This window comes from Fulvivirga lutimaris, assembly GCF_009711525.1.
GTDB classification, from domain to species: domain Bacteria; phylum Bacteroidota; class Bacteroidia; order Cytophagales; family Cyclobacteriaceae; genus Fulvivirga; species Fulvivirga lutimaris.
In genome coordinates this window covers 1-41216 of record NZ_SMLV01000415.1, presented here as the reverse complement: position 1 = coordinate 41216, position 41216 = coordinate 1, and the positions used below count along the sequence as shown (strand labels likewise).

The window sequence follows — 41216 nt, the reverse complement described above, 5'->3', positions numbered from 1 at the left end:
TTTTGAATGCGCCTGCTCTTTCAACTTAGTAGTTTCTTCAGTCCACAATAAAACGGTATTGAAGTTTTGACCATCAAATGGTCCGTTGAAAAACAAGTACAATTTTCCATCAATAATGTCGAACGTTTCCGGGTTAATAGGAAACTTCGTATCCTTTGCCGCTACACCCCAGGCACAATATCCATCAAACTGAGGCAAGTATTTGCCGGGCTTTTTTTTAAAAGCATCCCTATGCTTGGCTGATACAAACCTATAGGTTGCTCCATTTAGCTTAACTGTAAATTTTGCGCTCCCTTTTTGTGCTTCGTCATCGAAATAGGAGACAACATCATAGCCGCCTATGGCCAGTCCATTTTCATCCACAGGAGGTATTTGTGCTGTTGCTGATATAAAACCAGCAACTATCAGCCCTATTATTAATATTAGATTTTTCATTTTATAAGATTTTAAATGTTTGTGAAAATTGAATTACAATACGGCATTGCCATTAGCTCTCACCTTGGGGAAATCTATTTCCGTATTTGCCGTGTTATTGAAGTAGTTAGTCAAAATATTGAGTGCTACATGCGCAATAATTTCTCCCACTTCTCCCTCAGTGTAGCCAGCGCCCAATACTGCCATTACTTCCTCAAAAGATGGCTTTCCTTGTTTTTCTACCAGGGTTTTAGCAAAATAAAGCCCTGCCTCAACCTTGGGGTCGTTATGCTGAGCATCTCGGGAAGCATTGAGTTCTTCAGCTTCAATTCCTGCCAGCTTTGTACCTATATAGGCATGTGCTGACAAGCAGTAGTCGCAGGCATTCGCTTCAGCCACAGTCATGGCTATTAGCTCACCCATTTTTGAGCCTAAACCACCTTTGCTTAGTGATTCGCTTAGGTTAAGGTATCCTTCAAGTACTGCTGAAGAATTACCCATAGTTCGCATCATGTTTGGAACTGTACCAAGCTTGGCCTGAATACCGTCAAAAAGCTCTTTTGATCTGCTCGAAGCCTGGTCCCTGTTTAATGCTGTTAATCGTGTCATATCTTTTTTAATTTGATTATGACGCAAAATTATATTGACCGCTAGCCGTAGAAAATGGATAATGGGCGCAAGTAGATGGATGATTTTCTCAAACAGTATATATGTACGAAGCCTTAATCACAGTCTGTTAGGGAAAGACATTTATAGAAAGCAGCAACATCTAAATTCAAAAAGAAATCTTAACTTCTGGCTTTCAAATATCATTGTATGAAAGCCATTGTTTACGAAGAATTTCAGGGAGCGCTTACGCTGCAAAATGTACCTGATCCAGCACCAGAAAAAGATGGTGTGGTTATTCAGCTGCAATCTTCAGGGTTATGCCTCAGCGACTGGCATGGCTGGATGGGTCACGATAAGGATATCAAATTACCTCATGTGCCCGGTCATGAATTAGCTGGTATAGTGGTTGAAACCGGCAATGCTATCAAAAATTTTAAAGCAGGAGATCGCGTAACCGTTCCTTTTGTATCTGGCTGTGGCCACTGCCCTGAATGTGCTACTGGCAATCAACAGATTTGTGATAACCAATTCCAGCCAGGCTTTACACATTGGGGCTCCTTTGCTCAATATGTTTCCATTCACTATGCAGATATCAACCTGGTAAAGCTTCCAAAAGAAGTTGAATTTGTTACAGCAGCAAGTCTGGGATGTAGATTTGCCACTTCATTTAGAGGAGTAGTTGATCAAGGCAGGGTCAAGCCTGAAGAATGGGTAGTTGTGCATGGCTGCGGTGGTGTTGGTTTATCCGCCATTATGATTGCCGTTGCTTTTGGTGCTCAGGTTATAGCCATTGATATCAATAATGAAAAGCTCAGTCTGGCAAAGTCTCTAGGTGCCGTGGCTGCTATTAATTCAGTTGATTCCCCCAATGTGGTTGGTGAAATTAATGAGCTCACGAAAGGTGGGGCTCATCTTTCCATAGATGCATTGGGCCATCCAGAGGTACTTTTTAATTCAGTAAGCTGTCTGCGCAAAAGAGGCCGGCATGTACAAATCGGTATTATGAATGCAGCGCATACTAATTCCAAAATTCCAATAGACCTGATCATCGGTAAAGAGTTGGAAATATTGGGCAGTCATGGTATGCAGGCACACCGGTATACGGAAATGCTGGACATGATGAAAGCAGGAAAACTACACCCTGAAAAACTGGTAGCCAACACTATATCCTTAAGCGAGGTTATTGATAAATTACCAGTTATGCATCAGTCAAAAACATCAGGCATTGAGGTTATTACTGATTTTAGCTAATTGAATTACTCTACCTTCAACCAGGCTTTTCTTTTCTCTAAAATCTTCTTATCTACTTTAGCACCATTTTTTTCTGCTAATTGAGTAGTATAAGTTGGACTTGCTGCTAATTCAACTTCTGTAGTTCTTGTCTCACCAAAAGCGATATAAGTAACCTTCAACTTATCCCCAACTTTGTGTTCTGCCACAAAATTATCCAACGTCTTCTCTGTAGTTAGTACCACATCATTTATAGCTGTGATCACATGTCCTCTATCAAGTCCTGCTTTATATGCTGGGCTACCAATGGAGGTATTTCTTCTAATAGTAACAGATCCATCATTATTAGCATATACCGAAGCCCCAAAATAGGGCATAGCTGTATTCTGTATCAGATCAACACCCACAGAAGCCAGCAAGGTTTTGTAATCAGGCATTTCGCTGCTGTAGATGTATTTGTTAAAAAACATATCTCCAAATTCATTTCCCGCATATTTCTTCAACGTTTCATGTAAGTCTTTGACAGTGTATGGCTCTTCATTTTTACCATAAGTTTGCCAAACCAGTTTCATATAATCATCTAGATTTAGCTTGTTTTGTCTTAGTGATAAATCCAACGACAAGCCTAAAATGCTGCCATAGGAGTAATAAGAGATAAACGTATTTTCTCTATTCACAGGATCAACAGCCGTGGCCGCATCAACAAATGGCGCCTGGTAGCTCATCTCAATAGGATTGAAAAACTGTCTGGCTGGTGAATTCCACACATAATTAAAAGTACCATCAAGTCCTTCCACATATTGCTGAGGAGTAATCACCCCTGCTCTGCATAAGATAAGGCCTGTATAATAGCTGGTAAACCCTTCAGCAAACCACAGTTCGCCACTCATGTTAGCTTCAGTGAAGTCAAAAGGCTCTAATGTCTGAGGCCTTATTCTTTCTACATTCCATGAATGAAAAAATTCATGCGAAACGGTACCAATATTACCTTCCATACCACCTTCAGCAAGACCTTCTCTATCTGTTAAAATGGTTGAGTTTCTATGCTCCATGCCATCTCCAGAAACATTGGGTAAGTAGCAGGCAAGGAAAGTGTATGTGCCAAAGTCATAATCCGCCAACTCGCCATAAACATCTTTCTCCGCGAGAACGACTTTCTTTACTTTCTCAAAATAAGTATCCAAGTCAGCAGATGTGCCATTATGGTGAAGTACAAACCTTACATTATACTTTTTTCCACTTGATTCAACTTCAAATTGACGAATATCCCAATTGCTGACCTCTGTTGGACTGTCCATGAAATATTGAAGATTTGGTGCTGAGAAGGTATTGCCAGATACTGGTTTCAACTGCGTAGCTACCTTCCATTTCAAGTCCTCTCTTACATTAAAAGTAACCTGCACAGCACGATCAGCTTGTGAAGGCGCAAACATGAAAGTGGCCGGGATATTTAAGTGTGCGTGTGTTTCATCAATTTGTGAGTAGGTGCCATCACCATGATCAGCATACAAAGTATAGCTGATACTGACAGTGCCATCATGGCCTGTAATATCCCATTGATATGGATTAGGTCTAACAATTTTCAACTCCTTGCCTTTACTATCAGTAGCTACAACATTATATACATTCTTAGCAAACTCATGGATGGCGTACCTTCCTGGGGATGTCCTGCTCATTCTTACTGAAAAAGTTGACTCCTTTAAATCTGGAAAGGTCGCTTTTATTTCAGCTTCATGGTGTACTGCATTATCGAATGAAATGGTGAAAGAATTAGTCTGTGCATTAGCAATGAGACCAATCAATAATAAAAATGATAGTAAAAGAAGGTTTTTCATGAAATCGTATGTTTAAAAAACGAATATACCATAAATATAAAATTTGTCTGGTGAATGAACCTAAAGAGTTCGTCTTGAGTATTTGTCATTCCGGCCTTAAGCAGGAATCTTCTTGTTCTATTCGTCACACCAAAATTATCCATTGCATTGGTGAAATTGAACACCATATTGATGAAGCATTGGTAGTATGTCAACTTCAGAAGTTAAAGATTGCGGATCAGGTCCGCAATGACATTATCCTGAGTATTGTTGTCATTCCGGCCTTGAGCCGGAATCTTACAGCGTTCAGGCAAATCATCAATCATACCACCCTTGGCTCAGATCGATCCAATTTGGATTATCCTCTTCAATTAACTCATCTTTCCAAGCTCGCTGCCAATTCTTCAATTGTTTTTCCCTTGCAATTGCCCTGCTGATATCATTATGTTCTTCAAAGTAGACAAGCTTATCGACATTATACTTTTGAGTAAACCCTTTTACCAACTTGTCTTTGTGTTGACGCACTCGAGTTTCAAGGTCATTAGTCACACCAATATAGACAGTAGTGTTGGTGAAATTGGATAGGATGTAGACGAAGTATTGGTGGTCTCTCACACCTTGAAGTTAAAGATTGCGAATCAGGTCCGCAATGACATTATCCTAGGTATTGTTGTCATTCCGGCCTTGAGCCTGCCTTTGTCGGCAGACAGGCCGGAATCTTAGAAAGCCGTATTGGTAAGGCTCTCAAAAAGAATAAATCTTACCATTCGGCAAAAAATCTTCGCATACGATTTAAAATAGAATAGCGGCCTATTTTGACAGAACTTTTATGCCCAAAGCTTGAAAATGAGACATTACAACAGCAACTGATATTTTGACAAGAAGAAATAAAAAACTAGTTTCATCTCTCCAAGCGTAATAAAGCACATTGGTGAATAACATTTCAAACCATATCATCACTACTATTTCTACTGCAACAACAGTAGTGATAGCTGCTATTATTACAACAATCACAACCCCTTCGCGGGGTTAATATTTACATATCGCCATAGGCACTAGCCGACTTTTCTAAATAAAATTTTATTCTTTAAAAATCTCAACCATGCTTGTTGTGAAATTTGGAGGTACATCTGTAGCCTCAGCAAAAAATATATCATTAGTTAAAAACATCATTGTCAATAAACAGCAACCTTTAGTTGCCGTGGTTTCTGCGTTTGGCGGCATTACCAATCTATTAATTGAATGTAGTGAACTTGCCGCCTCAGGAGATGATCAATACCTAAAGCAACTTAACCAGATAGAGTCAAGGCACATAAAAACAGTGCAGGAGCTTATTTCTGTAAAAGGACAGGGCAAAACCCTAAGCAAGGTAAAAATGCTATTAAACGATTTGGAAGATATTTTTAGAGGTGTTTACCTTATCAGAGAATTAAGCCTCAAAACTCAGGACAGAATCTTGAGTTTCGGTGAAACATTATCTTCATTGATTATCAATGATTATTTCAATGACTCAGGGCTCAAGAGCAGCTGGGCAGATGCCAAACAGTTTATTAAGACAGACAGCAATTATGGCCGAGCCAATGTAGACTTTCAGACGACTTCTGAAGAGGTTAAGACCTATTTTAAAGATCAGTCTAACTGCTGGGTATGTCCAGGTTTTGTGGCCTCTAATAAAAATGATGAAACAACAACGCTTGGCAGAGGTGGATCTGACTATACCGCGGCCATTTTGGCCTCTATTTTAAAAAGTAAAGAACTAGAAATCTGGACAGATGTCAGTGGCATGATGACAGCCGATCCTCGATTGGTAAGTAGAGCTTATGCCATTAAAGAAATAAGTTATGAAGAGGCGATGGAGCTCTCCCATTTCGGAGCCAAGGTGATCTATCCACCAACCATTCAACCTGTACTGGAGGCCAATATACCTATTCATATCAAGAACACTTTTAAACCTGATGATTACGGCACTGTAATTTCTAATAAAGGCAACGGGAATGGCAACATTATTAAAGGGCTTTCATGCATCCAAAATATCGCTTTAGTTAACCTATCAGGCAGTGGTATGGTTGGTATTCCTAACTTTTCACACCGTCTTTTCAAGGCATTGTCCAGTGCCAAAGTAAATATCATATTGATTACACAGGCATCATCTGAACACTCCATTTGTGTAGGAATTGATGAACATGATTGTGAAATAGCCAAAGAAGCTGTTGAAGAAGAATTCGAATTTGAACTATCTCGTCATAAGATTGATGCTTTAGAAATAGAGAAAAACCTGTCGATTGTTGCCCTTGTAGGATCCAAAATGAAAGAACAAGTGGGTGTAAGTGGGAACATGTTCAGCACATTGAGTCAGAATGGCATTAATATAAAAGCCATCGCTCAGGGTTCTTCTGAGAAGAATATTTCTGTAGTCATTCAAAACAATGAAGTAAGAAAGGCACTCAACAGTTTACATGAAAGCTTCTTCTTATCAGATCGAAAGCGCATCAACCTTTTTATGATTGGTATTGGCAATGTAGGCGGCACTTTGGTGGAGCAAATTAATAAGCAAAAATCATATTTATTGAAGCATCATCATATAGATGTTAAGATCGTGGCTCTAGCCAACTCTAAAAAGATGCTATTTGATGAAGATGGTATTAGTCTTAAAAACTGGAAAGACTCGCTTCTTGAAAGTGGAGAAAAAATGACCCTGAAAGGCTTCATTCAACAGGCCATAGACCTGAACCTGAGAAATAGCATTTTCATAGACAATACAGCTAATGAAGATGTCGCTACAATTTACAACCAGCTTTTGGAAGAAAGCATTGCGGTAGTAACTCCAAACAAAATAGCATGTACCCAGAGTATTGATAAGTATAAGGAGCTTAAGCAAACAGCACTCCGCTATAGAACCAAGTTCTTATTTGAGACTAATGTAGGGGCAGGTCTACCTGTTATCAACACCCTAAACGATTTGATCAAAAGTGGTGATGAGATTTATAAAATTGAAGCTGTACTTTCAGGTAGTTTGAATTTTATTTTCAACAATTTCAATGATAAAAGTCGCTTTGTAGATGTAGTAAAAGAAGCTATGAAACAGGGCTTCACTGAACCTGATCCTAGAATAGACCTAAGCGGTGTGGATGTAATGCGAAAAATTCTCATCTTGATACGAGAATCTGGTTTAGAAATGGAATTAAGTGATATTAAAGGAGTGCCTTTTATACCTAAAGAATGTATGGACGCACCTTCTGTTGATAAATTTTTAGCTTCTCTTGAAGCTCATGAGGCGGAGTTCCAGCAGCTATATAAAAAGGCCTCTGATGACAATAAAAAGATAAAATACGTGGCTTCTTTCAACAAAGGAAAAGCTGAAGGAGGTCTTAAGTTCGTAAGCCAGGATCATCCATTCTACAATCTGGAGGGTAAAGACAATATTGTGCTCTTTACTACCAAACGCTACCCAGAGCAGCCTTTAGTGATCAAAGGTGCTGGTGCTGGTGCAGAAGTTACCGCCATGGGAATATTTGCCGATATAATGAGAATCGCTAATGGATAAGTCTATAAAAATATTTGCACCAGCTACAGTGGCCAATGTTGGCCCTGGCTATGATGTATTAGGACTAGCCCTCGACAATATTGGCGACTATATGGAATTAACACTGAATGACTCTGGTGTCATTAAGATTTCTATGTCTGATCCTGATTTACCAACTGATCCTGAGATCAATGTAGCGGGCGTGGCTGCAAGAGCCTTGCTAAATCATTTGAAGTCTAAAAAAGGTGTGACCATAAATATCCATAAAAATGTAAAAGCTGGTAGTGGACTGGGGTCAAGTGCCTCAAGTGCGGCAGGCGCTGTGTATGGTGTGAATGAATTACTTGGCCAGCCATTGACCAAATTGGAATTGGTGCCTTTTGCTATGGCCGGAGAAACCGCTTCTTCTGGCAAAGCCCATGCAGATAATGTTGCTCCTTCATTGCTTGGTGGTTTTACATTAGTGCGTAGTTATAATCCATTGGATGTGATCAAGCTCTCATACCCAACATCACTTTATGTAACAGCCGTGCACCCACATATCGAGGTGAAAACTTCCGACTCAAAGAAAATGTTGAAAAAGGAAATTTCCCTGGAGCTGGCGGTGGCACAGTGGGGAAACCTGGCAGGCTTTGTATCGGGTCTGGCAAGTAGTGACTTTGATCTTATTAGCAGATCATTGGAAGATTTGATTGTTGAACCCATTCGGTCGATGCTAATCCCAGGTTTTGAAACTCTGAAAGAAGCTGCCAAAAATAATGGTGCTTTGGGCTGTAGCATATCAGGTTCAGGGCCATCAGTTTTTGCCCTTTGTGAAAACAAATCAGTTGCCGATAAAATAGGAGCTGCCTTTAAAGGCATTTATAATCAATTGGACATCAATCATGATATCCACATTTCTCAAATCAATCCGAAAGGATGTAAAACATTAGAACCATCGTATGAAATTTTATAGTACCAAAAGATCTGTAGAGTCTGTTTCATTCAAAGAAGCGGTGATAAAGGGATTACCTGAGGACAATGGTCTTTTTATGCCTGAGTACATTCCACAACTCTCAGAGCAGTTTTTCGCTAATCTTAATGATAAGAGTATTCATGAGATTGGACTAGAAGTAGCCTATCCATTTGTTGGTGATGATATTTCAAAAAACGACCTGGAAGAGATTGTTACAGAGACCTTAAATTTTGACATCCCTGTAGTAAGGGTAGAAGACAATGTTTATAGTTTGGAGCTTTTTCATGGCCCTACTTGTGCTTTTAAAGATGTAGGTGCCCGTTTCCTTGCGCGCTGCTTAAGTCAGTTTTCTGATGAAAAAGTTACCGTTTTAGTGGCCACTTCTGGTGATACCGGAAGTGCAGTGGCCAATGGTTTTTTAGGTGTGCCCAATGTTGACGTAGTTATTCTTTACCCAAAAGGTAAAGTGAGTCATTTGCAAGAGCAACAGCTTACTACTCTAGGGCAAAATATTACTGCATTAGAAGTTGATGGCACTTTTGATGATTGCCAGGCGTTGGTGAAAACTGCCTTTCTGGATAAGGAATTAAACGAATCGATAAAATTAACCTCTGCTAATTCTATTAATATCGCCAGGCTTATCCCACAATCATTTTACTATTTCTGGGCAATGAAGCAATTACCAACAGATCAGAAAATTGTTTTTTCTGTACCTAGTGGTAACTATGGAAATTTGACAGCAGGTTTATTAGCCAAAGCTATGGGTCTTGGTATTAAAGGTTTTGTGGCCTCTTCAAATGCCAATGATATTGTCCCGCAATACCTGAATGAGAACAAATTCAAACCAAGGCCTTCTGTTCAAACCATCTCTAATGCCATGGACGTGGGCAACCCGAGCAACTTCGGCCGCATGACGGAACTGTATCAACAATCGTGGGACGGCATCACCAAAGACATCACTGGCTATAGTTTTCTTGATGGTGAGACTAAAACCGCTATGAAAAAAGTGTTTGATGAGAAAGGCTACATTTTAGATCCTCATGGTGCCGTTGGTTATCTTGGATTGAAGAGTTATATGAAAAATCATGATTGCATTGGAGTGTTTCTGGAAACTGCCCATCCGGCTAAGTTCCTCGATACCGTTAATGAGGTAATTGGGGAAGTTGAAATTCCGGAGAGGCTAGCCGCCTATTTAGACAAGACCAAGGTGAGTATTCCCATTGCAAATGATTATGAAGCTTTGAAAGAAATACTTGTGGGTTAAAATTTGAAGTGAAATTAGCCGATAGCAAATGCCCGAATTGTAGTATTCTAGGCTTGATTCTTCCGAGAAGCTATTACAAGTGTATAAACAAGTGCTAAGATAATAACACTATAAGCCGCTACTCTTAACACAGGATAATTCACCACCTCAAAAAGATCTAGGAGTAAATAAATAACAGCAGCAACCTGAGTTGTAATTATAAGATGTTTCATCTCTAGTATTTCTTCCAGAAATTAGGATTAAAAAGCATCAATACAGTAAAAAGTTCTAGTCTACCTAGTAGCATCAGAAAAGCTAATAACCACTTACCAAATGGTGTGATGTGTGCAAAATTATTTACTGGTCCTACACTTCCTAATCCAGGGCCAATATTACCCAGGCAAGTAGCCACGGCACCTAAAGCAGTATCAAAATCAACACCTGTGAATGATATCAAAAACACACCCACACCATAAATGAGTAAATAAATCATAACAAAGGCCAGCACATTATAAGTAATATCTCTACTTACCGCCTGACTATTGAGTCGTACTGGTATGACTGCTGAAGGGTGAAGCTGACGCTTCATTTCAAGAAAGCTATTCTTAAACAAGAGCGTATGTCTTATAATCTTTACTCCACCAGCAGTAGAGCCAGCTGAAGCCCCAACAAACATGAGTAGAAAGAAGATAATAGTTAAAAATGGTGCCCATGCGGTATAATCTGCTGATACAAAGCCCGTGGTTGTAATGATGGATACAACCTGAAACATTGAATCTCTAAATGATTTTTCGAAACCTTCCCATTTTGAAGAGAAGACAAAAAATGATATACATACCGAAAGTAGAATAATAAGGATAACATAATTCCTAAACTCCTCATTTGACCAGGCTTTGGCAAACTTTCCTTTTAGCCCATAATAAGTAATAGTGAAATTGGTCCCCGCTAAAAACATGAAGAAGGTTATAACATATTGAATATATGCAGAATCAAAGTGAGCCACGCTGTCATTTTTAGTAGAGAAGCCTCCAGTAGCCATTGTAGTTAAAGCGTGGTTAATGGCATCATAAAAATTCATACCTCCAAACATCAATAATACCATTTCGAGCATGGTCAAACCAATATAAATGAACCAAAGTCGCTTGGCCACCTCTTTAATTCTAGGCTTCATTTTATCTGGTGATAGGCCGGGAGCTTCAGCAATAAAGAGCTGCATACCTCCAATTCCCAAGATTGGTAATATGGCCACTGCCAAAACTATAATTCCCATTCCACCAATCCACTGGGTAAGACTGCGCCAAAATAAAATGCCTTTCGAAACACTCTCTATATCTGTTAGAATGGATGCCCCTGTAGTTGTGAATCCTGAAATGGTTTCAAAAAATGCATCTGTAAAATTTGAAATCTCACCAGATAGTAAAAAAGGCATTGTACCGAACATTGACATAGTTAACCAGCCAACAATCACGACCAGATAACCATCCTTTTTCTTTAGTTCTTTATTCTCGTTTTTTCTATTAATGAACCAAATTGTGGCACCTGTTAAAAGCGTAATAAGACCTGATAGGCCTAAGGGGTAGATTGGTTCATCATAATATATGGAGAATGGCAAACACAAGAACATGAAAATGCCATTGATAATGAGAAGTAAACCCGAAAAACTGGCAATTTGTTTGAAGTTAAATCTCATCCAGTGCTTTGATAATCTTCGAAAGTATCAAATTTAGTTTACTTGAAAAACTCCTCCACTGTTTTTATGCACTCCAGACGGCATAACACGACAGCTCTGTCTTTAGGTCTGAATTGGAAATTACCCATGGTGGTATAACCAACACCATTTCTCACTACACCACCGATAATTGCCCCTTTGGGGAATTCTAAGTATTTAATCTCTGCCTGAGTAATTTTTGAACCTGCTTTTACAATGAATTCCAATATCTCAGCATCCACACCATGGATACTAGTCAATGAGATAATCTCCCCCTGACGTACATACCTGAATATAAAGTTAGCCGCAATCAACTTTTTGTTGATCATAGTATCAACACCAATATTCTGCGACAAATGGATATAGTCAATATTTTCAACCAATGAGATGGTCTTTTTAACACTATGATTTTTTGCTACAAGACATGAGATGATATTGGTCTCCGAATTACCTGTAACGGCAATAAAAGCATCCATATCATCAATACCCTCTTCTTCCAGTAATTCAACATCACGGCCATCCCCATTGATGACCATTACATTTTTAAGCTGGTCAGCTAATTCAAAGCACTTGTCTTTGTCACTTTCGATCAGCTTAACATTAAATTTTCTACTTAGGCTCTTAGCGGCATGAAAACCAACCTTACTACCACCAAGAATCATTACATTCTTAATCTCCTGCTTCACCTTGCCTGATAATGCCAAAACTTCATCAATACCGTCCGGCTGAGAGATAAAATAGGCATGATCACCCTCTTGAAAGACATTATCACCATGAGGAATAATAGTCTGATTGTTTCTAAGAATGGCTACGGTCAGGAAATTTTGTGAAGGGTTTAGGTGCGCCATTTCCATTAATGACTTGCCTTTTAACTTACTAGTTTCATCGATGATTACACCAAGAAGTGAAAGTTTTCCTTCATCAAAATCGAAAGTATCAGTGATAGCAACTTCCTTAAGAAGCCTTTTTATCTCCTTAGCAGCTAGAGACTCCGGTGAAATAATCTCGTCAATTCCTAAATCTTTAAGATCAAGCTTTTCTTTATTGAGCAGGTACTCAACATTTTGAATTCTTGCAATGGTCTGTTTGGCGCCTAAGTGCTTACCTATCATTGAGGTTGTGAGGTTTGCCTCTTCTGATGAGGTTACGGCTATTAGTAAGTCTGAATTTTTAATATCTGCCTCCTCAAGAACTTTGTATGAAGTAGAATTACCTTTTACAATGCTAACATCCAAGGAAGAAGAAGCTTGTTTTAGGCGCAAGCCATCCCTGTCAACCAAGACAATATCATGACCTTCATTGGCTAATAGTTTAGCCAAATGAAAACCTACATCGCCCGCTCCTGCAATTATTATTTTCATAAGTAAAAGATCACCAGATTACTCATTTATTGCCTGCTCTACTCTCAAGCCTGCAGATATTATTTCAGGCAATGAATCCATCCGCATATACTGCTGCAGATGAAAGACAAAAGGTCCGGTATGATCAAATTTATAATTATTCAATATCGGTAGTTGGTGATCAAATACATCTCCCAAACCTGAACCAAAAGGCTCACCGGTTTTAGGATCGAACAAATTGAAATTAACCAACTCCTTTTTAAGCTGGTTATCCAATGTGTCTCTTAGTGTATAAGTCACATATATGTTTTCGTAGGGGTAGGCTACAGTATTTCTAAGATTAAAATATAGGTTATACCTCTTGTCAGCATCTTTTATGTTAAACTGAAAAATCTTTGCTGAATCTGCTATCCAAATTTTATTCGCTACATCCAGATTCTCTTCATACACTCGAGAATCATCACAACTTGCAAGAAAAGTGAAAATTACTGCTGCTAAAACTAATCTCATGATGGCTTATTCTTCCTGTCTTGATTGCGGTTTTTAGGAAATCTCTTTTTCCCTTTTCTTCTTTTCTTCTTTTTAGTGTTGGTGGAGTATTTCTTATCCATTCTCTCCAGATCACTATTGATTGTTACTTCTTCTTTTACAGGTACATTATCCTCTTGAAGTGATGATGGTTTTTTACCAGCCTTGTTGAGCTTGATAATTTCCTTAACGCGCTTGGCTTCAATAGGGAACCATGTGTTTTCGTCATCATAGCCAAACCACATTATTTTTCTGAAAATATCTGTCTTTTGAAGCTTAGCAACACCTTGTTCTGTAAGTAAGGGTTTCTCAACCTTTGGAATGTCTTCTAGGGCATCGATGTAAGTATCCAGCTCATAGTTAAGACAGCATTTCAATCTACCACACTGACCTGAAAGCTTGCTTGGATTCAAAGAAAGGTTTTGATAACGTGCAGCACTGGTGCTCACACTTTTAAAATCAAATAACCATGTTGAGCAACATAATTCTCTGCCGCAAGAACCAATTCCTCCTAATCTTCCGGCTTCTTGTCTTAAGCTTATCTGACGCATTTCAACTCGGATGCGGAATTCCCCGGCAAGTAATTTTATTAATTCTCTAAAGTCCACTCTGTCTTCAGCAGAGTAGAAGAATGTAGCTTTTGAATTGTCAGCCTGATATTCAACATCAGACAGTTTCATTTCAAGCTTTAAATCATCTATAATTTGACGAGCACGATAGAGCGTTGGCATTTCACGCTTCTTTACCTCTTCGTATTTTTCCTGATCTTTTTGGTGAGCGATTCGGTAAATTTTCTTAATGTCCTCGTTGTTCTTTACCTTTTTCTTCTGCATCTGAAGACGCACTAACTCCCCTTGTAGCGACACATGCCCCAAATGGTGTCCATTAGGCACATCTACCACTATTGCATCACCAGTGGTGAGTTCCAGATTTTCTGTATTTCTAAAAAAGTCCTTGTGGCCGCCTTTAAAACGGACTTCAACAACATCAAATTTATCTATAACAGGCACATCCATATTGGAGAGCCAGTCAAAAACATTCATCTTATTGCATCCACCAGTTGCACACCCACCGTTGTTATTACAACCGGAGACTTTACTGCCACCTGAACTACACGTTCCGCATCCCATCGCTTAGTAAATTTTCATCTACAATAAAGATAAATAATTCAAGAGTCTAAAATATTCGGGGAGCTAAAATATCTTTTCCAATGTCTTTTCTATAATACATACCATCCCACTTAATAGAATTTACGTCTTTATAGGCATTAGATATTGCAGCTTCCATATCATCACCTCGCCCAATGATGGTTAGCACACGCCCTCCATTGGTCAACACTTCATAATCTTCCTGCGTTGTTCCTGCATGGATAACCAATGAATTCGTAACATCAGCAAGTCCCTGAATCGATTTTCCCTTTTCATATGAGCCAGGATACCCGCCAGAAACCAAGACTACTCCAGCAACATTAAACTCACCAATCTCTAGTTTATAATCACCTAAAGTGCCCTCAGCAGCTGCCAATAGCATATCAACAATATCACTCTGGATTCTTGGTATAACAACCTGTGTTTCAGGGTCACCCATTCTTACATTGTATTCGATTACATAGGGCTCTCCACCTACGTTCATCAATCCGATGAAAATGAATCCCTTGTAATCTATATTATCAGCCTTCAGTCCATCGACAGTTGGTTTAATTACTTTCTCCTCTACCTTGTCCATAAAGGCCTTGTCGGCAAATTTAACTGGCGAAACAGCCCCCATACCACCAGTATTTAGGCCGGTATCTCCTTCACCTATTCTTTTATAATCTTTTGCTTCAGGAAGGACAACATAATCTTTACCGTCAGTCAGCACAAAAACGGATAGTTCTATACCATCCAGGTATTGCTCAATTAGCACTTTGGAACTGGCATCCCCAAACTGCTTATCCAGCAGCATAGACTTCAATGTGTCCTTAGCCTCCTCTATACTCTGAGCGATCACCACACCCTTGCCCGCCGCTAGTCCATCTGCCTTAAGCACTATTGGCATATCGCAACCTTCAAGATATGTATACCCCTGATCTATGGTGTCTGCACTAAAAGTTTGAGCCTCAGCGGTAGGTACTCCATGTTTTTGCATAAAGATTTTGCTGAAATCTTTACTCCCCTCAAGTTGAGCACCCACTTTACCAGGGCCGACTAAATTTATACTCTTCAGTTTCTCGTTTGCTTCAAAAAAGTCTCTGATGCCATTTACCAAAGGGTCCTCTGGGCCAACAACCACTAGGTCAATTTCATTTTCCAGAACAAACTCACCAATAGCTGAAAAGTCATTAACGCTAATGTCAACATTTATAGCTATAAGGTCTGTGCCCGCATTACCCGGAGCAACAAAAACTTGAGTGCAATTAAAACTTTGAGATATTTTCCAGGCCAGTGTATGTTCACGACCGCCACTTCCTAAGACGAGTATATTCATGCTTTGAATATTATTTTATAAAGGCACAAAGTTATACAAATGACTATAACTTCATGGTTATACTTCTAAAATGTGTGATGATTTAATTGGCGTATTCAGACATGAATTTAATACGCATTAACCGCAGCTCCTCCTCTGAGTAATCTTCATTGTCCTCGTCATCAAGCGCCTCATCAATACTATCAGATTCTGCGTTCAGAAAGTATTCAAAAATATCATCCTGCTTCTCAGGATCAAGAATCTCATCAATGTAATAATCCAGGTTCAACCTGGTGCCCGAGTAACAGATGTTTTCAATCTCATCTAAGAGCGCCTCGAATGTTATCCCTTTTGATTCAGCAATTTCATCAAGATCTATTTTTCTATCAATCTGCTGAATGATAAAAATCTTCATCTTTGATTTATTCACAGAAGATTTGACAACCACTTTTGAAGCTGTTACAATATCATTTTCCTCAACATACTCTTTGATGAGGCCTATAAACTCTTTACCAAACTTGGCCACCTTACCAACACCCACACCATTGATCTGTGACAGCTCTTCTTCTGTTGTTGGATAAGTTGTTGCCATTTCCTCTAATGAAGGATCCTGGAACAACACATAAGGAGGTAAATCAAGTTGATGTGCTAACTTTTTGCGGAAAGCTTTTAATAACGTGAACAGCTCCTCATCATATGCCTTAGCATTTATTGGAGCTCTTTCCACTATTTCATCTTCTTCCTCACCAGTTGTATACTCATGATCTTTAGCCAACATCACTGATACTGGATTGTCAAGGAACGCTCTTCCTCTTTCTGACACCTTAAGCACCCCAATGTTCTCAATATCCTTTTCAAGATATTCATAAATCAAAGTCTGCCGAATTACGCTTTTCCAGAATTCTTCATCTTCATTATCACCTTTTCCAAATATCTGAAGCTTATCATGGCTGTATGACTTGGTATATTGATTATTTACACCACGCAGCACATGTACCAAGTGGTTTAAACCGAATCTTTCGCCAGTTTGAAGAGCGGCATCTATGGCCTTATGTACATAGTCTTTGCCCTCATATTTATCTTTTGGGTTAACGCAGTTATCACAACCTCCACAGTTGTCCTGCATATACTCTTCACCAAAGTAATGAAGCAATTGCTTTCTTCGACACACTGGAGATTCAGCATAAAAGGACATCTCCTGCAGCAATACTCTAGAGTTCTCCCGCTCTTGCACAGGCTTATCCTTATTGAATTTCTCAAGTTTATTAATGTCATTATGACTATAGAACATCAAGCAATGACCTTCAAGCCCATCACGACCCGCTCTACCCGTTTCCTGATAATATCCTTCTAAAGATTTAGGAACATCATAATGGACAACAAACCGTACATCTGGCTTATCTATACCCATGCCAAAGGCAATAGTTGCCACCACAATATCGATATCTTCATTTAGAAAGCCATCCTGATTTTTCTCGCGAATGCCGGGTTCAAGTCCTGCGTGATAAGGTGCCGCATTGAAGCCATTAACATTAAGCATTTCTGCAATCTCTTCTACCTTCTTCCGGCTAAGGCAATATATAATACCACATTTACCTTTGTGACCTTTTAGAAACTGAATCAGCTGCTTTTTTGCATGTCTTTTTTGCCTTACTTCATAAAACAGATTAGTTCTATTAAATGAAGACTTAAAAAGATTGGCCCCTTCCATATTCAGATTCTTCTGAATATCGAGTTGAACCTTAGGCGTTGCTGTTGCTGTAAGAGCAATAATAGGAAGGTTACCTATTTGCGCTATTATTTCTTTTATTCTTCTGTATTCAGGTCTGAAGTCATGTCCCCATTCTGAGATACAATGTGCTTCATCCACCGCGACAAAAGCAATATCTACTTTTTTAAGGAAATCTACATTTTCAGGCTTAGTTAATGATTCCGGAGCCACATAAAGCAGCTTTATAGAACCATTAAGACATTCCTTTTTCACTCGTGTAATCTCAGATTTTGACAATGTTGAGTTTAGGAATTGAGCGTTAATACCGAATGCATTCATTTGGTCGACCTGATTCTTCATTAACGCTATTAAAGGTGAAATAACCACCGCTAAACCATCTGCCACCAACGATGGCAATTGGTAACATAAGGATTTGCCCGCACCGGTGGGCATTATAACAAATGTATTGTGTTTGTTAAGTATGTTTTGGATTATAGCTTCCTGCGTTCCCCTGAACTGACTATAGCCAAACACTTCCTTGAGCTTACCTCGTAATATGTCTGTTTCTGCTGCCAGCATCTTTGTAATTGATAAAGTACTATTTCTCTATGTTTTATTATCTTTGCCCCGCCTGAATCACCAATCTAAAAGGACATTGAAGTTAGCAAAAAATATTCAAAAAATCGCCAAGGAAGTACTTTTAAATGAAGCTGACGCTCTCCGTAAATTATCATCTCTGGTAGATGAAGATTTTGAAAAATGTGTCCTTGATATTTACAATTCTAAAGGACGTGTGGTCATCACAGGGATAGGAAAAAGTGCCATTGTTGCCAACAAAATTGTGGCTACCCTAAACTCAACGGGAACCCCTGCTTTGTTTATGCATGCAGCAGATGCCATACATGGCGATTTAGGGATGATCCAAAAAGATGACATAGTAATTTGCCTCTCAAAAAGTGGTAATACCCCAGAGATCAAGGTGCTGGTTCCATTGCTAAAAAGGACTGGCTCAAAGTTGGTTGCTTTAGTAAGTAATGTAGATTCTTACCTAGCTAAACAAGCAGATCATATACTCAATGCCACCATTGATGAAGAAGCATGCCCTATTAGCCTGGCACCTACAACAAGTACGACTGCTCATATGGCTATGGGTGATGCATTGGCCATCTGTTTAATGGAGTTAAATAATTTCACCAGTGAAGACTTTGCCAAGTATCACCCTGGAGGGTCTTTAGGGAAACAATTATATCTAAAAGTAGATGATATCTATGCTCAAAATGAAGTGCCGATTGTTAAAGAGGACACTACTTTTAAAGAGGTAATCTTAGAAATCTCTTCCAAAAGACTAGGGGCAGCAGCGGTAGTAAATGGTAAGGATGAGTTAACCGGGATTGTGACAGATGGAGACTTAAGAAGGGCTATAGAAAAAGGTTTTGATCTAGATAAGGTAACAGCGGCTCAAATAATGAGCGGTATGCCTAAAAATGTTAATAAGGGAGATTTTGCTGTAAAAGCACTAAACATCATGCAGCAAAACAGTATAAGTCAAGTTATTGTCCTTGACGATGGAAAAGTCGTTGGTTTTGTACATCTTCATGACTTATTGAAAGAGGGGATTATTTAACCTCAATTAAAAAGCTAATGAACAATAATAGTTATGTGGTCATCATGGCCGGTGGTATTGGCAGTAGATTTTGGCCTTACAGTCGCAATACCAAACCAAAACAATTCTTGGATATTCTTAAAACCGGCAGAACGCTGATCCAAACAACCTATGACAGGTTTGCTCCGCATGTAGATAAAAAAAATATCTATGTGGTGTCTAACCAAGAATATAAAGGTCTAATAAATGAGCAGCTTCCAGAGTTAGATGATTGTCAGATACTCCTTGAGCCTTTCAGAAGAAATACCGCACCTTGTATTGCTTATGCATGTTATAAGATTAACAAATCAAACCCAGATGCGATAATAACAGTTACCCCATCTGATCATATGATCTTTAAAGATGAGGCTTTCATTAAATCCTGGAATACATCTGTAGAAGCTGCCAGCGATCAAGATAAATTAATAACCATAGGACTTAAGCCCCATAGTCCAGAAGTGGGCTATGGCTATATTCAATATCTGGAGACAGGTAATAGTGTAAAAAAGGTAAAGACCTTTACAGAGAAACCAGAAAAAGCATTAGCAGAAAAGTTTATTGAAAGTGGAGACTTTGTATGGAACTCAGGTATTTTTATTTGGGGTGTAAAGGCTATAATATCAGCTTTTGAGGACTCATTACCAGAAATGGCCGAAGTTTTTAGTGAAGCCTCCGACTCATTTTTTAGTGACAATGAGCAAAAGGCAGTTGATGCAGCATATGCACAAAGCGCTAATATCTCTATTGATTATGGCGTGATGGAGCACTCGCAGTCGGTGTATGTTGTACTTGGTGATTTTGGGTGGTCAGATTTGGGTTCCTGGAATACTATCTATGAACTGGCTGAGAAAGATAATAATGGCAACTCCGTTCAAGCCAATGCTTTGGTTTACGATACTAAGAACACCTTGATAAGCTCTTCTAATAATAAGTTAATAGTTGTCCAGGGCCTTCAGGATTACTTAGTTACAGAGTGTGACAATGTTATACTTATCTGTAAGCGCAATAACGAGCAAAAATTTAGAGACTTCGTATCTGACGTAAAAGAAATGAAAGGCAAGGAGTTTTTATAGGCTCCTTTGCCTCGCAGCTTCATAAATAGCGATACCAGCTGAAACAGAAACATTAAGAGACTCAATTTTACCACTCATAGGAATTTTGCCTCTTACATCTGCCAGTTTAAGATACTCTGGAGAAATACCATCCTCCTCAGAACCCATTATAATTACAGCCGGTTGATTAAGATTCAATTCATGAATCATCTTATCAGTCTTTTCTGTACAGGCCACAACGGTCATACCGCTGTCCTTTAAGTACTGGATAGTTATCTTAAGGTTGTCTTCTCTGCAGACCGGAATGTAATTGAGTGCACCAGCTGAAGTTTTCATAGCATCAGCATTGATAGCCGCACTTCCTCTGCTAGGTATAACAATAGCGTCAACTCCACAGCACTCTGCTGTACGTGCAATGGCCCCAAAATTTCTAACATCGGTTACCCTGTCCAGCATCAATATCAATGGCTCTTTACCATTTTGATAAGTCTCACTAACAATGTTATCTAGTGATGCATAATTGATAGCAGAAATAAAGGCTATGGCGCCTTGGTGGTTCTTTCTTGTAATTCGGTTTAATTTCTCAATAGGAACATTAGCAAAAGGGATCTTATAATCACGAGCCACTTTTACCAGCTCCTTAATCAGGTCGTTGCTAAGCCCTTTTTGAATAAACAGCCTGTCAATTTCCTTACCTGCCTGAATAGTCTCAATAATGGCTCTTATGCCAAATACAACATCATCGGTACTCTCCTTCTTAAATGCCATTATCTAAATATTCCTTTTCTTAATAAGTCAATTGTTTCAAACCACGATTCTGCATGTTTCTTTTCTCTTATCAGCACAAAATGCGATTTAGAAAAAACAGAAGCGGCTCTTATAAAAGAATACTTCCTTTTCGGAAGATTTCGATTCGCCAAATATACCCAAGTTTCCTCATTGAATGACTTAATAACTTCATCTGGAGGACCCATAACCGAGTAAATCATTCCCATATCAGTTCTCCACCCTTCTTTATAAGTTGTAAACATGGCATTCGCTTCCTCCACTCTGCTATAATAAACTTTAATAATGCTTTTAGCTCGGCTGGCTGAGCCTGTCAGGTTTAACCAGAATTTATCAAACTTTCTCTTGTCACCTTCAATACCTTCCAATACTACCTGCTCATCCCGGCTTGTAATGTATCTCAATGGCTCAACCAGTTGATCGATGGTTGTCATTTTAGGAAAATATTCATATACAACCCTCAAAGATACAGCCTCTGTGCCCGCAGTGTCAGTCATAAAAAGATACAAGCCCTGACCCTTTAGTTTTGCAGTGCCACTTGAAGAAAAAGATGAGTCAACCTTTAATTCCTTGTTCTTAAAATCGTCCTTGGTAACCATAGGAGGCAGGCCCAAAGGAAAACTCTGATTATAATAGTAACAATAAATGTTATCACTATTGAAACTAATCTGAGTTGGTGCAGTCCAATTATTCACAAATTTGTGTGCCGACCCATTATTCAGAAACAAATTCTGCTTATCATATAGTGGCAGATCAAATGAAAGCCCAAAGCCCGTTTTTTTGTTTTTAATTTCTAAAACTAAAAGTGGCAAAGGAGGAAGGTCATTTAAGACAAATTTAAAATAATGCGTTGATGCATTGCTTTCAAGATAGATGCTATCATAACTGTCTTTCACGAGTGGAGCAGTAAACTCAGAACTGTAGTTTTCCAGATTATAGAGCTCAAATGTATAGTCATACAATTGGTAGTTCTGGTTTTGAATTTTCATAGCAAAAAGCACGATCAGCTTATCACCTTCCTGAACTAGCTGGTGGTCTAAAGACAATTCTGCTTTTGGGTTATACAAATGACTATAATCCATCTCCTGACTAAGAGCCCGAAAAGCAGAAACCAGCAGCAACCCCACAAAGACAATTTTTTTCAAGGTTTTATAATTCAATGTTGAATAAATTACGTTGATATCAGTCAAAATAAAAAAGGGTAGGGCAATTTCCTCTCTTTTGACCTACTTTTGCAAAAATTTAAGTAATGAGCGTTTATACTACCGAAATAGCTTCTGACAAAATTGCCTCAGATAATCCTATTCATCAAAGATTACTGAAAGCATATTATCTTGCAGAAGAATATATTAATGGAGACCTGCTGGAGATTGGTTGTGGTGAAGGACGAGGCATTGAGCTTCTAAAAGGGAAATGTGAAAATTTTACAGCTATTGATAAAATCAAGCCAGTTCTGGATGAACTAGCCACCAAATTTCCTGAAGTAATATTTATACATGACAACATCCCTCCTTTTAATAAAGTAAAGGATAATAGCTATGATGTCATTATCAGCTTTCAGGTAATAGAACACATTAAAAATGACAGGTTATACCTTGAAGAAATTAAGCGTGTATTAAAGCCAGGAGGTAAGGCTTTGCTTACTACTCCGAACATTAAAAAAACCTTAACACGAAACCCTTGGCACATAAGGGAATATACTGCCGATGAGTTAACGAAACTGGCTTCTGAGGTATTTGACCATGTGGAAATGAAGGGTGTGGGCGGTAATGAAAAGGTGATGGAGTACTATGAGAAGAACAAAAAGTCTGTTGAGAAAATAACAAGATTTGACATCTTTAACCTTCAATATAATCTACCAGCTCCCTTGCTGCGAATTCCTTATGATTTGCTTAACAGGCTTAACAGAAACAAGCTGAAGTCTGGCAATGATGATTTAGTGAATGAAATACATCACACTGATTATATCCTTATGGAAGACGGTAATGAAGCGCTGGATTTGTTTCTAATTGTCACGAAATAAAAATGTCCTGATTTCTCAGGACATTTAATTATTTGCCTTTTAGTTTTTCGATTTCCGCGGTAAGCTTTCCGACCTGCTCTTTAGCATCTTCTTCTGCAGTTTTATCTCTTGATATTACGGCTGCCCCGATAATTTCACCATCCTCATTATTTATTGGAAAACACTCGGTAATAATTTTGAGTACCTTATCACCAACAGGTCTGTCTTCTTTGAAAGTAAGTCTTTCGCCAGCCAGAGTCTTAGTATAGCGATCTTTCCATGTGTTTAGCGCATCACCAGAAAGAACGTCAAGAATATTTTTTCCATTATCTAGTTCAATACCATTTGCTTTAAACCTTTCTTTAAGTGTGTCATTAGCAAAAATGATTTTAAACTTGGTATCAATAGCAAAGTAAGTATTGTCTGTATGATTAACCATCGCATCTAATACAGCACCCTTTTCTTTCATTTCAATCTCGAAATGCTTCTTATCAGTTATATCTCTTGAGAATACTGAAACCCCCAGAATATAGCCCTTCTCATCTCTGATTGGGTTAATATAATAATCTCTATAAGTATCTTCTCCTTTAACAGAGCTCTTCAAGGTGAAATTTAGCGCTTCACCATTTAAAGCTCTGTCATAATATGCTTTCCACTCATCACGAACATCGCCCAGCATGTCAAGCGCATCAGAACCCTCTTTCATATTCTCATACTGAGTACCCTTGTACCTATTTTTTACCACCTGATTCATCACCAAGATTTTATAGTTTCTATCCATGGTGATGATAGAATCGGTAGTATTATCAATTAATGCTTTAAGGTTAGCTTCTTTATCTCCCAATTCCGATTGAGTTCTGGCCATCTCTTCCTGAGTGGCCTGCATCTCTTCCATATTCTGACGCATCTCCTCTTCCTGAGACTGCATCTCTTCAGTCATTTGACGAGATTGTTCAAGTAGCTCTTTGGTTTGCTGATTGGTTTGAGCAGAAATTATAGTTGATGCAATACTTTCCCCTACTTTTTCTAGAAACTCTACATCATTGTCAGTAAACACATCAAAAGACGCCATTTCAATAACACCTACAATCTCTTCATTCGATTTTAATGGTACAATCAAAAGACTGTTGGGATTAGCGATCCCCAAACCGGAAGTTATATTTATATAAGAATCAGGAACATCAGTTAGGAAAATAGCTTTCTTCTCAATAGCTGCCTGACCGATAAGACCCTGGCCGATCTCCACACGTCTCTCCATATATTTCTTACGCTCATAAGCTCTGCAAGCCATTAGTTCCAGGTAAGACTCGTCAGTGTTGTCATCTTTCTGAATAATGAATATTCCACCCTGATTGGCACGCATGTATTTCACCAAATTCTGAATAACATCATTGCACAAGTCTTTAATATTATCAGAATTATTTCTTAAAATATCTCCAATGGCAGCGAGTCCAACATTAACAAATTTCTCTTTTGATTCTCTATCCGCTGCTTCTATTAAACTCTCCCGCATGTTCATTAAAGACTCTCCCAATCTATCCGCTTTCTCCGCTGAATACTCTGCATTCAAATTTCCCTGACTAATACTATTAGCGAAATTGATATTTGTATCCATGAGCTTCAACTGCTCTTCCATCTTGAACTGATCAATGCCTGAATCTCTTGTTTGCTTCTTCTGTAAATTAGCCCACAGCATACATAAACCCCCATATAAAATAAGAAGACTTAGATGCATCAGGACATTAGTATAGGTCAATTTCGGTGCATTTTCCAACATGCCATTTAGGGCGGCATCTGCGTTTTGTCCATAAAACACATATAGAAATGTAAATACAGCATAAACAATTAATGGAAGTAATACGCGCCAATCTTCATAAAAGAGAAGTACAGTAAGGCCTACAAAATAAAAGAAATGCATCTCATAGCTGCCATGCATCTGGAGAATGAACTGAAAAGCAAAATTCCACATTAATGCACTAACTACCAGTCTGGTCCACAAATAGCCATTACCAAATGTCTTAACAGCATAATAAACACCTACTGATAATCCACCCATAACTATGGCCAGAATGTATGTGTCGTGAAAGACAGAAAGCGCAATACCTAGAAAAAAGAACCCGTAGATGAAATACTTAACTATACCATCTGCCTCCTCATTAACTTTATCATGAAATGGCTTAATGTATTCTTCTGAAATGGTTTGTGTCTCCTGCATCTAAAATCTCTGTCCTGATTGTAGGTGGTTTAAAAGCAACCAATATAACGACAAACCTTAATATTTACAATTAATAAATAGTAAGACCTTACCTACAAGTGATATGATTTTAGTGAGTTGGTATTAAATACCTTCTGCCTCTACAGACTGAACCTCAGGAAGCATTCTTTTCATCAGATTTTCAATGCCAGCCTTGAGTGTTACTGTTGAAGATGGGCAGCCACTACATGACCCTTGAAGTAAAACCTTCAATTGTCCTTCTTCAAAAGAATGGAAAGAAATGGCTCCTCCATCCTGCTCAACTGCTGGGCGGATATATTCATCCAATATACCTTTGATCTTCTTCACGGTTTCAGAATCATTCTCATCGATTTGATTCTGATCTGAGATTTCATCAATAACTAATTTTCCTGACTCCAGGTAAGTCTTGATAATGCTTTTGATCTCTTCACGTATTTCTAACCAATCAATACCGTCCTTTTTAGTAACCGTCACGAAATTGCTCATGAAAAATACCCTGTCAACATACTCTAAGGAGAATAGCTGCTGAGCCAGAGGAGAATTATCCGCCTCTTTGATAGAAGGTATATCATGACTCATACCTTCAGGTAAAAGCATGAAATTGGCCACAAACTTCATTGAGTTTGGATTAGGATTAGCCTCTAAATATAAATTAACCACTCTGGAAGTTGATGAAGATGTCGCTTGCATAATTTAATGATTTAAGAGAAGAACAAAATCTTCTTCGTTTAGTTCGGATATTAGCTGTATTTAGGCAATTCGCCTTCAGATTTAGCTACAAGAGTAGCTACTGTTGCATCACCCGTAACATTGACAACTGTTCTGCACATATCCAGAATTCTGTCAACAGGAAAAATGATTGCAATCCATGCTGGATTCAGTCCAACTGACTGAAGAACAATGATCATCATAACCAAGCCAGCGCTAGGTGTAGCTGCAGCTCCTATTGATGCTAAAGTAGCCGTTAATACAATTGTCATTTGCTGGCCAAGTGTTAGGTCTACCATATGAAGCTGAGCCATAAAGATAACAGCTACTGCCTGGTATAAACTTGTACCGTCCATATTGACTGTAGCACCAATTGGTAAAACAAAGCTGCTTACATTCTTAGAAACCCCCATGTTGTCCTCAAGACACTCCATGGTCACGGGCAAGGTAGCAGCACTTGAACTAGTAGAAAAAGCTAAAAACTGGGCCGGACTTATATTTTTAAAGAACTCCTTATATGAAAGCTTCTTTACAAATAGGGTAATAACCAGTGGGTAGAAAACAAATACCATAAACATCAACCCTACAAAAAGAGTGATGGAGTATGACCCGAGACCTTTAAATATCTCCCATACTTCAGCAGGTGTATCCGCCATTTTTGCAATAACCCCTGCAAGAAGAGCAAACACAAAAAATGGTGCTGCCTTCATCACAATGTCAACCATCTTTAAAAAGACAGCATTAACGCTGTTTACAAAATCAATTACTGGCTTTCCTTGTTCCGCGGGTATAAATACAATGGTAATACCAAAGAAAATGGCAAAGAAGATCACCTGTAGCATCAAACCATTATCAGAGATGGCCAGAATAATATTTTCAGGAACAATGTCTACAAAGAACTGAAGAGGCCCCTGTTCTTTAGTTTGCTCTGCGGCTGCCTTTCTCTTCTCAACAATATCATTTTGGGCATCCATTTTATCAAGCTCTTTCTGACTGATAACCTCTTCTACTTTGGATCTTAATTCAGGGTCATTCAAGAAGTTTCTTCCGTCTTTTGGCTGAGGAACACCTGGCGTATCCTGTACCCATTTCTCGTAAGAAATTCTGTTTTTAATTCTTTGTTCTTCATCAAGGAAAGTACCTGGCTTAACCACATTAACCAGTAGAAGTCCAACGCCAACGGCAATAACGGTTGTTGTTAAATACATGCCCAAAGTCTTTCCTCCAAGGCGCCCAAGTTTTGAAACATCCGTTAAGCTTGATACTCCACTGATAATGGAGAATAATACCAAAGGCACTGCTATATATTTCAGAAGTCTGATAAATATGGTTCCGAAGGGATCTATCCAGTTAATGGTGAATTCATTCCATCCCAAATAACTTGACAAAAATGCCCAGATAACACCTGCTACCAGACCGATAATGATTTTCGTATGTAAAGGTAAATTCTTCATAAAAGATAAAAATTAGCGCAATTTAGACGTTTGCGCCATCATAAAAAAGTCAACTACAACTAAAGCGGCCATAGCTTCCACAATAGGCACTGCCCTGGGGACCACACATGGATCATGACGGCCTTTGCCACTTACCTTAATTGTCTCTCCTTTTTCGTTAACACTATCCTGATCCTGCATAATAGTAGCCACAGGTTTAAAGGCTACTTTGAAATAAATATCTTCTCCGTTGGAGATGCCTCCCTGAATTCCTCCAGAGTGGTTTGATTTTGTTTTTATTCTATCACCTTCGGTATAAAATTCGTCATTATGGGCTGATCCGAGCATCTTAACACCTTCAAACCCACTGCCATATTCAAATCCTTTAACTGCATTTATACCAAGCATAGCACCACCAAGTGCGGCATGTAGTTTGTCAAAAACAGGCTCACCTAATCCAACTGGAACATTCTGTAAAACGCCTGTAACAACACCTCCTATAGTATCCCTGTCTTTACGAACCTGATCAATAAGTTCGATCATCTCATCCGCTGCTTTTTGGTCAGGACAACGGACAATATTAGACTCGGTTTTTGATAAATCCAGTGATGTATAGTCAGGTGCTTTTATGTCTCCCACCTGTGAAACATAAGCATCTATTTTGATATCATGCTGCTTAAGCACCATTTTCGCAACAGCTCCGGCTGCTACTCTTGCCGCTGTCTCACGCGCTGAGCTTCTGCCACCTCCTCTGTAATCTCTGATGCCATATTTTTGTTGGTAAGTAAAGTCAGCATGTGAAGGTCTGAACTGGTCTGCTATATGAGAGTAGTCCTTACTGCGTTGGTCCTTATTAGCAATTACAATGGTAATTGGCATGCCTGTTGACTTACCTTCAAATACTCCTGAAAGTATTTCAAAAGTATCATCTTCTTTGCGCTGAGTAGTTATTTTGGACTGGCCAGGTTTACGCCTGTCAAGCTCCTCCTGAATGAAGTCTTCATCTATATCCAGTCCTGCCGGGCATCCATCAATGATAACACCGATGGCCTTGCCATGAGATTCACCAAAAGTTGTAATTCTAAAAATATTGCCGAATGAGTTTCCCAAAGTACTGGTTGGATTAATTTTTCTTCAAAAAGATAACTACTGAAGTTGCTAACATACCTAAAATAAGAATGTTGGCAAATATTTTAACCCATTCAAAACTATCAGTGCTACTTAGTGAATTATCAACAAACTCAATCTGGTCGTAAAATGAGCCCAGATCATTAGACTGGATGGACTCATTCTTTTTGCTTTCTCCAATAACCTTTACAACCTGCTCAGATTTCAAGGTATCATACTGACCTGATTTAGGATTAAAGAATACCCAATTGAAATAATCAGAAAGCTTGTAGACTCCCGGCTCTTTTGGTATGCCATAATAGCTAAATGACTTAGAGCCAGTAACCCTACCAGAGCGTCTGTTTATATTTTGCGTTACATTGGGTTCATAAAAATCAAAGTTGTCATCATTGGCAACTATGGGTTTATTAACAGCCGATATGTTACCCTCACCATAAACATTAAACTCATAAGAGAAACTCTGACCCGTTTCTAGATCATTGGTATTTATTCGTTCATCTAATAGGTAATCACCTACAGCTACCCTATCTCTAAGAGGATGTGGTGGTAGCTCCTTTACCTTAACAGTTTTTGGCCTTGAATAAAAAGTCTTAAAATCTTCCTTTCTATTCTGCCCAAAGAAAGATGGGTTTTTGGCCACCTTATACTTAATCATCTCCAGACCTACTTTAGGAAATACAATATCTTCAGCATTTAGAGGATAGAAGGTGCCCTGATAAATTTTGTATTGCGTGTAGCGCTTGTTATTTAATGTTACTGATTCTCCATTGATGTTCTCAATATTAAAATTCTCTTCCCAGCAGTTTTCAGGGCGTACTACTTTTAAGATATCTGATAGCTGTTTACCTAACTCATGAAATTGAAGTGGAGCTCTATTTCTTTCCGCTACAAAGAATGATAATGTCGTTGTCACACCTTCGCCCACGTAAATTTCATTTTTACTAGTGGTTAGCGCTAGAAAAGCATCTTCATCAATATCTACAAACTCAGTTTCTCCTCCTCTGCTAAAAGGATCATCTCCCGGACTATGATCAAATAAACTTCTAAACGGATCTCTGCTCCGCTGCCTCTGAATAGGTGGGCCTACTTTTACAACAGTACCTTGCGAGCTTACCACTTTGCCATTGACAGTCATGCTAAATGGTCTCACCCGCACATCGCCCTGTTTTAAAGGCACATAGGTCATGGTTATGCTTTGAGAAGAAGAAACCTGACCGTTGATTATTTGAGTGCTAGAAGAAGATGATGTCCCTCGCTTTTGAAAACCCTCAATATCAGGGAAATTATCATAGCTCTGTAGCCTCTCATTAGAGATTGAAATAGTTATTGTCCAGGCCTGATTTTCACCAATCTCTGGCGGGCCGAGTTGCAATTCTATTTCCTGACCAAAAGTCTTGATATTAAAACTCAGTGAAAAAAGAACTAAAAGAAAACCAATGTATCTGTTTTTCAGCATCATATAAAATTGATGAATCTTTATAGTTTTATAACTCGTACAAAGTTATGTCAACTTTAGTAAAGCATTAACGAATACTATGCTAAAGGTTGTTAAAAAGGATAAACTTATCTTTTCACCTAAAAACCAACAGTTATGTTAGATTACTTTAAAACTATACTAGTCAAAGTTAGTTTCGATTTAAAGTTATTCGAAAAAGAACTTAAAAAGGCTTTAAAATCTCTAGTTGGAAAAGAAATAGAAGAATTGAAAAACTGGTGCTACTCAAAATTCGGAGAAACGCATGACCCAGTACTACAGAAGTGTTTTACTTAGCAACTATCTAAAAGACCATTTAACAGAAGGAGACCAACTAAACCGCATCAAACTCTACAAAGAATTTTGCGCCCTTTCCTTTGGCTCCTTCACACCAAATTTTGCCCTGCATTACCTCTACATATTTCTTGGCAATGGAGAGGCCCAAGCCGCTGCTTTGCTCATTGGCTGTAGGCCTTGCAGATAACTTGCTATATGGTTCAAACAAGAACCTCATTTCTTTTTCAGAAATACCAGGACCTTCATCTTCAACCCCTATTCTTACCCTATCCTTTTCCACAATGGTAGACACATAGACTTTTGAATTAGGAGGCGAAAATTTAATGGCATTTGAAAGTATATTTTCCAATACCTGAATTAGGTAATTTGGATCAACACAGGCTTGAGGTTCCCTTTCTGATAAGTTTAATTCTATAGAAGTACTTTTTGCCGCTCCTACTACTTTAAGGGTATTTACAATCTTTTCCAGCAATGGATTGATGTACTGAGCGCTCATATTGACATTAGTTCTCTTGGCATCAATAGCATTGGTGTCGAGGATCTTACCAATCATTGTGTTTTGTCTATCAACCAGATCATTAATAAGGTCTATAGAATTGGTAGTTTCTGTATTTAAATTGGGGTTGATCATTTTAATGATTGAAGCCAAACCTTTGATCTGGTTGAGTGGGCTTCTTAAATCATGAGATACAATCTGCATGAGGTCGTTCTTCTCTTCATTTAGTGCTTTTAGCTGCTCATTTTGGTCAGAGATACTTTCCTTTTGTTCTACAATCTCCCTTTGCTGTTGCGTGACTTCTGCTGTTCTCTGATTAACAAGTTTTTCCAGCGCCAGTTTCTGCTGCTTGATATTGCTTAATCTAAGTTTATAGATAAGGACGAAAATCATTAAAAAGGCTAGTAGTAGTATTACTTTAAACCACCAACTGTCCCACCAGGGAGCCAAAATTTTAATGTAAATTTTATCCCCTTCTTCATTCCATAGCCCATCATTATTTGAACCTTGAACTTTAAAAACGTAATTGCCGGGAGGTACATTGGTATAATAGGCATGCGTATTACCATCACCCTGGCGCCATCTTTCATCAAAATTTTCCAGCATATACTTATACTGGTTGTTTATAGCATCAGTAAAATTCAGTGCAACAAAGCCAAAAGAAAAGAAATTCTGATCATGATTGAGAGTAATTGAATCTGTCTGCTCAAGCAATTCACTTAAAATTCTTAGTGAATCTTTAGCAGTCACCAATTCATTAAACAACTTGAATTCATTGATATGAACCGGGGGTATGACCTCATTAGTAGTAATATCTTTAGCATAAAAAGTAACGATATCGAAACCTCCTAAAAGTATCTTGCCATCTGGTGATTTGTAGTGCGCACGGCCGTTGAATTCTACTCCTTTCAAATAATTGCTAAAAGTCTCTGACTCAACATTAAATCTAGAAATACCATCATTATGACTCATCCATAAATCGCCAAACTCGTCATTTATCACATAATACAACGATGGGTTGGCCAGCCCCTGCTTCTCATTATAATGAGTGAATTTCTCCGTCTTTTTTTCAAACTTATCAAGACCCCCTCCATAGGTAGCCAACCACAAATTTCCCATTCCATCATCGTAGAGATAGGCTATTCTGTCATTTGCAGGAGAGTTAGGGTTATCATCCTGATGCTCATAATTTTTAAAACTATTTGTCTTGGCATCATAGCTTCCAAAACCTCTGGAAGAATAGCCTATCCAATATATCCCATCCGAATCTTCAACAACAGTAGAAATATTGTTGGTCAATAAAGAGTTTGGATTTGAAGGATCCCTGTTAATAACATCGAACTGATTATTAGCCTCATCATATATATTAATTCCATTGTCAGTACAGATCCATATCCGCTGTTTTGAGTCTTCGTAAATGAAATTAATTCTGCCAGAGCTGATACTTTTAGGCCCTGTTCCAGGCAAAAAATTGATAAATGAATCAGTTTCTTTCACATACCTACTCAGACCCGCTAAAGTACCCACCCAAATTCTGTCTTTGGAGTCGATAAATAAAAAATTAATGGCAGTATGACAGAGTGAGTTCGGATCAGATGTATGAACATAGGTCTTCGTTGCTAACGTTTTAGGATCCAATCTTTTCAGACCATCAATTGACGAGCCTGTCCAAATAAACCCATCTTTATCTTCACACAGGGCATGTATATCGCCATGCGGGGCAATTAAGTCTCCATTGACATCAGACTTGTAAATTGTAAACATCCCGCTATGCTTCCCTATTTTATTTAACCCACCTCTTTCGCCTATCCAGAGATTACTGTTGTTATCCATGTATAATGTATTTAGGCGTGGGAAGGAGACCTGAAATTCTGTGAACCTTTTGGTTTCTATGTTAAAACTTGAAAGACCTCCACCATCAGTTGCCACCCAAATTTCATCCGGATCTCCCGGCAGCATACTTATAACATTATTACTAGTAATTGTACCTTCTTGGTCAGGATCGTTAACATACGAGGTAAATCTATCTCCATTTTTTACATTTAAACCTCCACCATTAGTTCCTACATAAAGTGTCCCGTCATCATCCTGATAAAGAGACAATATATCGTTATTAGAAATTGATTCAGGATCGTTCTCATCATTTAAATACCTGTTGATTACACCGGTTTGAATATTAAATTCATTGAGACCTCTATCAGTACCTACCCAAAGTGTGTTTTTATCTTTTTGTAAAATGCATTGCACATTATTGCTTGAAAGCGTGCTGGCATCTCTACCATCATGCTTAAAGGCTTCAAATGACTGATCTGTTCTATTAAACCTGTTTAACCCTCCTCCTTGAGTACCCACCCACAAAGTGCTATCAGCGGTGATATGCAATGAGATCACCCAGTTGTAACTGATAGATTTTGTGTTATCTGATTGTGTTTTGAATGATTCGAAAAGTCCGGTTTTAATGTCATACCTGTTAAGCCCTCCATTTCTTGTTCCTATCCATAAATCTCCATTATAGTCTTCTACCATGGAGGTGATGAAATTGTCATTAATGCTCGTTGGAGCAGCAGGATTGCTCTTGTAAACAGTGAAGTTTAAGCCATCAAACTTGTTAAGTCCATCCTGAGTACCTAGCCATATATAACCATATTTGTCTTGAACAATACTATTGACAGTGCCCTGAGAAAGGCCATTATTATTATCAAAGAAGTCCAGCGTTCTATAATTCGCCCGCTGAGCAAAGCACCAGTTTGAAATGGACGCAAAAATGATGACGAGTTCGAAAAAGAGTGAAAAAGAGCGTTTGCGCATTCTTTTTTATTAGGCGATAATTAGACTATTAATCGATAATAGCCAATTTTGTTTTGGTAAACAACCAAAACTTTCCTTCACACGAGAAATTACACTGATATTTTTTGAGTGGTACTACTTAAGAAATTTAATGTTCCTTTTCAGTCCTTCGAATTTAGTTCTCTTAACTGCCGACTTTCTAAAGATCTCTCGAAAAACATCTTTTGTTATCTCCTCCCAATCACTTTTGGTCATACCCGACAATTGCTCATGAGGTTCAAAGGCAGGCTCATTATGTGGTTTTGAAAATCTGTTCCAAGGGCATACATCCTGGCAGATATCACAGCCAAACATCCAGTCTTCAAATTTGCCCTTTACATCATTAGGAATTTGGTCTTTCAACTCAATGGTAAAATAAGAAATGCACTTACTGGCATCCACAACATACGGATCCGGTATAGCATCTGTCGGACAGGCATCCATACAGGCAGTGCAAGTGCCGCAAAAATCCTTTACCGGTCCGTCAGGAGTAAGTTCGAGATCAAGAATGAGCTCGGCTAGAAAGAAAAAGCTACCGCTTTTTTTATTCAAGAGCAGGCTATTTTTCCCTATCCATCCTACCCCTGAACGTTCAGCCCATTGGCGCTCCATGACAGGAGCTGAATCAACAAAAGCCCGACCATCAACTTCCCCTATTTTATCATGAATTACCTCTAAAAAAGACCTTAATTTATCCTTAACTACATAATGATAATCTTTCCCATAGGCATATTTAGCCACTTTGTAGCTATCTGAATTAGTCAGATCCTTTTTCGGGTAATAGTTATAAACTAAAGAAACTACGGATTTCGCTCCAGGGACAAGCAGGGTTGGATCAAGTCGTTTGTCAAAATGATTTTCCATGTACTGCATAGAGCCATGCATACCTTTAGAAAGCCATTGTTCTAGTTTGGGTGCTTCTTCTGATAAGAATTCAGCTTTGGAAATGCCACAAAACATAAAGCCGAGATTCTCGGCTTCCTGCTTTATTAAATTCGTATTGTTTTGAATTGTAGACTTGCCTGGCATCAGCCCAAAGATAAGGGCTGGAAAAGCAATCTCAAGATATTAATTACTTATTGACAATATTCAGGCCTTTGGCTAAAATATAAAGTGGAGTAGCTATTACTGGCATTGACTTGTACTTACCTAAAATCTTAGTGTGTGTCTCGTGGTCTGTCCTGGCATTAAAGGAATGATTAAAACTCATAGCCGTTAATAAGAACACCACAAAAATTCCTAGCGAAATAGTCCAGAATCTTAAATTTTTCTTTTTCATGGTTTCGATTATTTGACCAGTTAGTACCTATTAGACGACAAATATTACAAAATGTTAATTTTTTTTATCACTTTTTTTCAGTTCTTACATCAGGTAATTTAACCCAATTTGGGTGAGCACCTTCTTATCTCTCAATAATCGCGATTTAGAGCAAATAGAAGCACTTTTATTTAGTGTTTAACCATTAAAATAGTACATTAAATGTTTTGAAAAAATGTTCCTATTCGAACAGCCCACCTGTTCTGCTCGGGGGCACAATCTTTAAATGTTTGTATGCAAGCTCGGTTGCTTCCCGTCCTCTTGAAGTTCTTTTTATGTATCCTTCCTGTATTAAATAGGGTTCGTACACTTCTTCAATAGTCTCAGCTTCCTCGCCACATGCCGTAGCTATAGTAGATAGTCCTACTGGTCCACCTTTAAATTTTTCGATGATAGTTGACAGAATTCTATTGTCCATCTCGTCTAACCCATGCTGATCAACATCCAGTGCTGTCAGTGCCATTTGGGCAATTTCCATGGTGATAGTGCCATCCCCCTTTATCTCGGCAAAATCTCTGGTTCTCCTAAGTAGGTTGTTTGCTATACGTGGTGTGCCCCTACTCCTGCGTGCTATTTCATAAGCAGCGTCTTTATCAATGGTTGTATTTAAAATGCTGCATGATCTATTTACAATGGTAGACAACAGTTCCGCATCGTAATATTCTAGTCTGGCATTGATACCAAATCTGGCTCTCAATGGTGAGGTCAACAATCCTGATCTTGTAGTAGCACCTATTAAAGTAAAAGGTGCCAATGTAATCTGAACTGTCCTGGCACTTGGCCCGGAATCAAGCATGATATCAATCTTGAAATCCTCCATTGCAGAATAAAGGTACTCTTCTACAATTGGGTTTAACCTGTGGATTTCATCAATGAATAAAACTTCATTATCTTCAAGATTAGTTAGTAAACCGGCCAAATCTCCCGGTTTATCAAGAATTGGACCTGAAGTCACCTTAATACTGGTTTGTAGCTCATTCGCTATAATGTGCGACAAAGTTGTCTTTCCCAATCCAGGAGGGCCATGTAATAGCACATGATCAAGAGGTTCACCACGCTTTTGTGCCGCTTGCACAAAAACCTTCACGTTCTCCACCACTTTCTTCTGACCTGTAAAATCTCCAAAATTGAGTGGCCGTAGCGCCCGCTCAAATTCCTTTTCAACAGGACCTAAATTCTCATCATCAGCTTGCAGATAATCTTCGCGCATATATTGTCGATTTCCTGCTCTAAAGTAATCATAAGCCATTCCAAATTCATTAATTTGCGGCAAAATTTAATAATTATGACCCTGCGACTAAAAAACATACTTTATACTCTGGGCTTGTTTTCGGCCATGTTTTTGGTTTGGCATTACAGACAAAATGTTAAGCAGGATGTCATTTGGGTTAAGGGTAAAACTATGGGACCAATAACCTACAACGTCAAATATTTTGATGAGAGTAAAAGGAATTTAAAACCCCAAATCGACTCTCTTTTAGTAGTGTTTAATGAAAGCCTTAATACCTACATTCCTGATTCTGAAATTAGTAAATTCAACAAAACAGATTCTTTTCGGTTTGAGCTTCCTTATTTTCTACCTGCTTTGGAAGCAGCAAGAACTATATATGATCAAACAAATGGAGCCTTTGATCCAAGTATAGGCCCTCTGATAAATGCATGGGGTTTTGGTCCAGGTGAACAAGTGGGGCCTGACAGTTCTTATGTTGACTCGCTAAGACAATTTGTTGGCTATGATAAAATCAAATTTGATCAGCAATCAGTTGTTAAAAATGATAGTCGTACAACAATTAGCTTTAGTGCTTCTGCTAAAGGTTATGGTGTGGATGTAGTCGCCAATTATTTAAGCAATATTGGAATTGAAAACTACTATGTAGAAATTGGTGGTGAAGTAGTTGTTTCTGGAAAAAATCTTGAGCGTGACTCGCCTTGGATCATTGGCATTTTGGATCCTGACTCTGATGAGATAAGTCAGTTTGCTTATGCTCAGGTAGCGCTTGAAAACAGGGCTATGGCCACTTCTGGTAATTATTTCAATTACCATATTATTGATGGCGTGAAATATGGACATACTATATCACCATCTACAGGTTATCCAATACAGCATAATCTGCTCAGTGCTTCTGTTTTTGCTGAAGATTGTCAAACTGCGGATGCACTTGCTACCGCTTTTATGGTAATGGGTAAAGACGGAACCATCGAGTTCCTAAAACAGCATACACAGTATGATGCATACTTAATCTTTAGTCAGCCTGATGGCACCCATGGAGACTATAGCACTGAAGGTATAAAACCTTTCATTAAAAGGGCGGAATAATGAAAAAGGAATGGTTTGGCGAGTGGTTCAATTCCCCTTACTATCATATACTCTATAAAAACCGTGATAATGCTGAAGCGCGGAAATTTATAGATAACCTAACCGCACACCTTAAGATAACCACGGAGCATCAACTTATGGATCTGGCATGTGGCAAAGGGCGACATGCCATTTATCTTAATAAGCAAGGGTTTGATGTTACAGGACTTGACCTGTCTGATGAAAATATAAAACACGCGAGACAATTTGCTAATGACAAACTTCATTTCGAGGTTCATGACATGCGCTTGCCTTTTGAGCACCAAAAGTTCGATTTCATCTTTAACCTCTTCACCAGCTTTGGATATTTTGAAACCACGCACGAACACGAAGTTGCAATCAAATCTGTAGCACGAGCTCTAAAGCCTAAAGGAAAATTAATTCTGGATTTCTTTAATACTTATAAGGTGATCAATGACCTTAAACCTCATGAGATTAAAAAGGTGGATGGCATTGAATTCAATATAGAGAAGCAGCTTTCAGATGCAGGCTACATCATAAAAGACATTCATTTTACCTATGAAGGTGAGCAATATCATTTCACAGAAAAGGTAAAAGCCATAAAGAGGATTGATTTTCTTGAATTCTTTAAGAAAGCAGAACTAAAAGTGGTGAATGTTTTTGGCGATTATGACCTGTCGCCCTATACAGCCGAGCAGTCAGAGAGGATGATCTTTATTGTAGAAAAGATTTAAATATCTTCCCTCAAGGATGGAAAAAGAAGTGGCATAATTTCTGTTTAAATCCGGATAGTGAGAGCACTGTTCAAGTTTTACCAAGACACAATATTATACAGCGGTATATTCAGCATCATAATTAGCATGGTAAGTGGTGTATTCTGGGGAATCATAAGCTTGATGGTAATAGGGCCTGGTATGGGGACTATCATTCATAGCTTTCTCAGAAGCGAAGAATTATACTTTTACTACAACCTGGGGTATACCAAATCCAGCTTAGTAATTAAGCTTTACCTTCTTAACCTGTTCCTCTCCCTTCCTTTACTAGCCTTATACTTCTATATTCTAAGCTTCCTGCCTGAATGACCCTATTCGCAAACACTATCAATCACTCTTTTAAAAATAATCGCATACTCGATAGTGCTGAATTAACATGTAACTCAGGAGAGATTACAGCCATTTTTGGAAGAAATGGAAGTGGAAAATCCACGCTAATGAAAATTTTGTTTGGCACACAGACTCCTGAAAGTATCTATCTGGAAATAAATAATGTGCCGACCGATCCTATCAATGTTAGACGAGATAAGCTTATAGCTTTTCTGCCTCAACAAACTTTTCTGCCTCTTAATACACGTGTAAGAGATATAATTCCCATCTATTTTGATGAGAGTGATCAGCAAAATGAGATTTTCTATGCCCCAAGAATGGCCTCAATAGAAAGAAAGTTGGTTAAAAATTTATCAATGGGAGAGAGGCGATATGTTGAGTTATTACTTGTTTCCCACCTCGATCATCCTATTGTAATACTGGATGAACCCTTCTCAATGATTGAGCCTATGTACAAAGGGATAGTTGCCTCGTTGCTATTAGAGTTAAAATCACATAAGTGTATTATTATTACTGATCACTACTACAAAGATGTACTGTCTGTTTCTGACAAAAATCTAATTCTCAAGGATGGCAAACTCATTTCAATAAAAAATAGTGCCGATTTAAGAAGGCAGGGATATCTTTCAAGTGAATGATTCAACACAAACAAATGTCAATATTCTTCATCGATGTAAGTATAAAAAGCTTTCTCAAAACCCTTGTTAGAGACTCCCAATGTGCTTTCAACATTTCCATTAGAGTCAATTAACTCAAGTACTTTATCCCATCCATATTTTTTATCTATGTACTCTATTAGGTAGTATGCTAAATCATATTTCATCTCACTATTCCTCTCATTGCTGATCTTTTTTAGTGATGGGTATTTCTTCTTTTTTACATAATCTAATTCTTTAGGATTCTCAATCCATTTACAGCACCCCTTATACATAGCCAAACCTTCCCAAAACCAGCCTGGTACACGTGTGGTTTCATTTATCAAATTAAGATGAATACAATGAACAAATTCATGTAAAACAATTTCGTTCAGATTAATAGCTTCTCCAGATTCCTTCTCAGCTGTGATAGGAGACAACATCCTTATTTCATTACTGTCCCAGGCTCTACCCATTTGCCAATTCGGTGCGTCTGGAGTTAGAACCGCATTGTGGTAGGTTTCTAAATCAGGGTAAATCCTGATATTGGTTATAGGTAGGTTTTCAACACCAAATGTTGAGAGCAGATTATCATATCGATCTTCTAAAGTTGAACTTAGTTTTGGTATCAAGGCAGCGTCCTGATAACTATATTGAATAGTAAAATGGTCGGTTGAGGTAGTTTCTTTTAGCGACTCTTCTGTATCGACCGCCAGTGGACTTAGCTTCTCATTTCTTGCCCCATATAAATCAGTGGGCCAATCTCTTCTTGGCCGTTTAACTATGAAGCTCTTTAACTTTTTTTCCTCAACATTTAAGATCAGATAGTAAGTAGTATCGTCTAGCACTTCAGGTAGTTCAGACTCATCCATCACTATATTATATCTTAACTTACCGTTTTCATAAAGTTGTAATTCACGGTCTTTGTCAGAGTCATAAATCGCAAATAACTTTCCCTCTCTCAAATACCATCTACTTCTAAAAAAAGGCTTACCAGGTTTTATTCCTACATCATAATAGCCAACAAACTGCTCCAAAGGAATTTGATCATCTAATTTTGAAACTGCTTCTTGGGCAAAGAGCAATGAGCCCACAAAGGAAACAGTTGCTACAAGCAAAATTCTAATAATCCACATCTTATACTTTTTGTTCAAATGAATAAAATAACAGTACTCAGTGCGTACCATGATGTAGAATGGCACTTATTCTAACCCTTTTTCTGATGTTCCTTTTGAAATTGAGAAGGAGTAATTCCAGTCAATTGTTTAAATACTCTGTTAAAGGAAGTCTTAGAATTAAAGCCTGATTCTAATGCAATTCCTAAAATGGTCAAGTGATTTGATGAGGAATCCATAATGCGTCTTTTAACCTCTTCCACTCGATACTCATTTACAAACTCATAGAAATTTTTACTGAAATGTTGATTTAGGATATATGAAACAAGATTGGGATCAAGAGATAGGTGCAAAGACAACTTCTTTAAATCTAGATTTTCATCCAGATATAACTGATTAGTATCCATCAGCTCAGTTATTTGTAATTGATAACCACTTATTACAGAATTAGGCAAATTAGTATAGCTACTGTTTTTAGAAACACTTTGATTCTGATATGGAATGATATCCAGATACCTAAAGCCTTCCATCCCCATCCAATACATTAGGTAAGTAATGGCTATCATGAGACCATAGACTGTAACCACCAAAACTAAGTATTGCCATTGAAATCGGAAGATTAAAAGAAATAGGATAGCAAAGGGAATCCAGAGCATCCATATGATTCTATAATTCCTAAGTGACACATAAAGCCATTTAAGAGTAACTCCTTGTAGGTTTGATAAATTTGTTAGAAGCCACTTTTCTCTTTCTTTAATAATCGACAGTGATCTTTTCAAGTAATACAGAATAGACAGAATACTCAATAAATAAATAGCGATAGTGAATATTGAATCGGTTGGGACATTATAATATAACACTCCGTTATAGCTACTATAAATTATTTGAATTATTTGCACCATAACCTCTAATAAAAGAGGTATAAAGTGGATAAAATCTTTACTATTAAAACAAAAATCTGGTTCAATAAGCGACTTAGTGTAAAAGAAAATAAGTGGTCCTATGCCTAAAAGAAATGAATAAGGAAAACAGAGTAGAGAACGATACCTAATTTCCAAATTAAGATCCAATATCATAAGATATGCTAAATGCAGACTGACAAATACAATGATGCCGGCCAATAGCCTA

General features: G+C 38.2%; 33 protein-coding genes. 10 read left to right on the top strand and 23 right to left on the bottom strand.

Annotation, left to right across the window (positions count from 1 at the left end; all coding sequences use genetic code 11):
- Both E1140_RS15950 and E1140_RS15945 read right to left on the bottom strand, forming a co-directional pair.
- Positions 1-435: YHS domain-containing (seleno)protein (locus E1140_RS15950; RefSeq protein WP_155186081.1), on the bottom strand; the 435-nt coding region annotated here is incomplete at its 3' end.
- A 33-nt stretch (positions 436-468) separates the two neighbouring features.
- Positions 469-1023, bottom strand: a complete 555-nt coding sequence (locus E1140_RS15945) for a carboxymuconolactone decarboxylase family protein (RefSeq protein ID WP_155186078.1) — start codon at positions 1021-1023, stop codon at positions 469-471.
- A 207-nt stretch (positions 1024-1230) separates the two neighbouring features.
- On the opposite strand from E1140_RS15945, the gene E1140_RS15940 reads away from it, so the two are divergent.
- Positions 1231-2274: a zinc-dependent alcohol dehydrogenase family protein gene (locus E1140_RS15940; RefSeq protein ID WP_155186076.1), complete on the top strand. Its 1044-nt coding sequence runs from the start codon at positions 1231-1233 to the stop codon at positions 2272-2274.
- A gap of 5 nt (positions 2275-2279) precedes the next feature.
- On the opposite strand, the gene E1140_RS15935 is transcribed toward E1140_RS15940, so the two are convergent.
- Both E1140_RS15935 and E1140_RS15930 read right to left on the bottom strand, forming a co-directional pair.
- The gene (locus tag E1140_RS15935; RefSeq protein WP_155186073.1) at positions 2280-4088 is read right to left on the bottom strand and encodes a M61 family metallopeptidase; all 1809 of its coding nucleotides are present in this window, start codon (positions 4086-4088) and stop codon (positions 2280-2282) included.
- A 297-nt stretch (positions 4089-4385) separates the two neighbouring features.
- The gene (locus E1140_RS15930) at positions 4386-4682 is read right to left on the bottom strand and encodes a GIY-YIG nuclease family protein (RefSeq protein ID WP_185153632.1); all 297 of its coding nucleotides are present in this window, start codon (positions 4680-4682) and stop codon (positions 4386-4388) included.
- 487 nt (positions 4683-5169) lie between these two features.
- Here E1140_RS15930 and thrA point away from each other — a divergent pair, with 487 nt between their 5' ends.
- From thrA to thrC, 3 genes are read left to right on the top strand one after another with little or no spacing between them, the layout of a single operon-like run.
- Positions 5170-7611: a bifunctional aspartate kinase/homoserine dehydrogenase I gene (gene thrA / locus E1140_RS15925; protein ID WP_155186070.1), complete on the top strand. Its 2442-nt coding sequence runs from the start codon at positions 5170-5172 to the stop codon at positions 7609-7611.
- Positions 7604-8545 (top strand): homoserine kinase, encoded by a 942-nt coding sequence (locus E1140_RS15920; protein WP_155186066.1) that lies wholly within the window; start codon positions 7604-7606, stop codon positions 8543-8545. The genes thrA and E1140_RS15920 overlap by 8 nt, the downstream gene beginning before the upstream one ends.
- Positions 8532-9809, top strand: coding sequence for a threonine synthase (thrC, locus tag E1140_RS15915; RefSeq protein WP_155186064.1), 1278 nt, complete (start codon positions 8532-8534; stop codon positions 9807-9809). The genes E1140_RS15920 and thrC overlap by 14 nt, the downstream gene beginning before the upstream one ends.
- Positions 9810-10023: 214 nt before the next feature.
- Here the strand turns inward: thrC and E1140_RS15910 are convergent, their stop codons facing one another.
- From E1140_RS15910 to recQ, 6 genes are all read right to left on the bottom strand, one after another.
- Positions 10024-11478, bottom strand: coding sequence for a TrkH family potassium uptake protein (locus tag E1140_RS15910; RefSeq protein ID WP_155186061.1), 1455 nt, complete (start codon positions 11476-11478; stop codon positions 10024-10026).
- Between the two features lie 38 nt (positions 11479-11516).
- A complete protein-coding gene (gene trkA / locus E1140_RS15905) occupies positions 11517-12857 on the bottom strand; it encodes a Trk system potassium transporter TrkA (RefSeq protein WP_155186058.1) in 1341 nt (446 codons plus the stop codon).
- Positions 12858-12875: 18 nt separating this feature from the next.
- Complete coding sequence (locus E1140_RS15900) at positions 12876-13346, bottom strand: gliding motility lipoprotein GldH (protein WP_155186054.1); 471 nt, start codon at positions 13344-13346, stop codon at positions 12876-12878.
- Positions 13343-14494, bottom strand: a complete 1152-nt coding sequence (locus E1140_RS15895) for a PSP1 domain-containing protein (RefSeq protein WP_155186051.1) — start codon at positions 14492-14494, stop codon at positions 13343-13345. Before E1140_RS15895 ends, E1140_RS15900 begins: the two co-directional genes overlap by 4 nt.
- A 46-nt stretch (positions 14495-14540) precedes the next feature.
- Positions 14541-15830 (bottom strand): phosphoribosylamine--glycine ligase, encoded by a 1290-nt coding sequence (gene purD / locus E1140_RS15890; RefSeq protein ID WP_155186048.1) that lies wholly within the window; start codon positions 15828-15830, stop codon positions 14541-14543.
- A gap of 82 nt (positions 15831-15912) precedes the next feature.
- A complete protein-coding gene (gene recQ / locus E1140_RS15885) occupies positions 15913-18099 on the bottom strand; it encodes a DNA helicase RecQ (protein ID WP_155186045.1) in 2187 nt (728 codons plus the stop codon).
- Positions 18100-18175: 76 nt separating this feature from the next.
- On the opposite strand from recQ, the gene E1140_RS15880 reads away from it, so the two are divergent.
- Together E1140_RS15880 and E1140_RS15875 are read left to right on the top strand one after the other, a co-directional pair.
- Complete coding sequence (locus tag E1140_RS15880) at positions 18176-19144, top strand: KpsF/GutQ family sugar-phosphate isomerase (RefSeq protein ID WP_155186042.1); 969 nt, start codon at positions 18176-18178, stop codon at positions 19142-19144.
- Between the two features lie 17 nt (positions 19145-19161).
- On the top strand, positions 19162-20235 hold the full coding sequence (locus E1140_RS15875; protein WP_155186039.1) for a mannose-1-phosphate guanylyltransferase: 1074 nt from the start codon (positions 19162-19164) through the stop codon (positions 20233-20235).
- Here the strand turns inward: E1140_RS15875 and rlmB are convergent.
- Together rlmB and E1140_RS15865 are read right to left on the bottom strand one after the other, a co-directional pair.
- Positions 20230-20982: a 23S rRNA (guanosine(2251)-2'-O)-methyltransferase RlmB gene (gene rlmB / locus E1140_RS15870; protein ID WP_155186036.1), complete on the bottom strand. Its 753-nt coding sequence runs from the start codon at positions 20980-20982 to the stop codon at positions 20230-20232. The genes E1140_RS15875 and rlmB overlap by 6 nt on opposite strands.
- Complete coding sequence (locus E1140_RS15865; RefSeq protein ID WP_155186033.1) at positions 20982-22145, bottom strand: GWxTD domain-containing protein; 1164 nt, start codon at positions 22143-22145, stop codon at positions 20982-20984. Before E1140_RS15865 ends, rlmB begins: the two co-directional genes overlap by 1 nt.
- A 104-nt stretch (positions 22146-22249) precedes the next feature.
- Between E1140_RS15865 and E1140_RS15860 the strand changes: the two genes are divergently transcribed.
- Complete coding sequence (locus E1140_RS15860) at positions 22250-23023, top strand: class I SAM-dependent methyltransferase (protein ID WP_155186031.1); 774 nt, start codon at positions 22250-22252, stop codon at positions 23021-23023.
- Positions 23024-23051: 28 nt separating this feature from the next.
- Here the strand turns inward: E1140_RS15860 and E1140_RS15855 are convergent, their stop codons facing one another.
- The 9 genes from E1140_RS15855 to ruvB form a co-directional block, all read right to left on the bottom strand.
- Complete coding sequence (locus tag E1140_RS15855; RefSeq protein WP_155186028.1) at positions 23052-25217, bottom strand: GAF domain-containing protein; 2166 nt, start codon at positions 25215-25217, stop codon at positions 23052-23054.
- 123 nt (positions 25218-25340) lie between these two features.
- A complete protein-coding gene (locus E1140_RS15850; protein ID WP_155186025.1) occupies positions 25341-25928 on the bottom strand; it encodes a NifU family protein in 588 nt (195 codons plus the stop codon).
- Positions 25929-25978: 50 nt separating this feature from the next.
- Entirely contained in the window at positions 25979-27400 is a 1422-nt protein-coding gene (locus E1140_RS15845) for a dicarboxylate/amino acid:cation symporter (protein WP_155186022.1), read from the bottom strand.
- 12 nt (positions 27401-27412) lie between these two features.
- Entirely contained in the window at positions 27413-28489 is a 1077-nt protein-coding gene (gene aroC, locus E1140_RS15840) for a chorismate synthase (RefSeq protein ID WP_155186019.1), read from the bottom strand.
- A 13-nt stretch (positions 28490-28502) separates the two neighbouring features.
- A complete protein-coding gene (locus E1140_RS15835; RefSeq protein WP_246202975.1) occupies positions 28503-29963 on the bottom strand; it encodes a BatD family protein in 1461 nt (486 codons plus the stop codon).
- A gap of 352 nt (positions 29964-30315) precedes the next feature.
- Complete coding sequence (locus E1140_RS15830; protein WP_155186013.1) at positions 30316-33582, bottom strand: sensor histidine kinase; 3267 nt, start codon at positions 33580-33582, stop codon at positions 30316-30318.
- Positions 33583-33696: 114 nt separating this feature from the next.
- On the bottom strand, positions 33697-34629 hold the full coding sequence (gene queG, locus E1140_RS15825; protein WP_155186011.1) for a tRNA epoxyqueuosine(34) reductase QueG: 933 nt from the start codon (positions 34627-34629) through the stop codon (positions 33697-33699).
- Positions 34630-34672: 43 nt separating this feature from the next.
- Positions 34673-34879, bottom strand: coding sequence for a hypothetical protein (locus E1140_RS15820; protein ID WP_155186008.1), 207 nt, complete (start codon positions 34877-34879; stop codon positions 34673-34675).
- Between the two features lie 220 nt (positions 34880-35099).
- A complete protein-coding gene (gene ruvB / locus E1140_RS15815; RefSeq protein WP_155186084.1) occupies positions 35100-36128 on the bottom strand; it encodes a Holliday junction branch migration DNA helicase RuvB in 1029 nt (342 codons plus the stop codon).
- Between the two features lie 75 nt (positions 36129-36203).
- Here ruvB and E1140_RS15810 point away from each other — a divergent pair, with 75 nt between their 5' ends.
- From E1140_RS15810 to E1140_RS15800, 3 genes are all read left to right on the top strand, one after another.
- The gene (locus E1140_RS15810; protein ID WP_155186005.1) at positions 36204-37235 is read left to right on the top strand and encodes an FAD:protein FMN transferase; all 1032 of its coding nucleotides are present in this window, start codon (positions 36204-36206) and stop codon (positions 37233-37235) included.
- On the top strand, positions 37235-37969 hold the full coding sequence (locus E1140_RS15805; protein ID WP_155186002.1) for a class I SAM-dependent methyltransferase: 735 nt from the start codon (positions 37235-37237) through the stop codon (positions 37967-37969). The genes E1140_RS15810 and E1140_RS15805 overlap by 1 nt, the downstream gene beginning before the upstream one ends.
- Positions 37970-38313: 344 nt before the next feature.
- The gene (locus E1140_RS15800; protein WP_155185999.1) at positions 38314-38976 is read left to right on the top strand and encodes an ATP-binding cassette domain-containing protein; all 663 of its coding nucleotides are present in this window, start codon (positions 38314-38316) and stop codon (positions 38974-38976) included.
- A gap of 17 nt (positions 38977-38993) precedes the next feature.
- On the opposite strand, the gene E1140_RS15795 is transcribed toward E1140_RS15800, so the two are convergent.
- Complete coding sequence (locus E1140_RS15795; RefSeq protein ID WP_155185996.1) at positions 38994-40109, bottom strand: hypothetical protein; 1116 nt, start codon at positions 40107-40109, stop codon at positions 38994-38996.
- Between the two features lie 71 nt (positions 40110-40180).
- Positions 40181-41216 (bottom strand): helix-turn-helix domain-containing protein (locus E1140_RS15790; RefSeq protein WP_155185993.1); only part of this gene is annotated, 1036 nt, incomplete at its 5' end.

What these genes read in the sequence shown, in the direction of transcription:
- E1140_RS15945 (WP_155186078.1), bottom strand. Translation starts at nt 1,023, where the DNA reads ATGACACGATTAACAGCATTAAACAGGGACCAGGCTTCGAGCAGATCA.
- E1140_RS15940 (WP_155186076.1), top strand. Translation starts at nt 1,231, where the DNA reads ATGAAAGCCATTGTTTACGAAGAATTTCAGGGAGCGCTTACGCTGCAA.
- E1140_RS15935 (WP_155186073.1), bottom strand. Translation starts at nt 4,088, where the DNA reads ATGAAAAACCTTCTTTTACTATCATTTTTATTATTGATTGGTCTCATT.
- thrA (WP_155186070.1), top strand. Translation starts at nt 5,170, where the DNA reads ATGCTTGTTGTGAAATTTGGAGGTACATCTGTAGCCTCAGCAAAAAAT.
- E1140_RS15920 (WP_155186066.1), top strand. Translation starts at nt 7,604, where the DNA reads ATGGATAAGTCTATAAAAATATTTGCACCAGCTACAGTGGCCAATGTT.
- thrC (WP_155186064.1), top strand. Translation starts at nt 8,532, where the DNA reads ATGAAATTTTATAGTACCAAAAGATCTGTAGAGTCTGTTTCATTCAAA.
- E1140_RS15910 (WP_155186061.1), bottom strand. Translation starts at nt 11,478, where the DNA reads ATGAGATTTAACTTCAAACAAATTGCCAGTTTTTCGGGTTTACTTCTC.
- trkA (WP_155186058.1), bottom strand. Translation starts at nt 12,857, where the DNA reads ATGAAAATAATAATTGCAGGAGCGGGCGATGTAGGTTTTCATTTGGCT.
- E1140_RS15900 (WP_155186054.1), bottom strand. Translation starts at nt 13,346, where the DNA reads ATGAGATTAGTTTTAGCAGCAGTAATTTTCACTTTTCTTGCAAGTTGT.
- E1140_RS15895 (WP_155186051.1), bottom strand. Translation starts at nt 14,494, where the DNA reads ATGGGATGCGGAACGTGTAGTTCAGGTGGCAGTAAAGTCTCCGGTTGT.
- purD (WP_155186048.1), bottom strand. Translation starts at nt 15,830, where the DNA reads ATGAATATACTCGTCTTAGGAAGTGGCGGTCGTGAACATACACTGGCC.
- recQ (WP_155186045.1), bottom strand. Translation starts at nt 18,099, where the DNA reads ATGCTGGCAGCAGAAACAGACATATTACGAGGTAAGCTCAAGGAAGTG.
- E1140_RS15875 (WP_155186039.1), top strand. Translation starts at nt 19,162, where the DNA reads ATGAACAATAATAGTTATGTGGTCATCATGGCCGGTGGTATTGGCAGT.
- rlmB (WP_155186036.1), bottom strand. Translation starts at nt 20,982, where the DNA reads ATGGCATTTAAGAAGGAGAGTACCGATGATGTTGTATTTGGCATAAGA.
- E1140_RS15860 (WP_155186031.1), top strand. Translation starts at nt 22,250, where the DNA reads ATGAGCGTTTATACTACCGAAATAGCTTCTGACAAAATTGCCTCAGAT.
- E1140_RS15855 (WP_155186028.1), bottom strand. Translation starts at nt 25,217, where the DNA reads ATGCAGGAGACACAAACCATTTCAGAAGAATACATTAAGCCATTTCAT.
- E1140_RS15850 (WP_155186025.1), bottom strand. Translation starts at nt 25,928, where the DNA reads ATGCAAGCGACATCTTCATCAACTTCCAGAGTGGTTAATTTATATTTA.
- E1140_RS15845 (WP_155186022.1), bottom strand. Translation starts at nt 27,400, where the DNA reads ATGAAGAATTTACCTTTACATACGAAAATCATTATCGGTCTGGTAGCA.
- E1140_RS15835 (WP_246202975.1), bottom strand. Translation starts at nt 29,963, where the DNA reads ATGCTGAAAAACAGATACATTGGTTTTCTTTTAGTTCTTTTTTCACTG.
- E1140_RS15830 (WP_155186013.1), bottom strand. Translation starts at nt 33,582, where the DNA reads ATGCGCAAACGCTCTTTTTCACTCTTTTTCGAACTCGTCATCATTTTT.
- queG (WP_155186011.1), bottom strand. Translation starts at nt 34,629, where the DNA reads ATGCCAGGCAAGTCTACAATTCAAAACAATACGAATTTAATAAAGCAG.
- E1140_RS15820 (WP_155186008.1), bottom strand. Translation starts at nt 34,879, where the DNA reads ATGAAAAAGAAAAATTTAAGATTCTGGACTATTTCGCTAGGAATTTTT.
- ruvB (WP_155186084.1), bottom strand. Translation starts at nt 36,128, where the DNA reads ATGCGCGAAGATTATCTGCAAGCTGATGATGAGAATTTAGGTCCTGTT.
- E1140_RS15810 (WP_155186005.1), top strand. Translation starts at nt 36,204, where the DNA reads ATGACCCTGCGACTAAAAAACATACTTTATACTCTGGGCTTGTTTTCG.
- E1140_RS15805 (WP_155186002.1), top strand. Translation starts at nt 37,235, where the DNA reads ATGAAAAAGGAATGGTTTGGCGAGTGGTTCAATTCCCCTTACTATCAT.
- E1140_RS15800 (WP_155185999.1), top strand. Translation starts at nt 38,314, where the DNA reads ATGACCCTATTCGCAAACACTATCAATCACTCTTTTAAAAATAATCGC.
- E1140_RS15795 (WP_155185996.1), bottom strand. Translation starts at nt 40,109, where the DNA reads ATGTGGATTATTAGAATTTTGCTTGTAGCAACTGTTTCCTTTGTGGGC.